We start from the raw sequence: 57,671 nt of genomic DNA, 5'->3' as shown, positions 1-57,671 counted from the left end.
ATCGAAGACACGCCGCTTCTTTTATCCGACTTTCCCAGCGACGATGTCTCACCAAGGCGGGTATTATCTTGTCCTAAAATCACCGGCACCAATTCGCTGCTCTCCAGTTTCACCTCAATGTCGAACTCCAGCGGATCGTTTAAAAATAAATTCACCAGTTTTTTCACAGCAGCGATATTTTCGGAATTGCGAAGAAACGTCTCGAACGTCACCCTCGGCAGCGGGCCTATTGACACGCGGAACTTTCCGGAAACATCCCATTTCTTCGTGCCCAACATGGACGTGACGCCGAGCCGGGAGTCGATGCCCAGCTTCGGCAGGTCGGCGATGTCGACCCAGCGGGGCTGCCATTCGCATAACGCAACCGGCAGGCCGCCAAAGAAATCGGCAAGCATGGCGCGCAAGGCCTCCTTTGAGCGCACCTTGCCGGCAAGGCTGCCGGTGTACGCGAGCGCGCGGCGGTAAAAGGGATCGGAAAGGTCCGCGCCGCCCAGGCCGGCAAGGCCCGCCATCCGGCGCGCAACGGGACTTGCCGCAGGCCCAGCCGCCATGCTGATGCACCGGTACTTCTGCCAGGCCCGGTAGAACAGGGTGTACATGCGGTGGTTGAAGATGGCGAGAAAATCACGGAGGGGCCCGGAGGCCTCCTCGTGGCGAAGGAGGTATTCCGTAAAGTAAAGCGGCAGCGGCGACGACACGCCCACGAGCCCCATGAACGACAGCACGAACTCGATGCCGCTGGCGGTCTCCTTGACCGACGCGATGTCGCTGGCCGGGAAGGCGAGCGACGTGCCCGACGCCATGCGCACCCTGCCCGACTCGACGGGGCTGCCCACCCCTTCCTCGCCGCGGTATTTCTCCTCGAGGAGCGAGAGCGCCTGGAAAAAGTTGAAGTTGTGGCCCTCTTCGCGGAGCCGGGCAATCAGATCAGCCACTTTTTGCCCTCCAATGATTCCCACCGCAGCGTTTGGCCCGACGGTTTGAGCACCAGCGCAAGATTGAGAAAGGTGTTCACCGAAACGTACTGCGACAGGAACTCCTTGAGCACCTGGCCGAACAGGTGCGCGTCGCCGGTGTCGGAAAATTCCGATTCAGCAAGCGATACCGAGAATTCCACGCCGCGCACGGCCGAGCCGTTCACGATGCGCTCGACGGGCTTCGATGACGCGTCGGTGATGGCCTCGATGCGCCGCGCCCTGCCCTCGGCGTGCGACCAGTCGTACAGGCGCAAAAGCGCCTTGAGCGTTTCGGGCGACGACAGCGTGGTGCACGTGGAGCCGAGGTGCGAGATGCACATCCATAAATAATCGTCGTTCCTGGGCGGCATGGCAGGCAGCGTGGGCCGGGTTATGTTGCTGAACGAGACATAGTCGGGGAAATTCACGCCCGGATTGACGATGCCGCCCTCGCGTATGGTCTCCCTCGGCAGAACGCCGTTCGTGCACCACGCAACAATGGAAAGGCTTTCTTCACGTATCTCGCCCTGTTCGCCGAGCCGGTCGCCGCCGGGCGTGATGAACAGTTCGCGGCGCCCGTCCGGCGCATACCGGTATTGGGTCGCAAAGGTACGCGGCCTCTTTTTTCCTCCCATGGTGAACGAATACAGCGGCTCGTACACGGAGCGCTTTCCGGTCGCCCGCTCGACGCCTTCAATGGAAACAATGCTGTGCGCGTGGAACGACGCGGGATAATTGGCGTCCGCCACCACGCGGTATTCGGTCTCGAGCCCGGTCACGGCAACGGGCTCCGCGTCTTTCTTGAAAATATTGGCTGCGGGCGCGCAAAACAGCCTGAAATTCTCTTTTGAAAAGGGCTTGTCGGCCGGAAAATCGGAATCAAAGGTAACGGTGAAGGTGACGAAGCCAAGGGATTCTTCGGTGAACGGCAGGTTCTCAAAACCCTTCAAATCGACAAAGAGGAATTTCTCCGGATACGCGAAATATTCCAGCAGCAGCGAATACCCGGAAAACACGCCCGGGGCCTGCGGCAGTATCGACTCCTCGGCGGAAAGACCGCACGGAGAAAGCGCAGCCTTCGGGTCGACATCGCAGGCGGCAGCGCCGTCGCCCGCAATGATAGAGACCGACACGGCGCGTCGCGTGAGAAACTCGTGCAGCATGAGCGCGGTGGGCATCTCGGCGTGAAGGTAAAGCCGCAAAGGCGACAGCGAGAGCTTCGCAAGCTGCACGCCACGGTCAAGCTCGAACCTGAAGGAAAGCGATGCTTTTCCTTTTCTGTCGACCGTCTTCTTAACATTGGCAAGCGACACCGGATTGAGCCGCACGTCGCTCGTGGTGGTGAACCGGCATACCGCGCCCTCTGCGCCAACGCCGGCGCTTTGCAGCTCGGCGCCGCGGGCCAGCACGCGTGTCTCCTGCAAAAGGCCGGTTCTCGCCTTGAACTGCACGATCGCCACGGGCGGCAACTCGTGCAGCAGGCCGGGCCACATGAGGTTGAACAGTCCCTCGGTGAGCTCGGGAAACGAATCATCGAGCTTTTCGCGGATGCGGCCCGCCAGAAACGCGAAGCCCTCGAACAGCCGCTCCACGTACGGGTCGCGGTCGCCCACCGCGTCAACGTTGAGGAACTGCGCGCGGTCCGGGTGCGCCTTGGCGAATTCCCGTCCCGATTCGTAGAGGTAGCGGAGCTCTTCTTCGTAATATTTTTCTATCATCAGAATACCCTTTAAATTGGTTGAAGGCGTCACGCCGATAAAAACGGCACGCCGTGGACTCAGCTTGTTTCTCTATGCATTTACCGCAAAGACGCAAGGATCGCAAAGGAAAATTATTGATTTTTCAGGGAGCATGATTTCCTGTCCACATTTCTTTGCGTCCCATGCGCCTTTGCGGCGAGGATTTACTCCGGTTTCTTCCACGGCGCAATGGACGAATTGCCCATGCTCGTGAACGTGGTCTGGAACCGCACCAGGCCGCCGCCCTCACTAAGCTCGCCCGATAAAATAAACACAAGCCTGAAATCCTTGGCGTCGGTCTCCACCGGCGTCACCTTTACTCGGGTGAGCCGCGGCTCGTATTTCTCCACCGTGCGCTTGATCGCCTTCTGCAGCTCGTCGATTCCGTGCGGCATCTTCCGGTAGATTTCCGATATGTCGGGCAGCCCGTAGTCCTTGAGGTGCAGGCTCCCTTCGCGCGTGTTGAACAGGCGGTTGAGATGGTCCATGATGGACACGATGCCGCGGGAGGATTGGGGCACGCTCTCCACCGGTGTTCCATCGAGGAAATGGCCGGTTAAATTTTCGAAAAGTGCTTGTTTCATATTCTGGATTTAGTATTTACAATAAGATATAAAATGGGCGTTCCCCTCCGCTACGCTCCGGGTCGGCCCTCCTTCCGGTCCACCCCTTCGGGTGCTTCTCCCTCGTCAGGGATTTCCAAGGGTCACAAGGGTCGTCGTCCTTCGGCTCGGGCCGCCACGGCCCAATGCCGCTTTGCGGCGGGTCCGGGCGGCACCGCGCTCCAGCGCGGCCTCCAGTCCTGCCTAACGCGTTGGCAAACTTCCGATTTATCAACACGCACTTTCACCTCCATCGAAGCACCCGGGGCTTCCCGTTGCTTCCTGGGGGCGTTGCGGGGGCGAAGCCCCTGCTGAGAGGGGTGTGGGTGCAGATCACCTCCCGCTGATACAAAACCTGGGAAAATTTCCGGCGGGAGGAAGCTGCACCCCAGGGGAGAGACCTCTCCCCACCAGATCATTATTATTTATTCTTTTATCTCCTATTTATGACTTTCATCATATTCTTTTATTTTCTTCACAATCCTCGCCTCGGCATCATTGAACATCTCCTGGATGAACGCGTCGTGAAAATTATAGGTGCGCTCCTCGAAGCTCATGGTGTCTATTCTGTCAAACAGCTGCTGCTTGGCGCTTTCGATGTCTTTTCCGTAAATGTGCCATGAGTCGGCGTGCCAGTTCATGCGGCCGAGCTCCACCGGCTTGCCCGTGCGCTTTGCCACTTCCGCCGCGATCACATCGCGGTTGAACAGCGTGAAGCCGAACATGTTCATGAAATTCGCGCCCCACGCATCATTTGAGCGGAACCGTACGTTGCAGTTGAGCCACTGCACGCCTTTCTCGTCTTCCATGATGCGGTACCACAGCGACTGCAGGCACGGCGGGTCATAGCAATCGAAATCGAGATTGGGCATCCACGTGATCATCTGTGCCTGGCGCGTGAACGGCTGCTTTGACAATTTGTCAATCACTTTTTCAATCTGGTCTATCTTGAAAAACCCGGCCTCCTGCGATGCGCCGCCCCTGAGCTCTCGCCACGCGCCATAGGCAACGAGCCTGCCGTGATACGTGTATTCCCAGCGCGTGTCCTTCGGGTCGTTGATGTTTTTCACCCAATGGTCCTTTGCCCCGCGGATCTCCATGGCATATTCCTTGAGGTCGTCGATGCCGCCGGGAAACGCCTTGTGGATCATGGGATCGCTCATGGGCTCAAGGACCGTGAGGTTCATGGTGGCGTCTATGGACAGCGGCGCGCCGGGCTTGTCGTACTGGGTGCGCAGCCGCGTTCCCTGCGTGTAAAGGGTGACCAGCGCCTTTTCGTATGTTTCGGCGAGGGTTTTCTCCTGGACGAAAAGGACGGGGATGTTTTTGGGCATAGGGGCTCCGTATAATATTTTTTCAGGATATATATGACTGGATTCTTGGATTGATAATATACGTTTCGAAAAGGGATTTTGGGGGAATGAGGGTGAAAAAATTGTTGGCAGATTAGATTTTTAGAAAAATAGGGAAACAAGGATTAAAAGAATGGTTCTTCTTCTAATGAAGACTTTTTCACTGGAAATGAATAACCATGAATTTTTGATTCTTCCAAAACTAGGCGGTAAAACCAATCACTAGCTTGAGGTGCAATATATACACGATCTATTAATTCTTTCAGATCAATCTTGAACCACACTCCAGACTCCATTGGTGTGTCAGTTGGAAGAGGATCAGAAAAAGAATTTAAGCCTGACAAATTATAAATTGCCCTAACTTCTTGTTCGTGTTCAAATGATTTTCTTTTATGCAAAAATGGCAAGATTGGGTCATTTTCAATGATCCAATCCTTTTCATAATCGACATATTGTATTATACCAATTTTTACTGGTGACGGACAAAGCTTTTTAAGCTTTTCATAAGTTGACTGAATGCAAATTGCTTCGTTGGTTTTTGCGTAAAGATTCCACATAGCAGCTGATTCCTGATCATTTATATGCCAACAGCTAGCCATGATCCATTTTCTTAATTCTTTTACAATCTCCCCGCATTTACTCGAATTTAATGAACGATGCTTATTAAGCAGTGGCCGTAATAATTTGTTAACTTTTGAAAATGAGCCCTCAAATGAATCACCAAGTTTATCTATCCTTGAAAAGAATAGCCCTTTATGTTGGAGGATGGAAACGAATTTTGTAAAATCCATGTACCGCCATATTTTTACCTGTCCATTTTTAGGCGGATGATAAGCTATATGGTTACCTATTAGATTAACTTTTTCGGAATAAGATTTAGTTCTATTGTTCCGAGCCTCAATCGCTAGACGTTGCGCCTCATCCTCACCATACTTGCTTACACTGAATGCCTTAACCTTATGTTTTCCATGTCCTACCGACCATGTTGCAACCCATACAGGAAATTCTTTTGGACCTGATTTGTAATTAACCATTCGAACTCGGCGCCATACACCAACTAAATTATTTTTATTAACATTCAATTCGGTTGTATGACCACCTTCAAAAAATCCACCAAATTGAATTTCCATTGCATCTCTGTAAATTTTAGCAGCTTCAAGAGCTTTTTCCTTATCTCCATACTTACGATCTTCAAACCAATTTGACATTGGCTTATTTTTTCGTTTAAAACGGACTTGCCAAGCATGATCTGCTTTACTTCGACCTACAAGTTTTCTGTCAATGCGGGAAATATTCCTTAATTCAAAAGGTTTGGTAAAATTTTCGGGCATAACGATTCATCCATTAATAAAGGTTAACCTATGTTTACTAAACGATTCTCATTTTGTGATACTTCTTCTTACCTTTAACAGGCCGGTTCATTGCCTGCGACTAATTGTATGTCCTCCTTTTTCCCCACCCCCATAAAATAAAAACGGGCGAATCTCTCCGCCCGTTTTTCCATACTCTCAAACAAGAAATAACCTATTTCGCCAGCACAAAATGATGGCTGATCATCTTGTCTCCCATGGTGAACTTATACATATACACGCCGTTCACCACTTTCTTTCCCGCCATATTCGTCCTGTCCCATGTCACGGACTGCTTGCCCGCGCTCATTGAGCGGTTGACAAGGGATTCTGGAGTTTTCCGCTTATTAAAAAGATTTTTATTAATTGTGATTCGTGTCACATCCTTTTTCAATCCCTTTATTTATATTCTCTATCATCAATTGCCCTCCGCATTTTTGACAGTAGACCTTTCGCCATGGAGAAAGCCCTATGCGTACCAAATTCTCACCACTGCTCATCATCGCGGCCATTGCTCTTCCCCTTCTACTGACCTGCACAGGCCAGCAAAATCCCTTCAAGCCAAAAGATGCCAATATAACCTTGTCCCTCGAAAATTCAAGCGGGAAAACCGATACCAATAACATCATTGACACTGTTGAAAAAACAATCCATGTGGGGATGAGCAGCTACTTGCCTAATTATATCGATTCGGTAAGGCTGATCGTCGTCAAAGGTCCGGAAGATACCGAAAAGGCGATATCCTTTAATAATGTCTTTTCTTGGTCGGGCACCCAGTTTGTAGATATCGCGTTCCATTCCATCGGCGACAGAACGGTCACCGCCATCGTCTACATACAAGGAGGACAGGAAAAATCAGCAACCGCAACCATCACCATTGTCGGAAAGCCTTTTCAGCTCGCCGCCGACCCGGTCAGCACATCGGCAAACGAGAATTCGTCGGCCCTCTTTTTTGTCAAGGTTTCGGGCGCCTCCGGCCAGTCGTTCACATTTCAGTGGTTCAAGGACGGCGACATAATCAAAAATGCGACCGCCGACAGCCTTGTCGTCAATCCTGTACAGGTGGCGAGCGCGGGCCGCTACGAGTGCGTGGTCAAGGACCAGTGGGGCGATTCGGTCACGAGCGCGCCCGCGCTGCTCACCGTTGTCCAGAACCCCGCGGTCAACCATAGACCCGTGCTTGCGGTGACCGGCACCAGAAATCTGACGCCGGGCCAGACCTGCCGCCTGTATCTTTCCGCAACGGACATGGATGCCGGGCAAACGTTTGCTTATGCCCTTATTAAAGGACCCTCCGGCGGCACGTTGACCGACACGACATACGTATGGACTCCACCATCGAATTACACGGGAGCAGACACGGTGGTGTTTGCCGTGACCGACAACGGCACGCCGGCGATGTCCGATACGCAGCAGGTGGTTGTAACCGTGACCGCGCAACTGCTGCCGCCCGCCAGGGTCCAGGGGATCAAGGGGGCTTCACGGAACAACGGATATTTCGTTTTCGTCTGGTACAAGATCGGCAACGCCGATTCCTATCTTATTTACCGCTCGCCCGACAAAACCTCGTTCACCGCGCTTTCCCCTGTTTCCGATACCGCGGCGGGCGATTCCACGCACGCATCGAATTACTATTATTACGTCGTCGCTAAAAACAGCGCCGGCACTTCACCTTCAACGTCAGACACCATTTATTCCGGCGACATCAATGCAAAGCCCCAATGGAGACACAACATAATTTCCGCAGGCGTCAGGGAGGGCTCGTCCCTGGTCCTGTCGCTTGCCGACTCCTGCACCGATCCGAACGGCGATGCCGTTTCTTTTTCATTGATGCCGGGTGGCCCGGCACAAGACACCATCCTTGGCGGAACAATCTACAGCTATTCACCGGGATATTCCGATTCGGGAACATACGTTGCAAAAATCGTGGGCAGCGACGGCAGGCTTTTTGATACTTTGACTTTGAACCTCCATGTTATCAATGTGAACCGGCCCCCCGTGTTCGACACCGACAAGCCAAAGACCTCGTACGCGATCAGCGGCGGAGCGTTGCTTTCTTTCGCCGTCAGCGCGACAGACCCCGACGGCGACCAGGTGACCTGTACCGTCAAGAGCTCCACCCTGCCGCGCGCCATGCCCGCGCTGAACGCCGGCATCGTGACGTGGCAGTCCGTCATGAGCGATTCCGGGCTTTTCACCATCGTGCTTTCGGCAAAAGACGGCGTGGATTCAACGCAGATTAATGTCTCCGTCGCCGTGGGAAAGGTGAACGCGCCGCCGTCGGTCTCGATTCAGGGATTTACAAAAGGCCAGAAAGTGTATGTGCGGGAGACTGACACACTGAAGTTCACGGTGCGCGTTTCCGATCCCGATTCGGCAACCGAAAAGCTCACCCTGCGGATGAGCGACCGTTCCCCCTTTGCCTGCGGAACCGCCAATCCGTTCGACAGCACCACCGGGATGTTCCAGTTCGTCCCGTCCTATTCATGCGCGGCAAAGGACACCTTCAACATCCAGAACGTGCAGTTCATCGGATCCGACAACGGCAACCCGCCCCTTTCCGACACCTTCTCCATTTCCATAGGTGTGATCAACAAAAACCGGCCTCCGGCCATAGTTCCACTCCGCGACACGACCATTACGGAAACGCAGGCCCTGTCGCTAAAGGTCTCCGCAGCGGACCCGGACAGTAACGCCGTCACCCTTTCCGCCTCCGGCGTGCCCGCCTGGGCCGCCTTTACTCCTGCAACAGGCATTCTCGCCGGCACGCCCGCCTACGGCCAGGCCGGAAAATACACCGTTAAATTCAAGGCCGCAGACGACGGTGTTCCCCCTCTTTCCGATTCCGCAACCATTGTCATCACCGTCAGCCCGGGGCCCACAAAAGCGAATTTCACCGTAAGCGCGGCAAGCGGGGAAATTCCGCTCGCCGACAGCTTCACCAACACTTCAACTAATGCAACATCCTATTCGTGGGATTTCGGCGACGGAACCAACTCGACCGTTGCAAGCCCGGTGCATGTCTACACCGCGCCCGGCACCTACATCGTCAGGCTCCTTGCCACCGGCGCCTCAATCGATTCCATGAAAAAAGTGGTCACCGTGTCACGTCCGGCAGCGCCGACCAATGTCTCGGCGACCGCAGGCGTCTGCTGGATACGGCTGACGTGGACAAAGGGCGCAACGTCCGCATCCGACACCATCTATTACGCCGAGGGAGACACGGTGACCGAGGCAACAGGAACAAAGATAGGAAATGCAGCGTCTCCGGATACAATCAAACACTTGAAAATCGGGGTGAAATACTCGCTCGCCGTGGTGTCGTGCAACAGTAAGGGCGGGAAGTCGAATTTTGTGTATGTAAAGGCGACGACGGTGGCGCCGGGAGGGATGAAGCTGATACCGGCGGCTTATAAAACTTACCTTATGGGAGAATGGGGTGTAGCGGAGCCGGTTCATAATGTTACGTTCACGCATGATTTCTATATGGACAGCACGGAGGTCACGATTCAGGATTTTAACGCGGTCATGGCTGCATATTCCGGATTCTCGCCGAAAACCGGACTCGCCAGGCTTGCCGTTTCCGGAATTGATTACTTTGATGCCGTATTGTATTGCAATGCAAGGAGCAAACGGGATGGACTTGACACGGTGTATCGGTACGCGTCTATGTCCGGCACCCCGGGTGCCGGTTGTTTGATTTTTGGATTAAGCTGTGATTCGTTGCAGAAAAACGGGTATCACTTGCCGACAGAGGCACAGTGGGAGTATGCGGCGAGGGGCGGTACGACGACGGAAAATTATTGGACAAATCTTACGGACAATAATCCGGATGATTATGCTTGGACAACGTTTAATACTGGGAAGGTTATTCAAGCCGTCGCATTACTTAAACCAAATAATTATGGATTATATGATGTGAGCGGGAACGTAGCCGAAATGTGTAATGAAATATATATCGATCCATATCCATCGCAAGACCAGACTGATCCGGGCGTTTCTGCGCCGAGCGACTCGTCACTACGTGTTCCTGAGAGAGGTATGAGCGTTGATAACCCTCCTTTATCAATAGCATACCGTTCAGGATTAGGTTCCTTTTGGATTGATGATACCCCTTCTTCTGTGTTTGGTTTTAGAGTGTGTTTTACGTTGAAATACTGATCAATTTGAAGGTGTCTAGTCCAATAAAAAACGGGTGAACGAATCCACCCGTTTTTCTTTGTAAGGATAAAATTTATTATTTCGCAAGTACGAAGTGATGCGACAAAGTCTTTTCTCCCATGGTAAATTTATAGAGATAAACGCCGTTCACCACTTTCTTTCCCGCCATATTCGTCCTGTCCCATGTCACGGACTGCTTGCCCGCGCTCATCGAGCGGTTTATTAGGGATTTCTGGAGCTTTCCGTTCATGTCATAAATATTGAGCGTGACCGGATAGGAATACGGTAGGGTGAAGGAAATGACAACGCCAGTATGGGTAGCGGCATTCTGGGTAATGGAGAATCCCATTGGTTGCACACTTTCCATGTATGCAACAGGTACGGTGCATTTATTATTAGGATTTAATTTTAATGATGTTAACATTTCTGGAATAAAAGTAACGGTCGTACTGTCCGAATTGGTTTTTGCTGCCATATCGAGCAACGCGGCTTTTGCCACTGCAACAGTGGGCTTTGCGCCGCCGTTCCAATAAGTGATACATGCCTGGAAACCTGCGGTCGGCACTATGCTGTAAGGCTCTGTGAAATTGCTGAATTTTTTAATAGTCCACCAAGCCCAACCTACGGGCGGATTATGATTTTCAAGGTGAGTAACACACGAATCATATGAATTATATGCCGCCGTTGCACCATTTTGACCATTTTCCCCCGTCTCCCCGTGCCACATTCCGGTGTTGTATTGCGTTGCGAAACCGTCGATGCCGAAGTAAGAGCAGCACGGCGGATAGCAGTGGAATGAGTAAACAATCAACGGGTCCCACGGGGGAGTCAAATCCGTAAAATTCTGTGCGTAATTGTCACCGTCGATGAAAAGAAGCCCCTTGGTGTCTATTTTCCTTATCGAGTCGGTTACTTGGATATAGAAATTACGCAGATTCATCCGGTCAATGCCGTATTTGTTAAGCAGCGGTTCGTTCAGAAGATTGTAGCCGACGACCCAATCATTGTTCGCGTACCTCTGCACTATTTTCATCCATAAATCAATTGCCCGTGGCTGATAAATCGTCGGCTGAGTCCACAATCTCGCGGTCCCGTCTGCGTCCGCGATGTTGTCGCCGCTCTGGCCGCCGGGTGCGCCGTGCATGTCCCAGATGAGCCAGAGCTGGTACTTGGTGCACCAGTTCACGATGTTGTCGAAAAGCTGCCATCCCGAGTCATTATAGACATAGGGCGGCGAAGCAGGCTGGCCGTCGAGCGGCATCACGTTGGTTGAATTGAACGAAACGCGTACGGAATTGCAGCCCCATGCCTTCATTGAGCAGAAGTCTTTTTCAGAGACGTAATTTGCGCGGTATAAATTCCAGAATTGGTTTGCGGAAGCAGTGTCACCCCCCATGAGGTCGATGATGCTGGGTTCCATTTTATGCGGACAGTCGAAATTTGTTGATGTTGACCCTCCGCTAATTTTCCACATGTATCCTTCAAACATGAGCCAGCCGCCGAGGCCGAATCCCATGAGGGTGACGGTATTGCCGTTTTCGTCCAGCATTCTTCCGCCGGTGCCGAGGTGAAGCTGCCTTCTTCCCAGCGCGCTCGAATCCATGAACGACCCCATAACCATCATTAATGCAAGTGCGCCCATCAGCATCAATGATTTTCTTGAGCATAAATTCCTCATATGCTCTCTCCCCTTTCCTTTGGTTGTGATTTAGGTGACGTCAAATATTTATTTGATGAATTGAAGTTTAAGCGATTCACATGCATTTATTTTATGACGCCTCCCCCTCACGGCTTATAATATATGCTTATTCTACTATTTCCACAAAAGAAAATTCGAGATTTTTCTTCCTTTAAGGGAGCTTTTTCATTATATCACAAGCTGTTTTAAGCATTCTAGGGATCTAGTAAAGAATCCCCCTTATTTTTCATTCTTAAATGGTGATGTTTTCTTTTTCATCCCATCAGCGCCGAACCGCAATGCTGTTCTCTTAACGAGAGGGCGTTCGGGTTGTTCAAAGACAAGTTCGGGTTGCGGTGTTTTTATCATGATGAAGGCACAGTGACACATATCGTGTATGATAGATAACTTTCTAAAGATTTTAACTTTTACCCAAGGTCCCTTGGCAAATTTGTAAAAAAGAGAGGAGGATGTTCCGCGCCGGGGGCGAGCGGAGGTCGTGCTGGAGCGCGGTGCAGCCCGGACTCCCTCGCGAAGCGGTATGGAGCCGTGGCGGGGCCCGAGGCGTCAGCCGAGACCAGAGGGACAGTACCCCGAAGCGGTAGAACCGGTGCCGTGACCGGCAGGCGCCATGATTATTTAAATGGTAAAGAAACAAAAAAAGCCCCGACGCTTTTGCGCCGGGGCCTCCGGGCCTAACCCGACAGCTGCGGCTTAGTCAAAATGCTTTGAGACGAGCTTGGTCATCTCAAACATGCTGACGGTCTTCTTGCCGCCGAACACGACCTTGAGTTTGTCGTCGGCGTTGATGTTTCTCCTGTTCACCTTGTCCTGGAGACCGTTCCTCTTAATGTAGGCCCACAGTTTCTTGGTGATCTCGGTGCGGGGCATTGCCTTGTCGCCGATGACCGCCGCGAGCGCCGTGTCGGGTTTCATGGGCTTCATGAACGCCGGATTAGGTTTTCTTTTAGCCATCTGTAAACCTCCTTGAAAGTGGTGGTGAAGAGTGAAACCAAACCTTTGTGGCTACCATATTAATACTATTTTACGGGTAAGGTGTCAAACTTTTTAATGTTTTTTTCCCCTATGGCCTCATAGGGGAAATCGGGTTTTACCGCTGCGGCGAGCGCCGCCTCCCGGTATCGCATTTGTAAAGCTGTTCACCCGCCCGTCGCCGTAATGCCGTAACGTCAAGCCGATTTTCCCTTTTAGCAATATTTTTCATAGGGAAAGGCGATCGGCCGCGCCATGAAAAATCGGGGTCAACGGGTGCCACAACAGGATGGTATTTCTCTGAAATCGGCCACAATATCTTGTGGAAACAGGTGTTTTCTCAAAAACAGAGGGTCAGGGCCGATTCCATGGCGGACCGCGCCGCAAGCGCCCGCGAACGCCTTGCGAGCTCATCCGCATACCGGGCGGAGACCTCAGGGTCGAACAGGATTTTCCGGTATTTTTCGATCAGCGCGGGGTCGAACGAGCGCAGAAAAACGCAGAGCGAATCCCACACGCCGTACCGGATGTTGAGTTTGTCAAGATAAATCCGGTGCGGCCCGAGGCGCCCCAGTTCGGCGAACATCGCCTCAAGGTCGGAAGGGCGATCCGAAAGAAACGGCATGAGCGGGCCGAAAAAAACATGGGTCTTTATGCCGAGGCCTGCTGCCTTTTTAAGCGCCGCGATCCGCCGTGCAGGAGAGCTTGCCCCCGGTTCGATCCTGCGGGCAAGCCCCTCATCGAGGGTGGTGAGGGTCATGCCGACGTCAACACGATTTTTATGGGCCGAGAAAATGTCGAAATCACGTTCAATGAGCGCATTTTTAGTCAGAACGTCAATGGTAAAACCGTTTTCAAGGAGGATTTTTACACACTCGCGGGTTAGTTCATATTTTGCCTCAACCGGCTGCCAGCCGTCGCATACCGAGCTTACAAACACCTCTCCCGGTCTTTTTTTCTTGACCTCCCTGGCCAGAACCGCGGCCGCATTATTTTTGACATCGACAAATCCGCCCCATTTTTCCGGGTGCGGCCTGAATTTTTCCATGTACCGCGCGTAACAGTACACGCACCCATGGCCGCAGCCGCCGTAGCAGTTGAGGCTGTAATCGGAAAGTCCGGATTTGCTGAGAATTGTTTTACAAAGAATTTCGCGGACCACCGGTGCGGGCATGTCAACCTTCGGCCGAAACGATCTGCCACTCGTTGTTGCCTGGTATCTGCTTGAGGATGTACGTGTTTCCGTCATCCGCAAACACCCTGAAATAAGAGCAGCCGGGGCTGTACCACCGGTCTTCTATGGAGATGATTTCATACCGCCGGTCCTGCAGGGAAAACCGGACGGGATATTCGTCGGCCTTGTAGCCGGAAAAGGTTTCAACGGAAATGTTCATGCGCTGCGTTCATGGTCCTGAGAGAAAAATAAATCCGCGCGGGGGCGGAATAGTGCAAAGATGCATTGATTTCGAGGAACTGTGTCATCAATGGCCGGGCTTATTACCAATATGGAAATAAAAAAGCCCCGACATTATGGCCGAAAATCGTCAGGGCTTTCCGGTTTCAACAGCCGGTATTTGCTTTCTATTTGTCATTTCCAATTCGGACAATACCTCGCTAAACTGGGCGATGCCCATTTTGAATTTGTATTATCGATAGCGGCGGTATCAGACGTCGTTGTGGAACCGAAAGCGGTTCTTACCTTCCCTGTGGCGCGAAAAGACGTGGTGGTTGCAGCAGGAATCTGGTAATTGAACCATTGCGAGCTTCCCGGTACGTCAACGCAGGCGGAGTCCTTCAGGTTCGTCAATGTGGAGGCGTACGTGCCCCTATCGGTTTGATACGCCATTTCACCCGTATACACCGCGTTCAGCACCGTGGGAAATTCCGATGCCTTGGCCTTGGCCGACGCGTCCAGGAATTTGGGAATGGCAACCGCGGCAAGGATGCCGACGATAACGATAACCACCACCAGTTCAACGAGCGTAAATCCTTTGGTACTGCTACCCCTACGGAACATGAGTCCTCCTTTTTTTATACAGCAACCCTTGTAATTGTCAATATACTTTATTTATTCCTCCTTGCGCATTGAAAGACCCGCCGAATGAGGATAAGACAAACGATATGACGAAACGCGCGACGCGCAAGGACTTTACCTTAAGGAACAAGTGACAATGCGGTCACTCAAGGATTCAATTTTGAACCAGTGCCGAGATCATTTTACTATTCCGACAATAATAGTGCAACGGAATCGGTTTCATTGACAAAACGTATTTTCTTAGCTTGAAAATAATCAGGCTGTTTGGTGGAACCCGCATCATGGGTCCATGTTGGGTATTCGCGGGTAAGCGGGCCGCTTGCCCGGATCCGCTATATTATGAAAATAATAATGCCCTGCCGGTTAAAGCGAGGAGGCAACAACCGGCAAGGCTAACGAGACATTCCCATGCTACCCTGGACTTTCCCCCCAAGGCCACGGGAAATGCCATCCGTTCGATAGTAATTATAAGGCATTTAAAGGAAATTGTCGACGAAATCGATTTCGCCGTCGTTTATCTCCTTGTAAAATATCGATGATACAACTTTTTTTTTAAAACGGGGCGGAAGACTTGTCTGCACTGGTATTTTTGACAAAAACCGCAAAATGGCTTATATTCCAATCATCACCCTCATGAGCGAATCGGCCCCCGGTTGTGCCTTTCCATAAAGGAAAGAAAACCATGTCCACCCGTGCAAAAATCTTCACGTGCTGCCGCTATCCAACACTATTGATCTTGGGAATATTTTTATCCGCGGCATCCATCTCCGCCCAGGACCTCGACACGCTCACCGCGCGACTGTATGCAAGTTTCCAGGGAAGCGGGGGCTCTGCCGCGACGATCCGGCAGTGGCTGGCCTCGCTTGGGCCCGACGGCACGTGGCCCGACATCAATTACGCCGACAGCGGCCGGGCGACGTGGGCGCCCATCACGCACCTGTCGCGCATGCAGACCATGGCGCAGGCGTTTCGCAACCCCGCCCACGCGCTGCACGATTCCGCTTCTGTCAAGAACGGCTTCCTGCTCGCCTTCGACGCGTGGGTCCGGCTCGACCCGCAATCGCCCAACTGGTGGTGGAACCAGATCGGCACCCAGCTTTCGCTGGGGCCGGCCATGCTGCTCATGAAGGACCAGCTGTCGGCGGCGCAGGTCGGCAGCGGCAATATCATCATGGCGCGATCGTGGGCGGTGCATTCCACCATGACCGGCGAGAACCTTGTCTGGGTTTCCAAGATCACCGTCTGGCGCGGGTGCATCGTGGACACCGCGTCGCTCGTGACCGCCGCGGTTGACGCAATTGTCAATGAGATCAGGATCACGGTGCAATCGGCGGACAATATCCAGGAGGACTGGAGCTTTCACCAGCACGGCCCGCAGCTCTATTCGGGCGGCTACGGCATGGGATTCTCCTCCGACGCCTCCGACATGGCCCAGCTCTGCCGCGGCACCCAGTTTGCCTTCCCGCAGGACCGGCTCGACCTGCTGTCACATTATATTCTTGACGGACAGCAATGGATGCTGCGCGGCACCACCATGGATCACAGCGCGTGCGGCAGGGAGATAACGCGGCCCAACAGCCCGAACAAGAAAAGCGACTTCATCACGATCTGCGCCAGCATGACGCTTGCGACCGCGGCGCGGAGCAACGAATATGCCGCGTTTTCCGCGCGCCTTTCGGCCTGGCCGGCCCAGCCGCAAACATGGCTCTCGGGCAATCGCCATTTTTGGTGCTCCGATTACATGGCCCACCAGCGCCAAGGGTACGTGGCGTCTGTCAAGATGTGTTCGAAACGCACGCGCGGGGCGGAACTGGTCAACAGCGAAGGGCTCAAGAGCTATTACCTCGGCGACGGCGTGACGTTTTTCTACCGCACCGGGCTGGAATACTTCAATATTTTCCCGATCTGGGACTGGACAAGGCTGCCCGGCGTCACCTGCAGGCACGACACCATGCCGCCGGCCATGCCCGGGTCCTACACCGGTGCCACCGACTTCGTTGGCGGCGTGTCCAACGGGACGTTCGGTGCGGCCGCCTTGGATTATTCCCGCGACGGGCTCACCGCTAAAAAGTCCTGGTTCTTTTTTGACAAGGAGATTGTCGCGCTCGCGTCGGGGATCGCCGCCGCGTCCGGGAAACCGGTATGGACGTCGGTGAACCAGTGCTTTACAAAAGGACAGGTGACGATAGGTTCCGCCGCCGGCCGCTCGGCCCTCGGCCTCGGCGGCCGCAGGATCGGGGCCGACTCGTGGGTGCATCACGACAGCGTCGGCTACGCAATACTGGCGCCTTCCGACAGCTTGACGATTCAGAACAACCTGCAGACCGGGTCGTGGCTGGGCATCAATGCCAGCGAATCGGCCGCGGCAATAACCGACACGGTTTTCAGCCTCTGGTTCGATCACGGTACTGCGCCGGCCAACGCTTCATGCGCGTACGTGGTGATTCCGGGCATCGGCGTTGACAGCCTTGACGCGTACGTCAAAAACGGCGTTCCCTGCAAGGTGCTTGCGAACACCACGACGCTGCAGGCTGTCCGCAATGAAAGCCTCGCGGCAACCGGCATTGTCTTTTACGCTGCCGGCGGCATAAAACTTTCAGATTCTCTTACCGTTTCAGCCGGCAGTCCTTGCGCGATGTTTGTGCGGGAAACCAAGGATTCGGTTGAAATTTCCGTGTCCAACCCGGTCAACGCAGCGTGTACGGTGCTGGTATCGGTAAATGCAAGGCTGTACGGCAGCGGCGAGACGTGGAATGCGCAAACGTCAACAACCGCGATTTCATTTGTCCTCCCCGGCGGACTTGATGCGGGCAAAAGCGTGGTGACGGGGTTTGCAAGGTACCAGACCGGCGCGGGCTCTTTATTGACAAGGCAATCGATTCGAAGGGTCTCCGTTAAAACCATCCATGATGGATTGATCATTGATTTCGGGCGTCGCGTCGACCAGGCGGGCCATGGCAGGATTAGCATTTTTGACCCGTCGGGCAGGTTGATCGCCAGGATTGATCAGGACATTCGATCGGAAAGCATCATGATCAAGCCGCCCGAGAAGGCAAAGGGGATTTTATTTATCAGAATGGAATGCGATGGATTGGAACAGGCCGTGACAGTGCCGGTAGTACGGTAACAGCCGGATCGCGGCATTTTTTTCCACCAATCAACCGCGCTGCCCTTCGGCGCCATGAACGGCTCGAGGGTGACCTTTCTCCCGATCAATTGCCGGCGATCATTTCCTTGAGGCTCTTGAACACCTCCTCCACCTGCTTCATGATCTGGGCCTCGTCCCAGTCCTCGTTTTGTTTTGCGGTGAAATAAGCCTCTGTCAAGATCGCCGCGACGATTTTGTCCACCTGATTGCTGTCCATAATTTCTCCTTTTCAATTGGGTTGAATCCTGTTTTTACTTTTATCTTTCCGTATTCCCGCCCCCCAAACCATATTTCTCTTTCATATTTTACACAAAAAAAGCGGAAAAAGTAACAGGAAAAGGATTATCATGCTTGCCAAGCTCCGTTCCATGGCCGTGATGGGCATCGACGCGTATGAGATCGGCATCGAGGCCGACCTCACGGACATGATTCCGAGCTTCACCATCGTTGGCCTGCCCGACGGCGCGGTGCGGGAGAGCCGCGAGCGCGTGGCGTCCGCCATCAAAAACTGCGGGTTCGAGTACCCGGTAAAGAAAATCACCATCAACATGGCGCCTGCCGACGTGAAAAAAGAGGGCTCGGCGTTCGATCTGCCCATCGCGATCGGCCTGCTCATGGCCTCGGGACAGGCAGAGATTTCGTCGGCGCAGGACTATATCATCGCGGGAGAGCTGTCGCTCGATGGCGGTGTCAGGCACATCAAGGGCATGCTTTCGATGGCCATCTGCGCGCGCGAGCTCGGGTTCAAGGGCATGGTCGTGCCCCGCGAGTGCGCGGAGGAGGCCGCGGTCGCCGAGGGCGTGAACATTCACCCGGTGTCAACGCTCACGGAGGCGCTCGATTTTCTTTCGGGCGCAAAGGCCATTGAACCGTTTATCACCGACCTCAAGGCGCTGTTCAACACGGCGCGGAAATACAGCATCGATTTCAAGGACGTTAAGGGGCAGGAGCACATCAAGCGCGCGCTGCTCGTCGCGGCCGCCGGCGGACACAACATCATGATGATCGGCCCGCCCGGCTCGGGAAAAACCATGCTCGCGCGGAGGCTGCCAACAATTCTTCCCGACCTGTCGCTCGACGAGGCGCTCGAGACCACCAAGATCCATTCCGTGGCCGGCCTGCTTGACAAAAACACGCCGCTGGTCGCCACGCGGCCGTTCCGCTCCCCGCACCATACCGTTTCGGACGCCGGACTCATCGGCGGCGGCTCGTACCCGCGGCCCGGCGAGGTGAGCCTGAGCCATCACGGCGTCTTGTTCCTGGACGAGCTGCCGGAATTTACAAAAAACGTGCTGGAAAATTTACGGCAGCCCCTCGAGGACGGCAAGGTGACGATTTCCCGCGCGCTCACGTCGCTGTCGTACCCTGCCCGCTTCATGCTCGCCGCGGCCATGAACCCCTGCCCGTGCGGGTATTATTCCGACCCGCGGCACGACTGCTCGTGCAGGCCCGAACAGATCCAAAAGTACATGTCGAGGATTTCGGGCCCGCTCCTTGACAGAATAGACATCCACGTGGAGGTTCCGGCGCTGAGTTACGAGGAGCTTGCGGCAAAAACGCCGGGTGAAGATTCGGCAACGCTGCGGGAAAAGGTGAAGGCGGCACGCGCCGTGCAGCTCGACCGTTTTAAAGACGAAAAGAAAATCTTCTGCAACGCGCACATGGAATCAAGGCACATCCGCGCCCATTGCGGCCTCGACGCCGCGTGCGAGACGCTGCTCAAGAACGCGGTGGAGAAGCTCGGGCTCTCCGCCCGCGCCTACGACCGGATCCTCAAGGTGGCGAGAACGATAGCGGACCTTGACGGAAAGGAAACGATCGGTTCAAGTCACATCGCGGAGGGCATCCAGTACCGGAGTCTGGATAGAAAATTGTGGCTGGGAGGATAAAACAGTTGAGAGTCAAGAGCGAAGAGTTGATAAAGAGTTATAGGTAAGGTAAATTACCATTATAAAGTACTGCGGCGCAAATTAATTGCCTGTTTGATCACCGGGCGCCTGCACATCCGATTTCCAATCCGCGCTATTGGAACCGATACTCAATATTTTCTCAAGATTTCGAATGTTTTCCCGCAATTGGGAATTGCCGTTCGTCGGAGTTCAAATTTCTTTATATTTTTTTTATACCATTACTTCCCCTTTTTATGTTCTCTTTACATTTCCTTCCATAATTTTAGTGGTCTGATTATTGCGTTTTCGTATCTAATGATTTTAACTTCCGAAAAAGGCGTGCCTGATGCAAATTGACCTTATAATCGCGGGGATCGCGGCGATTTTACTGCTTTTCTACCTTGCCTACGCCATTATACGTCCGGAAAAATTTTAAAGGATAATTTCATGCATGTAAACGATTGGCTACAGATCATCGTGTACCTCGGCCTTCTTACGGCCCTCACGCCGCCGCTGGGTGCTTTCATGGCAAGGGTTCTTTCAGGTCAAAAGAGTTTTTTATCTTTTTTATTGATGCCGGTTGAAAAAGTTATTTACCGCCTCTCGGGAATAAATCCGGAAACGGAGATGAATTGGAAGGAATATTGCGGAGCGCTCCTGATTTTCAATGGCCTCGGCTTTATAACGGTTTTTCTTTTGCAGATTTTGCAAGGTCGCCTTCCCCTGAACCCGCAGCATCTGCCCGCGGTCACCTGGCCGCTTGCGGTCAACACGGCGGTGAGTTTCATGACCAACACCAATTGGCAGGCTTACGCAGGGGAAACGACGCTTTCTTACCTGGTGCAAATGGCGGGATTGACAGTACAGAATTTTCTCAGCGCGGCGACCGGCATCGCGGTTTTTGCCGCACTCGCGCGCGGACTCTCACGCATTTCGACGAAAACCATCGGCAATTTCTGGACTGATCTCGTCCGTTCCACATTGTATATCCTGCTCCCGCTCTCCATTGTTCTTGCGATAATTCTTGCCGGTCAAGGCGTCGTGCAGACCTTTTCGCCGTATGTGACGGCGACGACGCTCGAAGGAAGGCCCCAGACAATACCCCTCGGCCCTGCCGCTTCCCAGATAGCGATAAAGCAGCTCGGCACCAACGGCGGCGGCTTCTTCAACGCCAACAGCGCGCATCCGTTCGAAAACCCGACGCCGCTGTCCAACTTTCTGGAAATGCTTTCGCTCTTGCTCATTCCGGCAGCCCTCACCTTTACCTTCGGCAAGATGATCGGCGCAAAACGCCAAGGATGGGTGCTGTTCATCGTCATGGCGGTGCTCTTTGCAGGAGGGCTCAGCCTTTCCCTCTATGCCGAACATGCCCGCAATCCGGTTCTGGGCGCTTCGGGTTCCCTCGAAGGAAAAGAACTCCGGTTCGGCGTCACGAACAGCGTGATCTGGTCGACCGCGACGACCGCGGCATCGAACGGATCGGTCAATGCGATGCACGAAAGCCTTTCGCCGCTTGCCGGCATGGTCGCGATGTTCAACCTCATGGTCGGCGAGGTGATTTTCGGCGGGGTCGGCTCCGGGATGTACGGCATGATCGCGTATGTCATCCTGGCGGTATTCATCGCGGGCCTCATGGTGGGCAGAACGCCCGAATACCTGGGGAAAAAAATAGATTCCTTTGAAGTAAAGATGTCGGTGATCGCCGTTCTGCTGTCGTCCATCGTAGTGCTTTTTTTCACCGCCGCCGCCTGCTTGACGCGCGCCGGACTTTCCGGTCTGTCAACAAGCGGCACCCACGGTTTCGGGGAAATCCTGTACGCGTTCTCGTCGATGGCAAACAACAACGGCAGCGCCTTTGCCGGGCTCAACGCAAACACCTTTTTTTACGACCTGATCGGCGCGGCCGCGATGCTGCTGGGCAGGTATTCGGTGATAATCCCGATGCTCGCCGTTGCCGGACACCTTTCGTCAAAAAAAACCGTGCCGCCTTCCGCCGGGACCTTTCCCACCGACGGGGCGATGTTTGCCGTCCTTCTCATCGGGACCGTGATCATCATAGGCGCGCTGAACTTTTTTCCCGCGCTTTCGCTGGGGCCCATTCTCGAGCATTTTCTCCTTGTTGCGGGAAGGGGGATTTAAAATGGCCGCTTCCCCCCAGAACACCAGGGGCTTCAGCATTGCCATCGTCAAGGCCGCCGCAGCCGATGCCATCCGTAAATGCAATCCCGCGGCGCTCGCGAAAAACCCGGTCATCTTTATCGTGGCGGTCGGCGCACTGCTTTCAACGCTCTCGACGATCCAGGATTTCCGCCATCATGGGAGTGCGGTTTTCAGCCTGGAGATATCCCTCTGGCTGTGGTTCACCGTGCTTTTCGCCAACTTCGCCGAAGCGATTGCCGAGGGCCGCGGCAAGGCCCAGGCCGCCGAGCTCAGGAAGAGCCGGACACACACCGTTGCGCGGAAACTTGAAGACAAATCGGAACGGCGCGTCAACGCATCGGAGCTTGCGCCCGGCGACATTGTCGTCTGCGAGGCGGGCGACATCATCCCCTCCGACGGCGAGGTGGTCGAGGGCGTGGCCAGCGTTGACGAATCGGCAATGACCGGCGAGAGCGCGCCGGTCATCCGCGAGAGCGGCGGCGACCGCAGCGCGGTGACGGGCGGCACGCGGGTGATCAGCGACCGCATCGTGATCCGCGTGACGGCCGCCCTGGGTGATTCGTTCCTCGACCGCATGATCGCGCTCGTGGAGGGGGCGGCGCGCCAGAAAACGCCCAACGAAATCGCGCTTTCCATTCTTTTGTCAAGCCTGTCGCTCGTGTTTCTCGTCGTGGTGATGACCCTGCCGGCTTTTTCACATTACATCGGTTTTTCCACGGGGCAGTTGCAGGCCGCGCGGCTGTCGGTGCCAATGCTCGTTTCATTGCTCGTGTGCCTGATCCCCACCACTATCGGCGGCCTGCTCAGCGCCATCGCCATCAGCGGTATGAACCGGCTCCTCGGCCACAACGTGCTCGCCACCAGCGGCAGGGCCATCGAGGCGGCCGGCGACGTGGACGTGCTGCTGCTTGACAAGACCGGAACCATCACCATCGGCAACCGCATGGCGACGCAATTTTTGCCCGGGCCCGGCGTCACCGTGGACCGTCTCGCGGACGCCGCCCAGCTGGCCTCGCTCGCCGACGAGACGCCGGAAGGCCGTTCCATCGTGGTGCTTGCCAAAAGGGAGTTCAACCTCCGCTCGCGCGACATCGCGGCCACCGGCGCGCGCTTCGTCCCCTTTTCCGCCCGCACCAGGATGAGCGGCGTGGACATTCCTAATCCGTCAAGCGGCAGCGTCCGCCGCATCCGGAAAGGCTCGTCGGACGCCATCCTCGATTTCATCTATGCGCAGGACGGGCTGTATCCGCTGCCGATCTTCAACATCGCCGATGCGGTGGCGAGGCAGGGCGGCACGCCCCTCGTGGTGGCGGAGGACAACCGGGCGCTCGGCGTCATCGTGCTCAAGGACGTTGTCAAGGGCGGCATCAGGGAGCGGTTCGCGCGGCTCCGGGAGAGCGGCATCAAGACCGTGATGATCACCGGCGACAATCCGCTCACCGCCGCAGCGATCGCGGCCGAGGCCGGGGTCGATGATTTTCTCGCCGAGGCCAGCCCCGAAACCAAGCTCGCCCGCATCCGCGAGGAGCAGGCAACGGGGCACCTGGTCGCGATGATCGGCGACGGCACCAACGACGCTCCCGCGCTCGCGCAGGCCGATGTCGGCGTGACCATGAACTCCGGCACCCAGGCGGCGCGCGAGGCGGGCAACATGGTCGATCTCGACAGCAACCCCACCAAGCTCCTCGAAATCGTGGAGATCGGCAAGCAGCTCCTCATCACGCGCGGCTCGCTCACCACGTTCAGCATCGCCAATGACGTTGCTAAATATTTCGCCATCATCCCCGCGCTGTTCGGCGGTTTTTTCGCCTCGGCGGGCCATCCCGGCCCGCTTGACGCGCTCAACATCATGAGACTTGCTTCTCCGGAAAGCGCGATTCTGAGTGCGGTCATCTTTAACGCCCTGATCATTGTCGCGCTCATTCCGCTGGCGCTTCGGGGTGTGGACTACCGGCCCCGGCCCGCTGCCGGGATCCTTGCTCACAACCTGCTGGTATATGGTCTGGGCGGAATTGTTCTCCCATTTATCGGCATCAAACTGATCGATATTCTTCTATCGCTGTTTCATATCGTGTAGGTGTCGCCATGAAACAATTCACACAATCGGTCCGCATATTCCTCGTTTTGACTTTACTCACCGGAATCCTTTATCCATTGGCCGTCGCAGGAATTGTCCGGCTTGCATTCCCGTATCAGGCATCAGGAAGCATGATTCGTTCCGGCGGGACGGTAACAGGATCAGCGCTCATCGGTCAGCAGTTTACGGATCACAAATATTTCCGCTCGCGTCCCTCGGCCGTCGACTACAATCCCCTCCCGTCCGGCGGAAGCAATCTGGCAGCCATCAGCATGCAATTGAAAAACTTCGTTTCGGCGCGCGAAAAAGATTTTCGAAGAGTTTACAATATCGGAACAGGCATTCCGGTCCCGCAGGACATGCTGTTTTTCTCCGCAAGCGGCCTTGATCCGGACATAAGCCCGGAGGCGGCGCGGCTGCAATTAGACGAAATCGCCCGCGAGCGCCGCCTCGATCCGGCACATAAGGCCGCGCTCGATTCGCTGGTGGAACGTTCAATCGAATCGCCGCAGTTCGGTTTTCTCGGCCAACGGCGGGACAATGTCCTGAAACTAAACCTTGCTCTTGATTCATTGACAAAGCGATAAGGAGGTCATCATGAAATTTCTTGCAGCATACCTTGCGTCAATCGCAAGCACTTTTCTTTTCTTACCATTCTTGAGCAATGCCGCGCCCATTTTTCCCGAAAACGAGGCCGGAACACCATTGTGCCTTTTCGGGAGCGATTCGACGGCGATGAGAAAAAATATCACGGTCAATGACACCCTGTCCGTCTACCGCACAAATCCAAAAGGTAAACTTTACGAAGTAGGAAAAATCAAAGTGGTGGCCGTTGCTGACAATTATTTTCTGAAAGGTGTTGTTATCGCGGGAAAACTGATGGATCACGATCTTGCATTCAAGGGGGCTCTTGTCCTGTTGATTTTCTCTCTGGGAGGCTCTTGTCCATGACGAGCGAACCGGAACGCCCCGATCCCGACGCCATGCTCGCCAGCGTCCAGGCCAGCGAACGCGCGCAAAAGCGGGGAAAGCTGAAACTATTTTTCGGCATGTCCGCGGGCGTGGGGAAAACCTATGCCATGCTTCAGGCCGCCCATGAACTCAAGGCGCGGGGCACGTACGTGCTCGCCGGTTTCATTGAAACCCACGGCCGCAAAGAAACCGAGGCGCTGCTTGCGGGACTGGATGTATTGCCGCGCATCATCGTGCGGTACCGTGGAACCGAAATTCAGGAAATGGACCTCGACGGCATTCTCCGCAGAAAACCCGCCTGCGTTCTTGTGGACGAGCTCGCGCATACCAATGCCGAGGGGACGCGGCACCAAAAGCGGCATCAGGACGTTGCCGAGCTCCTTGACAATGGGATAAACGTTTACTCAACGCTCAACGTGCAGCACGTTGAAAGCCTCGTGGACACGGTGAAGCAGATCAGCGGCGTCGAAGTGCGCGAAACCGTCCCCGACAGTATCCTTGACGCCGCTGACGAAATCGAGCTGATCGATCTTTCGCCCGACGACCTCCTGCGCCGCCTGTCTGAGGGAAAAGTCTACACGGCCGACCGCTCCGCCGCCGCAATCGCCAACTTCTTCCAAAGGGGAACCCTCACGGCGCTGCGCGAAATCGCGTTGCGCGCCACGGCCCGACGTGTGAACCTGCAGTTGAAAGATTACATGCGGGAGCACCGCATCAGCGGGCCGTGGAAAACCGTTGAACGGCTGATGGTCGCGATCGGGCCGAGCCCGTATTCAGAGCAGTTGATCAGGTGGACGCGGCGCATCGCCGCGACCATGGAGGCGCCCTGGATCGCGGTTTCGGTGCAGACGGCAAGCGTGCTTTCGGCAGCCGAGGAAAAACGACTGAAAAAAAACATCGGCCTGGCGCAGGAGCTGGGCGCCTCTCTGGTCACCACGAGCGATGACGACATTGTCAAGGCGCTTTTGCGCGCGGCCCGCCAGAACAACGTGACCCAGATCGTGGTGGGAAAGTCGATGACCAGCTCCTTCTTCGATTATTTCCGCGGCGGCTCGCTCGTCAACCGGCTTATCCGGGAAAGCGGCGGCATCGACATTTACGTGGTGCAGGGCGATAGCGGAGCGGCCGGAAGCGCTCCGAAGACCGTGTCAGATGTTCTCAAGCTGCGCTCGTCCGCGAACCAATACGCGATTTCGTGCGCCGTAGCGCTCTGTGCTGCCGCGGCATGTTTTTTTCTTTCGACGTACGTTGATTACCGCTCCATCGGCATGTTTTTCCTTTTTGTCATTGCGGTTCTCTCCCTCTTCGCGGGCAGAGGGCCGGTTCTGACGGCCGCCGCTTTCAGCGCGGTTCTGTGGGATTTCTTCTTTATTCCTCCGCGGTTTACCTTTTCTATTGCGCATCCCTCCGATGTCCTCTTGCTGCTGCTCTATTTCATCATCGCCCTGGTCGCCGGCACCCTCACCTCCCGCGTCCGCGCCCGTGATTCCATGGTGCGGCGAAGGGAACGCCACACGGCGGCACTATACGCGCTTGTAAAGGAGCTGTTATCGGTTGAGTCGGTTGACGAAGCAGTGGCCGGCGGCATGACCCACCTCGGTTCGTTTTTCGGCACACCGGTGACCGGCTTTCTTTCCGGGCCGGCGAATGACCTCCTGAGGGAACCGCTCCAAGCCAGCAGTTTTAAACCCGACTCGATCAAGGAATGGAGCGTCGCTGAATGGGTTTTTAAAAATAAAAAGCCCGCGGGCCGCGGCACCGGCACCCTGCCGTTTGCCCGGGCGCGGTACTATCCGCTCCTGGTGCAGGGCAGCTGCCTCGGCGTTGTCGGGCTCGACACGAGCGCGGGACGCGAATTGGATTTCGACAACGAAGGCTTGTTGCAGATGTTTCTCCAACAAATTGGGCTCTCCCTCGAAAGGATCAATCTAAGGGCGGACCGTTTCGGCAGAACCCTGCTTAATTCGGTCTCCCATGAACTGCGCACGCCGCTCGCGACCATTACCGGCGCGTCAAGCGGCCTCCTCGACCCTGTTACCTCGGCAAATAAAGAAACACGAACCGCTCTTTTGGACGACCTGCAGGCTGCGGCTGCGCGGCTTAACCGCCTGGTTGAAAATCTCCTTGATATGTCACGGCTTGAATCAGGCGCGATAAAGCTCAACTGGGATTGGTGCGACGCTCATGACCTCGTCAACGCCGTTTTCAAAAACCTCCGGGACGAGATGAAAAACCATAGGATAGAAATCAACGTTCATGCCGATATGCCTTTGGTAAAACTCGACACCTCGCTCATCGAGCAAGCCCTCATGAATATCGTGTTGAACGCGGCACAGTATACGCCGGACAAAACGAGGATCATGCTCGACGTTCACGCCGAACACGGCGCAGCAGTGTTCGCGGTCGAAGACGAGGGGCCCGGCCTCGCCCCGGAATCGCTCGGTCGTATTTTCGACAAATTCTACCGCGTCCCCGGTGCGAAACCGGGAGGGACTGGATTGGGATTGTCGATTGTCAAGGGTTTCGTTGAGGCACACGGCGGCACCGTAGAGGCGCAGAACCGGCCCGAGGGCGGCGCGCGGTTCGTCATAAGGCTCCCCCTGAACCAGAAAACAACCTCTTCTGATGGAGCGAACTGATGGCTGGCGCCTCGATTCTTATCATCGACGACGAGCTTGCCATCAGGCGGCTGTTGCGGCTCACGCTTTCGGCAAACGGGTATGGCATCATCGAGGCCCCCACGGGAAAAGACGGCATTTATCAGGCAGCGTCGGGTCGGCCCGATGCCGTCATTCTGGATCTCGGCCTGCCCGACATGGATGGGCGACAGGTGCTTTCGAAAATTCGTGAATGGAGCACGGTGCCGATCATCATTCTCTCGGTTCGCGCGGAGGAAAATGAAAAGGTGGCGGCGTTGGAGGCGGGCGCGGACGACTACGTCACCAAGCCGTTCGGCACGGGAGAGCTCATCGCCCGCCTGGCAGCTTGCCTGCGCCGCAGCAGTCGCGGCAAAGCGGAAATACGGGAGTTTCGGAACGGAAATCTTTATGTCGATTTGGTAAAACGCATCGTGAAAAACGGCGACGCGGAAGTAAAGCTCACGGCCACGGAATACACGCTTCTCCTCCAATTCATTAAAAACGCCGGCATGGTGCTCACGCACCGGCACCTTATGAAAGAACTGTGGGGGCCGTACCGCAGCGAAGAGACACAGAATCTGCGCGTTCACATGGCGCAACTGCGAAAGAAGCTGGAAATCGACCCTGCGTCACCGGAACTCTTTGTTACGGAATCAGGAGTGGGCTACCGAATGCCGCTCCTTGATGTCCTCAACCGCCGGACCTAAGAATATTATGCCTTTACTATATTAAATAATCAGGTTCCGCAAGTTATTCCCCTTGCCTGCCTTTTGTCGTCACCATTCATTTTGATTTATCGTCGGTAACTATTAATTTAACTCTCAACTCTATGGAATCGGCCGGGTTCTCTCCCGTAAAAAAATTGACCGTCGGTATCGTCATCGCGGCCCTTGGCGTTGTATACGGCGACATCGGCACGAGCCCTTTGTACGGCCTCCGCATCTGCTTTGACGGCCCGCGGGCGCTTCCGGTGACAAGCGAAAACGTCCTCGGCCTGTTGTCGCTCATCTTCTGGTCGCTGCTCGTTCTCATAACCATTAAATACCTGCTGATCGTGCTCAGGGCCGACAATAACGGTGAAGGCGGCGTACTCGCCCTCATGACGCTTCTTATAAAAGCAAGCAAAAAAACGGCTGCCGCCGGCGGCGCTGTTTTAATCCTCGGCCTTTTCGGCGCATCGCTGCTCTACGGCGATGCTCTCATCACACCGGTGATCTCCGTTCTCAGCGCGGTGGAGGGCCTCACGACGCCGCTGCCTCGACTCGGGTTTCTCGTCGTTCCTATTTCACTCGTCATTCTTGTGCTGCTGTTCTGGTTCCAGAGACATGGAAGCGGAACCATCGGCAAGGTTTTCGGTCCTGTCATGTTCTTGTGGTTTGCGGTAATCGGCATACTCGGGTTGTTCTCTTTGTCCGCCAATCCGGTGGTGCTCACTGCGGTAAATCCTGGTTATGCAATACCGTTTTTCATGCACAATCGGCTGCATGGATTTTTCACCCTTGGAACGGTCTTTCTTGTCCTTACAGGCGGAGAGGCGCTCTATGCCGACATCGGGCATTTCGGAAAAAGCCCTATAAGGGCCGGCTGGTTTTACATCGTGTTCCCGGCACTCGTCCTCAACTACTTCGGACAAGGCGCCTTCCTGTTGCGTAACCCGACGCTTACCGACAATCTTTTTTACCGGATCGCGCCTGAGTGGGCGCTTATTCCTCTTGTGGTGCTAGCGACTGCGGCAACTGTTATCGCGTCGCAGGCATGCATTTCGGGTGTCTTTTCTCTTGCGCGGCAGTCGGTACAACTGGGATTTTTTCCTCGTCTGGCGATAATCCATACGTCGAACATCCAGATCGGCCAGGTGTATGTTCCGGTGATGAACGGGCTTCTTTGCGCGGGAACAATTATTCTCGTGCTGGTGTTCCTCAAATCGGACAACCTTGCGGGCGCCTACGGCGTTGCAGTTTCCACCACCATGCTGTTCACCACCGTCATGCTGTTTTTCGCCATGAGGCGCCTCTGGAAATGGAACCTGTTCGCCTCATGCGGCATTGCCGCCGTGTTCCTGTTCTTTGACTTCTCGTTTTTCTCGGCCAATTTTATGAAGATACCCGATGGCGGCTGGATATCCCTCGTCGTAGCTTTCGGCACCTATGTCGTCATGATGATCTGGAGCAGGGGCCGCAGAATGCTTCGCGGCCAAATCACGACCGCCGCCATTTCGATGAAGGATTTCATCGCTGACGTCGTGGCGCAAAAACCGATACGGGTGCCGGGCATTTCGGTTTTCCTTGCGGGGAGCCCTTCCGGCGTGCCCCGGACGCTTTTACACAATTTCAAACACAACAAAATTCTTCATGACAAGGTCGTCATTCTGACCGTGATCACCAAAGATATCCCACGTGTCAAGGACGAGGACCGCTTCAAGGTCGACGATTTGGGAGACGGGTTTTATTGGCTCACCGTGTACTACGGGTTCAGTGAGACTCCCGATATTCCGGCCGCGCTTTCACGGGCGCAGCTGCCAGGCCTGGCGTTCGAACCAATGGACACCACTTATTTTCTGGGACGGGAGACTCTTCTTTCGTCAAGCAAAGCCGGGCCCTTACGCGGCTGGTCTAAGGGTGTGTTCGCGTTTCTTTCCCGCAACGCGTGCGACGCATCAAAATTTTTCTGCATACCGCCGAACAGGGTGATTGAGATTGGGGTTCAGATCGAAATTTAAACGGCTTATTTTTGCATTAAAAGGAGGACTGAAATGATTGTTCGCTGCTAAATCATCAGCAAACAACAGTTGTTTGATTTGTATCCCCTTCCCCTTTTCCCTCTTACAGCTTTTTTATCCGAATATTATATATAGACATTCCCCGCGAATCAATTTATAATTTATTTACCTGACTTTACGCCTTCGCGATTTGTCAATATTCATTTAAATGCGGTTCAAGAAATTTCCATGAAAAAGTCCGAAAAAAACACCGCTTTGACCGCGGCCGCATCAGGTGCCGGTACTAACGCTGCCGAGCAACGAGATGAAGAGCTTGAGCTCGCGCGCAAGGTCCAGACCGCCTTGGTACCCCGTCGCCTGCCCACGGTGGACGGCGTCGAGCTTTCGTCCCTTTATCTTCCCTCCCGGCAGCTCGGCGGCGATATCTTTGACGTGGTACAGCTCAGTAACGACCTCCTTGCCGTCGTCATTTTCGACGTCGCGAGCAGCGGCGTTCCGGCGGCACTGCTCGCGTCCCTGGCAAAAGTCTCTTTTGCCAACCACCTGCGGCTCGTCACCTCGCCGCGCGCCGTCATCGAGCGGGTGAACGAGGAACTGGTCCGTACGGTCGCGGTGGACTGTTTCATCACCGCGCTCGTTGCCTATCTTGATCTGCACGACAACAGGCTCACCTATTGCAACGCGGCCCACCCGTATCCCATCATCTACCGCAGGGCCGGCGGCGCACTCGAGCCGATGAAATCCACGGGCGTGTGCATGGGCCTGTTCGAAAACGGCCCGTTCGAAGAGAAAAGTCTTTACCTTAGTTCGGGCGACTGGCTGCTGTTCTTTACCGACGGGATTTACAGTTTGTTTTCCGGAATGAACGACCTAGCGGGCCGCAAGATCCTCGAGGCAGAAATGCTCAAGGCAGTGAAAACAGATTCGCCGCGCCAGTTTACCCGGCAACTCGAAACACTGTACCAATCGGCACAAATCCGAGGCGCCTTCGGAGACGACATTACGGTGCTTGCCTTAGAATTGCTCACGCAGTCGCGCAAGAACCTGCTCAAGGAAAAACTCGGGTTCAGGGAGAACGACTCCGTGTACCTGCAGTTCATCAGCTATTTCGAGGACATGGACCGGGCAACCTCCATCATTCTGAGCGCCATGGATTCGCTCGGCTACGCCGATGACATCATCAGAAAGATGAAAATCATGCTCACCGAGCTGTTCGCAAATGCCATCTACCACGGCAACAAGGGGGACCATTCCAAGAAGGTCGTGGTGGGACATACGATAGATAAAAACAAGATCGTCGTCTCGATCATGGACGAAGGGGAGGGGTTCGACCCCGCGAAGGTCCCCGACCCAACCCTGCCCGAGAACCTCATCAAGGACTGCGGCCGTGGCATTTACATAGTGAGAAACTACGCCGACAGCGTCGTTTTCAACCAGAAAGGCAACCGGGTGACCATCACCAAAAATCATGCCGCACCATAACACCGCCCCGGTCCGCATCGGCATCGCGGGATACATGGGGTCTGGCAAGTCCGTCTGCGCCGGAATGTGCGCGGAACTCACCGGTATGCGGATCATCGACGCGGATGCTGAAGCCAAGCTGCTCATGAAAAACGATTCCCGCATCAGGGAGGAGCTTGCGGGCGTGTTCGGGCCGTCGGTTGACAAAAGAGGCACCATCGACTTTGCCGCGCTCGGTGTGACGGCGTTTGCGTCCGCCGCGGCCATGCAAAACCTCAATACCATCGTGCACCCGCGGCTCGTACGGCGGTTGCGGGATTGCGTTTTTGACCGGCCGGGGCCGAGCATTCTCGATGCGGCGCTCATTTCCCTGTGGCGTATTGAAGACTGGTTCGATTGCTGCATGTGGGTCGATGCGCCGGCGCCACTGCGCCTTGCGCGCATCGCCGCCAAAACCGGCTTGCCCGAGCCGCAGCTGCGGCAACGGATGCTTGTGCAGGAGGAGCTTGTTGCGCGACCGTCCGGCGTAAAATGGATTTTCATCGTCAATGCCGGCACCAGGGAGGCACTGCAAAGCAGTGTGGAACGGTTTGTCAATTCCCGGGAATTTTTAAAGCGGTAGCTGGGGAATGGAAAACGGCTGATGCTCAAGGAACATCCATCATTTGTAAAACAGGCCATCGCGGTGATCGATTGCGGCCTTATTTTCGCCGCTTTTTTACTGTCGCACACCATTGTCGCCCAGTACAAATCGTTGGCCGAGCTGCTCAACTACTGGTTCATGTTCATCGGGTTCCTCGGGTTTTACCTGTATTTCGCGTGGACACGTCAGCTTTTTTCCGCCCTGCAGTTCAACTCAATGGACCATCTGTTCGGCCGCATCTTCGCCATTTTCATGAGCGCGGGCGTGCTCGGCGCTTCAATTTTATACCTGATGCCCGACCGTTACAACAGCCGGACGCTGTATCTTGTCTTTGCGGCCGCAGCGTTTCTCTTCATCGCCGGGGAAAAACTCGTGATCAAACAGTTTTTCTCCCAATTGCGGCGCCATAACCGGAACATCTCGCCCATCATCCTGTTCGGAAGGGGCAGGCAGGCCTCCCAAATGTATCATGACCTCTGGACGCACCCAGAGCGGGGGTTTCGCATCATCTTGAAGCTCGATTTGAAAACGACCCCCGCGCATTTCGAAGACATACTCAAGAAAAACTATGTAGAAGAGGTGTTTTTCTCCATACCCCGCCAGGTGACGAAAAACGGGTTCATCATCGATCCATATCTCCAAATCTGCGAGGAAATGGGCAGGCCCGCCCGTGTTTTCCTCAACATCCTCGACTCAACGCGCTTTGCAAGCTGGAACTATCATAAGTTCATGGAACGCCCCTCACTCATATCGCACACCGTGGAGCTCGATCCCGATCAGCTGCTCTTCAAGCGCATTTTCGATATCGCGGGCTCGCTCGCCGGCATTTTCATCCTGGCGTTATGTTACCCGGTCCTCGCCCTCGCCATCAAGCTTTCCTCGCCGGGCCCCGTGTTCTTCACCCAGATGCGCGTAGGCCGCAACGGGAAACGGTTCCTCCTTTACAAATTCCGTTCCATGACCGCGGACGCGGAACAGCGGAAGCCGCTGCTTCTTGACAAAAACGAACTTTCCGGCGCCGTCTTCAAGATGCGCGACGACCCTCGCGTCACCGGCATCGGCCGGTTCATGCGCCGGTTTTCGCTCGATGAATTGCCGCAATTCCTCAATGTATTCAGCGGCGACATGTCGCTCGTGGGCACGCGGCCTCCCACGCCCGACGAAGTGAGCGGTTATCAGAAGTGGCATTACCGTAGGGTGAGCATCCGGCCGGGCCTCACGGGCCTGTGGCAGGTGAGCGGCCGCAACAAGATTCAGGACTTCAACGAGATAGTCCAGCTCGACCTCAAATACATCGACTCGTGGAGCATTTGGCTCGACATTAAAATATTATTCAAGACATTATTTGTGATTTTTCAGAGGGACACGGCATATTGACGAATAATTAGCAATTTCGGGGGAGAGGTATACCCTTCGGGTACTTCCAAGGTTCGTCTCCCTCGGCCGCGGCCTCTTCGCTCCTGGCGGGGCTGCGGGGTCCTGGGCACTCCCCTCTCCTGGGTGCGGCCGGGTACCGATGGTTGCAAGATCCACCCATCCGCTGGGCGCACCCGCGGAGAACCGCTGATAGGGAAAAAATGAACGCCCAAAAAAAATCCTCATCCTTTATCTGCGCCATTTTCGGCGCTATCCTGATACCCGTATTTACTCCCGCCGAACCGCTTGATAACTGGCGCCTGCCCTACTATTTGCTCGGGAGCAGGCTCGGGTATGTTTCATCCTCGCCGAGCAGCATGTTCTGGGATGACCTGAAACAGCCGGCAGGCCAGTTTCTTGACAAAAGCATGTGGCCCGACAGCGACCGCGTTGCAGAAAACCACTGGATGCTGGAGCCTGCCGGGGCCACGGCACTGCTCAACACCAATGATTTTTACGGCAAAAATTACGCGCTGGCCGGTTCGCTTCTCAACGACATCCGGTTCCGCGGCTTTCTTGCCCGACAAGTGGTGGATGTAAATACAAAGTACGTTGACGATCCCGGTTATGTCTGGATTAAAAACCGGGGCGCCGGCGCCCGTCTTTCGGAGGCCTACCTGCAATATGATTTTGACTACGGGTTTCTCCGCATGGGACGGCTTAACAGAAACTGGGGGCCTTTTGCGGACCGCAGCCTTATTCTTTCGGCCAACCCCTACAGTTATGACGGCGTTGAGCTCGGGCTCCATTCTTCCGTGTTCGAATTCCGGCACCTGTTCGCGGCCTTCCCGCAGTACGCCATGAACTTTGACGGCGACACGACAGGCGCTGCCAGATACCTCACGGCACATTCGCTCAATTTTATGCTCGGCCGTTTCGGCACGGTCGGGATCACCGAGTCCGTGGTGTTCGGCAGGAGGAACGGCATTCCTGATTTACAATATGTCAATCCCATCTCCGTTTACTTCGTCACCAACACCATCGGCGAGGGCACAGGTAACCTCATGGAGGCCGTCCAGTGGGACCTGCATCCGTTCACCGACAAGGTTTCCCTCCTCGGCCAGTTCCTCATCGACGACATCCAGGTTGACAACAAGGACTCAGGCGACCTCAAGCCAAACATGTGGGCCACCGACCTCGGCGTGCTCTGGAACGATTTTCTGCCCCTCCGCCTGCCGCATGTGTTGTCGCTGGAATACCGTTTTGTTTCGCGGTGGACGTACACGGTTTCGGACGCGAACACGGCCAGCGGCGAGCGGTACACGTATCTCGGCAGCGGGCTCGGCTCTCCCTCCGATGACTGCGATTCATTGTCCCTGTCTTTTGCGATGGCGGGAAGAAATTTCTGGCTCGGATCCCTGGGGTTCAGTTACAGCCGCCGCGGCCAGAACCGCTTGTCAACAAAATGGAACGACTCCGTAAAATTCCCAAACTGGCCCGACATTCTCGGCTACCGGAACGAGCCGCAGTTCCCCTCGGGCACGGTCGAGAACACCTTTGATGCCTGCCTGCAGGTGGGAGGATACTACAAGAATTTCATTGACGCGCGGTTCGCCCTGCACAACCGGTGGATTCAAAACAGGGATAATGTTTCCTCTCCTCTCACGTATGATCCTACCATAGCCTTACTCCTTGGCCTCCATTACAGCAACTTCTTCATAGGGCTTCCCAAGTAATGCCAAAGAAATCCGTCCGAACTTCGGCAAAAACAGCCGTCCAGAGCCGGCCCAATCCGGTTGTCCCGACACCGGCGCTCATGATCGAGAAGCAAATCGTGCACTTGCTTTTATCATTAATAAAGCACCATTATTTTTCCTGCCTTGACAAACGGTTTATTCGCCGTTATCGGGAAATCCTCTCCCTGTTTGCGTGCTACCAGAAAAAAGTGCTCGCCGGCCATCCGCTCAAGGTCGGGTGCGGAAAAAACTGCGGCATCTGCTGCAACCACTGGCCCGAGGACACGTATTCGTTTGAGGTGCAGTATATAGCCGATTATCTGAAAAAGAAACGCTCCAGCGACATCGCGGGGATAATAAAAACGCTTCGCGGCGACGTCGAATGTCTTGATCATATCAAAAAGACCGTGGCGCTGCGGATATCAGACGTAAAAGAGCGTGCGGCCCTGGGCGACATCGACCCGTACGACGTCGCGCTGTCGAGCTTTTACCAGATGAACAGGCCGTGCCCGCTGCTTGACAAAAACGGATCATGCTCCATTTACGCACTGCGGCCGCTCACCTGCCGGGTGTATGTGTCCTTTTCTCAACCCGCGCTGTGCAGGCCCGGCCGCATCCTCGGCGACAAGGCCATGACATACCTGCTCGACCTGGAGAAAGATACCAGCGAGCTGTTCGACCGTCTGCATTTCCTGTATGACGTGTATGACGGGGACACGAGTTTGCGATCGATGCTGTATAAGGCATTGACAAGATAAAAGCCTTATATCAACTTTTTTCTTGCGCCTTGCCAACCGGGTATTTATCTTTTTCATTATTAAAGAACAGAACTAATAAGGCCATTGCTGTCTTTTAAATATAACCAAAAATAAAATTCTATTGAAAAGGAGTTTATATGTTGAAAAAAATTGCCGTGTGCTTGTGCATAGCATTTGCGCTTGCAGTTCCTTCTTTTGCGGATACTAACGGAAAGGTGACCCTTGTCATGAATTGTTCCGACACCAGGTTTGAATTCACAATAAATACCACTGGTGGAAGTAATCGATTTATCGTGCTCCAAGATGCACAACATTTTGGTGTTGACCAATTCAATAGGATATATGCTATGGTTCTTACAGCCTACGCAACGGGTGCAACAAACTGTTGGGTCGGTGCCCCAGCATTTGTTCCAAACACCGGAAATTGCGCGGCCCTTAATACGCCAGGCGCAGTCATATATGGTTTCGCTATTCAGTAGATTTAAATACAATTTAAGTTGAGAATGGCATGCTCAAATTGAAGAAAACATGCTACCTGTTCAAACTAACAAGCTCCACAGGTTGCGCGTTTTCACTAACTTCACAAAGTCAATTCCATAGGAAAACAATATGAAATGCCCAATTTTACCTATTGCAACGTGCCTGTTTCTTTGGTTTGCGTCGTACGTTTTTGGGGCAGCCAAACAAAGTCAGTTTATAATAGGAACATGGTGGGACCCCTATTTTACTGGTGTTCCAGCGACCGACCAACAGAGGCTGACGGATTGTAGGGCTGCACATTTCAACACCTTGGGAGGTATGGCTGGAAGTGACGGGAATTTTGAGGACTGCCCGGGAAATGGAATATATCCAAGCATTCACTATAAACTGGATCGTGTAGCAAGTGTACCGGGCCTTTCTTATATGATTTTAGATAACAGGTATTATAAAGATTTGGCAAGCAACATTTCCACAACGGTTCCTGCTGTGGTTGCAAATTATCTTGGGCAGACCGATCCATGTGGAGCCGTGCTCTCTGCCGCTGCGCGAAATGCGGTTATGGGATATTTTGTCTGGGACGAACCTGGGTCTACCACTGAACTCACTAGAGCTGTTAATTGGGTATCAGCATTCAGCAGCCAAGATCCAAATCACATTACGTGGGCAAACCTTTTACCTTTTTGTAATTATGGTTACTTCCCGCCACTTGGATGGTCCGACTATTGCAATTACGTGACCTATTATTTAGATAATAGCGGGAGTTCAGTCGCGAGTTTTGATTACTACCCGTTCCAAAGCGGAGGCGTGTGGACAAGTTATAATGAACCGGACGGGATGACTCGTTATTTTCAAAACCTCGATCTATTCAGTACTGAAACTGCCAAACGAGGAATGACCTTTTGGGCATTCCCTTACTCCACGGATATAACCGGAATGGCCCCTCTTACACAGCCAAACCTTCAGTTTGAGGCCTTTGCACCGATTGTGTACGGCGCAAAAGGATTGATATATTATACGTATACCCAAGACCAAACGGACGGATACACCGACGCATTGGTTGACCCCAATAACAATAAATTTCCAATATATTATTGGGCCCAAAATATAAACGCCCAAGTGGAAATAATGGGTCCGACCCTTATGTCGCTTACACGTGTCGGCACTTACCACGAAAGCTCAATAGATACAGGCTACGCCGGTTGCTCGAATGAGACCGGGCTAGCGACTGTACCAGCAACTGAACGGCTGATCACGTCTATTGCCTCGTCGCAGCAAAGCTTTATGGTAGGGTCATTTTTTGGCAGCGATAACAAAAGTTATCTTCTCGTGTTTAACAAAGACAGAAATCTAGCGCATAGCCTCACTATTACACTAACTTGCCCTCAACCTGTATATCAAATGGACACGCTTACAGGTGCATGGAACCAGATTTATACTTCCACCTCATCTATTTCAAGTACGCTAAAAACGGCGCACATGCAACTGCTTCAACTGGGCCCTCGCTCAACACTGCCATCAACGAGAGGCCATTTATTTGTCGTCGGTAAAAATACATCGAATAAATGCATTGTGGTTGACGGCCGGTAACGTAAGGCCAGCATTCCCTACAGTCCAACGACAGCCCCTCTCAACGCCGGCCAGAGCCGAAGCTTCGACCAGCATATTGACAACATTTATTTTACAATCTTCATCATTTAAAATTCTAACATCAACCCTACCATGGAGATGTATTTTTATCCGGTAAAATTTTCCGAGGTCAATTACGGATAAAGTCATCTATCTCGACAACAACGCCACCACGAGCGTCGCGCCCGAAGTCCTCGACGCGATGCTACCGTTCTTGAAGGACCGCTACGGCAACCCGTCGAGCATACACCGGTTCGGCGGCCTGGTGCGCCGCAACGTCGACGCGGCGCGGGCGCAGGTGGCCGCGCTCATCGGAGCGCACTCCGAGGAGATTTTCTTCACCAGCTGCGGCTCGGAGAGCGACAGCATGGCCGTGGTCGGCTTTACAAAGGCGCATAAGGGCCGTTCGCGCGTCATCACCTCCACGGTCGAGCATCCGGCAATCCGGACCCTGTGCCACGGCCTCAAGGCGGACGGCTTCGACGTTCTGGAAATCGCCGTTGACGGCAGCGGGCTGCTGCACACCCAACAGCTTGACGCATGCCCCCTTGACGGGGACACACTCCTCACCTTCATGTGGGCGAACAACGAGACCGGCGTTCTGTTCCCTGTTGAAAAGCTTGCCGAAATGGCGCATGCCAAGGGCGCGGTGTTCCACACCGACGCGGTGCAGGCGGTGGGGAAAATACCCATTAACATGAAGAAAAATTCAATTGACATGCTGTCGCTTTCCGGACACAAGCTCCATGCGCCGAAAGGTGTTGCCGCGCTGTACGTTCGCGCCGGAACAAAACTGTCGCCGTTCCTCGTAGGCGGGCACCAGGAACGCGGCATGCGCGCCGGCACCGAAAACGTCGCATCCATCGTGGGGCTCGGCAAGGCCTGCGAGCTCGCGCAGAAACATATGGAAGAGGAAAACACCCGCGTGAAAAAGCTGCGCGATAAACTCGAGGCCGGGCTCCTTTCCACGTGCAAGGCCGCGCACCTCAACGGCGACCAGGCCCTGCGGCTGCCCAATACCACCAACATCAGCTTCGAATTCATCGAAGGCGAGGGCATCCTGCTCTTGCTTGACGAGAAAGGAATCGCCGCGTCGTCCGGATCGGCCTGCACGAGCGGCTCGCTCGAGCCCTCGCACGTCATGATGGCCATGGGCATTCCCTACACCCTCGCCCACAGCTCGATCCGCTTCAGCCTGAGCCGCTATACCGCGGACGCGGACATCGACGCGGTCCTTGAAGTGATGCCCGGCATCGTTGACCGGCTGCGCTCTCTTTCACCGTATGTCAAGTGAGCGCCTACGCAGAACCGCCATGCCACCGCTCATCCAAAATATTCAAACCCTTAAACGAAAAAAAAACGCCGTCATCCTCGCCCACACCTACCAGCCGGCAGAGGTGCAGGATGTCGCGGATTATGTTGGCGACTCCTACGGCCTGAGCGTTGAGGCCACAAAAACGAAGGCCGACATTATTATCTTCTGCGGCGTGATGTTCATGGCCGAGACCGCGGCCATTCTTAATCCCAAAAAGCAAGTGATAATTCCTGAGCCGGGCGCGGGTTGCCCCATGGCGGACATGATCACGGCCGAGGAGCTTGTGGAGCTTAAAAAGAAACACCCAGGCCACTTGGTAATCTGCTATGTCAATTCCACAGCCGACATAAAGGCGCTCTCGGACATTTGCTGCACCAGCTCCAACGCCGTGAAAATCGTGTCGCAGTTGCCCAAGGAGCAGGGGATCATTTTCGTGCCCGACAAGCACCTTGGCGGATGGGTGCAGGAAAAGACCGGCCGCACCATGGTGCTTTGGGACGGGTTCTGCCCCACGCATGTGCGCGTCATGCCCGACATGATCAAACAGGCCAAAGCGCTCCATCCCGATGCAGCGGTGCTCATCCATCCCGAGGCGCCCAAGGCGTCGCGCTACCTGGCCGACCAGGTGCTTTCCACCGGCGGCATGTGCGATTTTGTCAAGAAAGACGGCGGCAGCGAATATCTTATCGCAACGGAGACCGGCATAATCCACACGCTCCAAAAGCAGAATCCGGCCAAGAAATTTTATCCCGTTACCGAGCACGCGCTGTGCCCCAACATGAAAAAAACGTCGCTGGAGCTCGTGGCTGAGGCGCTTGAGGGAGCGGCCGGTCAGGTGGTGTCGGTGCCGCCTGACATTGCGGAAAAGGCGAGGAGAAGTTTGACGAGGATGCTGGAGATGAGCAGGTAAAAGGAATTTTCCATGCCAACACATTCCTCATGCATTCTTGTCAATGAATGATTCCCCAATAATTTATTTTGTTAACATCTTATTCACCTGGAGGTCATATGAAACAAGTCGTCAGCATGCTCATTATGGTCATTTTGTTTGTAGTCGCGTGCCTTGCCCAGCAGTCGCAATCAACCATTGACATTGAACAGTATAAGAAATCCAAGAAGTATTCCTTCACCGAGCACGCCTACACCGCAGGAAAACACACCTACCGCATCGTCAATATAAAGCCGCTCGGCCCGTCGGACACCGCGTGCATATCCGCAATCATTCTTGACAAAAGGAAATTCGTGCTGTTCGACGTCAATGCCGCAGCGGGCCCGTACGGCATGATCGTCCCGGCGAACCAGCCGATCAGGGACGGCTTCATTGTCCTCAAGGCATCCTCGTATGACGGCAAGCTGTTCCTCATGCTCCCCAGCGGCAAGCTGGTGACCGTTCCCGGCGCGTCCGTGATCGCCGACACGGTCGGCAAATGCGTGTACTGCGTTTGGGACAACGACAAGACGTTCCGCCTCACTGTATTCGACTATAAAAACCTTCGCCTCGTGTTCAACACTGTTGCGATCGCCGAGCCGAAGCAGTGGTTCACCGACGGGTTCTCCTACGGATTTTCAGCCACCGACGGCGCCTATTACACCATTGATTTCATGCAGAAGACGGTTACCAAAGGGGAAAAACCGGCAAGCGGCCTTACGGCGATTTCCTACGTGGCCGATTTAGATAAAATTGACAGGACAAAATGCTGCTCGGGCGAGGTCATGAAGAAATAAGCAAGTTGAAAGTCTACGACTGATTGTTGAGCGCTGACCGCTGACCGGTGACTACTGACCGCTCGCTGGATCGTTAAAATTCTTATATATCTTCAGGATTTCCTTTAACACTCTCTCCGGATCCTGCGCCGTTGTTATCGGCCGCACCATGCAGAAATTTTTTGCACCTGCCTCAAGAACAAGGCTTAAATTATCCAGCGTGATCCCTCCAATCGCGACGGCGGGCACGGTCGCGCACGCGAGCATTTCCCTCGTGCCGTCAATGCCGATGACCGGATCAGGGATTTTTTTTGTCGGCGTGGCAAATACCGGCCCGACGCCGGCATAGTCCGGCTTCAGCATGCACGCGTCCCGGATCTGTTTCACCGAATGCGTTGACATGCCGATAATCGAATCTTTTCCAACGATTTTTCTGGCCTTGTCAAAGGGCATATCGTTTTGTCCGATGTGAACACCGTCGGCAGCCGCCTTTTTTGCAATGTACGGATTGTCGTTGATGATGAGGCGGGTTCTTGTGCCGGCGGTGATTTGTCGCATAAGGCGCGCAGTTTCGAGGACGAGATTCTCTGGTTTTTCCTTCATCCTAAGCTGGACAAAAGCAACTTCATGGTCGACGAACAACTTCGTACAGAATTCATATCCTCGGGCAGGATCGGTAAGTATTCCGTAAAAACCAAATGCGGGTAGGATATTCATGGCGAGCTATCTGCGGCAGCAGCCGGCGGTCAGCACCATCAACTGTCAATCGTCAACCGTCAACGATTTTTAGGTATGATATTCCGCGTTGATTTTGATATAATCATACGTAAGATCGCACGTATGCACCACTGCGCATTCCTTTCCATTGCCCAGATCAACGTCAATCACCACAACCTTTTCCTTCATTTTATCGCTGAGTTTTTTGGCGGGAAATGGCAGCGGCCTGCCTTTTGCAAACACGCGCCTTCCGCACAGCGACAAGGTGAGCCGGTCCGATGAAAAAGCCGCGCCGGAATACCCTACCGCGCACAGGATCCGTCCCCAGTTGGGGTCGTTGCCAAACAGCGCTGTCTTGACAAGACAGGAATTGGCGACCGCTTTCGCCGCCCGGTTCGCGTCGACGACCGTCCTTCCGCCGGACACCCGCACCTCAACACGCTTGGTTGCTCCCTCACCGTCCGCCGCGATCTTCCGGCACAATGCATCGCACACCGTGAACAGCGCCCCCCTGAACACGCCGGCCTCGGTTGCGCCAGCAATGGAAACACAGGAGAGCCCGTTTGCCAGCACGAGCACCATGTCGTTCGTGGACGTGTCGCCGTCCACCGTGAGGTTGTTGTAGGTCCTGTCGACAACGCTCTTGACGATCGCGTTAAGCAGCGCGGGATCAACGGATGCGTCGGTGGTGACGAACGAGAGCATGGTGGCCATGTTCGGAGAAATCATGCCGGAGCCTTTTGCGCACCCTCCGATGGTATAGCATCCCGCGGCCGTTTCCACCCGCACCGCGGCCTCCTTCTTTTTCGTGTCTGTCGTCATGATGGCGTCGACAAACGCCGACCCTCCCCTTGCCGATTCCTCGGCTGCCTTATGCAACGCAGGAAGATGTTTTCGGATTTTTTCCATGGGAAGAAAATGGCCGATCACACCGGTTGACGCCACGCAGACAGCCCCAGGACGCGCGCCGAACAATGAACCAACCATCGTCGCTATTTTTTTCGTGTCTCGTTTGCCCCTTGCGCCGGTACAGGCATTTGCGTTCCCGCTGTTGGCAAAAACCGCACGCACGTTTTTTGACGGCAGGATGCTTTCGCACCAGTCCACTGATGACGCGCGCACCGCATTGGTGGTAAACGCCCCTGCGGCACTGCACGGTGCACGGCTTGCCAGAATGCCGCAGTCCCGGCCTCCTGATACCTTGATGCCTGCGGCAAGGCCGGCCGCAAAAAACCCTCTAGCGGCAGTCACGCCACCGTCAATTTCGCGTATTTTCGGGCGTTTTACGCTTGGTGCGTGGTTCATGATTTTCTCCCTGCTTGGCACACATCATATTGACTGATTGAGAGCATAAAATATATTATGACTATTGAGGCCCAACCTGTGCCCAAAAGGAAATAATCTAAAAAAGGATTTTGCCCTGAAAAGAAAATTTCTCCTTGGCCTTCCGCCGCTTATTTTTATTCTGTCATTTTCGCTGGCACAGCCGCCCGAACAAACTTATATCATAAAAAAAGGCGATTGCCTCTGGGACATCGCGTTCAGGTTCCTCGGCGACCCGTTTAAATGGTCCCAGATCTGGCATCAGAACCCCTATATCACCAATCCCGACCTCATTTATCCTGGAAACAACCTGGTGATCGGCGGCAGCGGACAGCCGGCCGGGGCGGAAACAACGCCATATTCCGGAGGCGGCGCATCGGGCTTAGGCCAAGGTGCCGTTTCGGGAGGAAGCTCCGGTCAGGAAGAATTTTCCTCTGAAACCAGGCAGGCGCTGGAAGAGTCGGAGCAGAAGTCGGGATTTGGCGTTAGCGGTAAAAAATCCCTTCTTGAGGGTTCCATGCTGTCCGATACGCTGTTCAGGCTGATAATGGAGAATAGAAATTATTTCACCGAAGAATTTCTTGCGAAAACAGCCTTCCTTTGGTTCAAGAAAGACGAAAAAGGGCTTGTCTTTCCGGGCAATGCATCTTTACGCAAAGTTTCGGCGGAGGTTCTTGGAAAATATGAGACCGAGGTGTATCAGCAATTCGACGACGTCATTATCGAGCCTTTTGGCGCGGCGTCCTACCGCGTCGGCGATACGGTTGACATCTACCACTCAGACCGGATGGTGCTTTATCAGGGAAGGCAGGCGAATCTTGTTCGAAGAGTTGCCAAGGCTGCGATACGCTCGTCAAAGGGAAAGAATTTTTATGCCACTCTTTTCAAGTTATGGGATGTCATTGAAAGCGGCGACCGGGTGGATCGCGAAACGCAATTTCCCTCTCCTGCAATTGATTCGCTCGAGGATCCACCGGTCGCCATCAAAGGCAGCGTGTTCCTCCTGGTGGAAAACACCGTGCATTCCTATCCGTACCATTCATTTATTCTCGACAGGGGCTCAAAGGACGGTGTCGTATTTGGCGATCTGTTTGCCATTGCCCCCAAAAACAACACGATTCCAGACCGTCCCTGCGCGTTCGCCTGCGCCTTAAACGTGGGCGAAACATCAAGCACGCTGGTGATCGAGCGGCTCTTTACCACTGTTGAGGCGGGCGACATAGCGGTCATCGTGAAACGGATCAAATTCAAACAGTAATGCCGGACAAACCTATGGCTAAATTATTCTTGCGGCTCGGCCGCCGTCTTTTTGTCAGCAAAAGAAAAAAAAGCGTGCGTGGCAGCATCATTTTTCTTCTTACTAATTTCCTCCTGCTCACGGCAATCATTTTTACCGTTGAAATAATTCTCATATTCCTGGGTGTGGGCAATATTTTTGTTCCCCTCACCAGTCCGGTGTGGAGCCTGCTGACCAAGCTGGTTTTTTAACGCCTCCCCTTCCAACATTTCTCCTGCGACAGACCGGGTTCCATGTATTGCACTTTTTTCTGATACAAACTATTTTGAAAACATCAGCATAGTAACTCCTCATTCTTGAGAGGCCGCCCATGTCCAATTATCGCTCGTCCATCGGATATCCCAATGTTCTGGGCATGATCATGGCTGGCGGCGAAGGCTCAAGGCTCCATCCGCTCACCAAGGAACGGGCAAAACCCGCTGTCTATTTCGGCGGCAAATACCGCATCATAGACTTCGTGCTCAACAACTTCATCAATTCGGGCATATTCAAGATAAAGGTGCTCACCCAATTCAAGTCGGATTCGCTCATCAAGCACCTCACCGCGGGATGGAACCTCAACCGAATGTTGGGCCAGTACATCGACCCTGTTCCCGCGCAGATGCGCACGGGAAAGAACTGGTACATGGGCACGGCCGATGCGGTGTTCCAGAATTTCAATCTCATCGAAGATGAAAATCCTGATTATATCGCGGTGTTCGGCGCGGACCACATTTACAAAATGGACATTTCCCAGATGCTCGATTTTCACCGCCACGTAGGCGCCGTTGCCACCGTCGCCGCGATTCCAAAGCCCCTCGAGGAGGCTTCTGCGTTCGGCATTATCGAGATCGATCCTGACGGCAGGATGATCGGGTTCGAGGAAAAACCCAAGCAGCCCAAGCCGATCCCAGGGAACCCCCGCATGGCCCTGGTCTCCATGGGCAACTATATTTTCAACCGGAAGTTCCTGGTTCGCGAGCTGTTCAACGACGCGTCGCTCAGCGGCTCAACGCACGATTTCGGCAAGGATGTGATTCCGAAAATATTCCACAACTACCCGATTTATGTTTGGGATTTCTCGAACAACCGCATTCCGGGCGAAACTCCGCAGCAAAATATCTACTGGAAGGACGTCGGAAGCATTGACGCCTATTATGAGGCGAACATGACGCTCCGCGACGTGGTCCCGGAAATCAACCTTTACAACGAGGCATGGCCCATCCGAACGGCACCCGGCCAATCCCCGCCGGCGAAATTCGTGTTTTCAGGTGAAAAAGAGGAAAAAAGAAAAGGCGAGGCGCTCGACTCGATATTGAGCGGCGGCTGCATCGTCAGTGGTGGACGCATAGTGCGCTCGGTGTTGTCGCGTGGCGTGCGCGTGCATAGCTTTGCCGTCGTTGAGGATTGCATCATTTTTCCAGACGTTCAGATAAGCGAAAAAGCCCATATAAGGCGTACCATCATAGACCGCGGCGTAAAGATAATGCCCGGCGAGCGGATCGGCTACGATCCGGATGAGGACAGGAAACGTTTTACGGTGAGCGATTCCGGAATCGTGGTAATTAGCCAGCCGTCAAAAAATATCTTGCCCTAGGCTTGTAATTAAGTAATTTTATCCGGGATTAATCTTACTCCCTGTTATCAATAATAGGGTATGGTAATACGAATGGTAATCAATTGTTGTTTAGGGTTTATATTAATCGTTTAAATAGTGAATCTGTCCAATTTTAATGATATAATTTAAGAGGAAAAAACGACTATTCTTTTGGGCGGTTTATTTTTATGCCGACAAGAACAGAAGCACTCTATTTCAGGGATATCAACCGGTACCGCGTTCTTTCTGAAGAGGAAGAACGCGCCATCATCTGCTCTGTTCAGAAAAACGACAACGGGGCCATTACCAAACTCATTACCAGCAATCTTCGTTTTGTCGTGAGTGTGGCGCGGCGGTACCGCGGCAGAGGCCTCAGTTTCCTCGAACTCATCAACGAGGGCAACATCGGGCTGCTCAAGGCGGCAAAACGTTTCAACCTCGACAACAAGGTGAAATTTATTTCCTACGCAGTGTGGTGGATACGCCAGTCCATCCAAAAGGCGCTCTTTGAGCAGACCGGCACCGTGCGCATTCCGCCGAATAAAATCGCGCTCCTTGCTCGATTTAAAAAAGCGCTCGATAAAAATGCCGGAGATTACATGGGAACCATGGCCATGAGCGATTTCAGGGAGCATGAGCAGGATATCATCGACGTCATGGACAAGCTGCGCGGCATATCGCTCGATGCGCCGGTGAGCAACAACCAAGGAACCGAAGGCGATCCTACCAAGACCCTCAATGACCTGCTCGGCGATGAGCCCAATCAGGACCTCGAAAGCGAGCGCCGGGAATTGGCAAAGGTGATCGACAGCGTGCTCCAGAACATCACGAGCCGTGAAGAGCAGATCCTCCGCATGTATTTCGGGCTCAACTTCTCCAAGCAGTTCACGCTCGAGGAAATCGGCAAGGAGCTCAAGCTCACCCGCGAGCGCGTGCGCCTTATCCGCGATCGCTCGCTGCGCAAGCTGTTCCGCAACCCCGTTTCGAGGGCCAAGCTGTCGATGTTCATTCAGAACCTCAAGTGATCGCCCGCCCACTTTCTCCATTTAATTCAAATTTCTCTTGAATGTCATTCTCCATGAAATCATTTTATTCTAATAAGGCAATCGCATGGCTTCCCTATTTAAAAACAAAATTTTTCTCATCATCGTCGCCTGCGCGGTTGCATATTTTTTTTTCAACCCAGGCGGGAAGTTCGGGTTCGCCCAGAAAAACCTGGTGATTTACAACCGTGTCCCGCTCATGTTTTACGATCTGTATGTCGGCCCGAACGGTTCTCCAAAGCCGGTTGAAGAAATCTCCGGTAAGGAAACGCTCCAAGATATTTGGAACGATCTTTTCAGTATTCCCCCGGAGGAAAACATCCTGATTATCATCGGCTCCGGCTTCTCGCGGCCGACATTCGTGCTGAACGACGAAACGGTGATTGCGATAGAAGCCAAAGGCGCCACCATTAAACAGCTCCCCTCGCCGCAGGCAATTAAACTCTTTAACGCTTCAGTGGATCAGCACAAAAAGGTCGCCATCCTTCTCCGGCTGCGGGATTAACCTTGTTGTGATTGCTATCACATCTTTTAAGACCACGCCAAAGTAGTTTACAGTGAGGGCATTTATTTTCAATGCATTATCAATGAAATAAATTGCTTGCCTTTAGGCAGTTACTATATTTTAACTTTCTCCTTTCATTCCATTATTATCACTTTGCAAGGGGAACGGCTATTTCAGAGCTTCTTGATCTTATTATCAAACCTGTCCCGGGCGGCGGCCCGATGGGCGTTAACATCAATTATGAAGCCGACTTCGACACGTGTAAAACCGAAATCGGCAAAATCAGCGGCGTTGATTTCACGCTTATCGAGACGTTGTGCAGAAAACTCCTTGCCGAGAAATCCAAGGACATGCGGCTGCTTTGTTTTTTAAGCTTCGTCTATTTACACGACGCAAAATGGGATCAGTTCGCAGACGTTTTTGAAGGATTCGCTAAGCTCTGCCAGCAGGATTACAACGCCATGTTCCCGGATCGCGAGCGCGCAAAACAAAACGCACTCAAATGGCTCTCGGAACCCCGTTTTAACGAAGCCGTTGCGAGCCAGAAACCTGAAGAAGCAGACTACAGCCACATAGCCCGCCTGCTTGCCGGCCTTACCACGCTCAAGGGCATTTTGCAGGAAAAATTTCCAGAAGGATCCCCGTTTCCGTCCGGCCTTTTTTCAGCGGCGCAGAACTGGGAAAAGACCTGCAAGCCAAAACCCAAGACCGAGGCTGCGGCGGGCGCCGCCAGCGCAGGCCAGACCGTGGGCGACCCCATGGACACGCCCAAGCAGGCGCAGGGCATTGCGCGCAAGGCGGCTTACTTTCTCATCGAAAAGGAGCCGCAAAAGGCGATGGGGTTCAGGCTCATGAGATCCATCCGGTGGGACATTTTCGAAAAAGCGCCCCCAAGCGAAAACGGCAAGACCCAACTCGCGCCACCGCCGGCCGACCTCGTCACCTCACTCACGGCCATGATCGCTAACAAGGAATTCAAGCCTGCCATTGACAAAGCAGAAGTCGCCTTCACCTCCGGCGCCAACCATCTGTGGCTCGGACTCCAGCGCATTACCGCCGCCGCCTGCCAAGGGCTTGGTGAGCCGTACAAGCCGGTGGAACAGGCCATTCTGCTCGAAACCGGCCTTTTGGTAAGGCGCATCCCCGACCTTCTCAAGCTCTCGTTTTCCGACGGCTCTCCTTTTTGTGACGAGGCCACAAAAGAATGGATCGCAAAGCACGTGCTCCCCATGTTTTCGCAGGATGGCGCCGTAACGGCGAAAAAGGATGCGGACGCGCCCGGTGGCGACAAGGTCGAGTCGGAAAAAAAGGAGGCGACGTCACTTATTGCATCTGGTAAAATGGAAGCGGCGCTCGATCTTCTTCAGAATTCGATACGCAACTCTTCGAACGAGCGCGACAACTTCAGGCGTTCCATCATCATGTGCAACATGCTTCTCACGGGAAAGCAACCGGACATCGCCCTTTCGATCCTCGATTCGCTGGACGCCAAGATCCAACTGTACCATCTTGACAAATGGGATCCCGACCTCGCCGTTGAGGCGTGGAGCATCATGGTCAAGGTGCTTAAAGTAGCGCGGGCGAACAAGCCGCCGCCGGTTCAGGCAGGCATGACCGAAAAACAAAACAGCATTTTGAGCAAAATCAGCCAGATCGACCCGAAAAAGGCGTTTTCACTCAACACATAAACCGGAAGTTCCTGAAAAAGTCCTTAAAAAACCATTTTCACTTAAAGAAAGGTAGGTTCCTATGGCTGGCAGTTTTCAAAATGAAATACCCCCTGCCCGGATCAACCTCAAACTTGATGTGGGTAAAGGCAATGCGAAGAAAAAGATCGAATTGCCCCTCAAGTCGCTTGTGGTGGGCGACTTCTCATTCAAAAAACACAGCGACCGCCTGTCGGACCGGGAGAAGATCAGCATCAACAAGGAAAACTTCACCCAGGTAATGGAAAGCATGGACCTCAACCTCAAGTACAACGTGGAGAACAAGCTCACTGGCAGCGGCGACCTTGCGGTCGACATGAAGGTGAAGAACATGGACTCCTTCAAGCCGGAAAACGTGGCAAAAAGCATCCCGACGCTTTCCAAACTGATGGCTGCCAGGAACCTGCTCAAGGACCTCAAGTCGAACCTTCTTGATAACAGGGAATTCCGCAAACGCCTCGAGGAAATCATCAAGAATCCCAACGAAATGAAGGCGTTGCAGGAAGAACTCAAGAAGGTCGTGGCTGAGGAGAAGAAATAACCCGAACCGTATCGCCCTCCCGGGCGTTCACCATAAAAACCAGGAGAAACCATTATGCCAGAGCAAGAAAAAAAAGCCGGCGGGAAAGAGGCGCAGGAAGCCCACGGCCTGGAATACATTTACCAGACCATGAACCTTTCCGTTCCCGCAAAGCAAATAGACATATCGGAGTTCAAGAGCACCGAGGTGCTCGCCGACAGCAAGGCCAACGAGCGCATCAGCGCGGCGCTCGCCGTGTTCGTCGACAGCGTGGTCGCCTCGACCCAGAGCGTGGACAAGATAGACAAGGCCATGCTCGACCACCATATCAGCGAGATCGACCGCAAGCTGTCGCTCCAGCTCGACGAAATCCTCCACCACCAGAACTTCCAGAAGATGGAGGCGGCCTGGAGGAGCCTCAAGTTCCTCGTGGAGCGGACGAATTTCAAGAAAAACGTAAAGCTCGACATCCTCGACGTGTCGAAAGAGGAGCTCGCGGAGGATTTCGAAGACGCTCCCGAAACCATTCAATCGGGCCTGTACAAGCACGTGTATGTCAGCGAATACGACACGCCCGGCGGCGAGCCCTACGGCACTATAGTCTCGAATTACGAATTCGACAGCGGCCCGTCGGACATCACACTGCTGCAGAACGTGTCAAAGGTTTCTGCCGCGTGCCACTGCCCCTTTCTCGGATCGGTGAGCCCGAAATTCTTCGGCAAGGAAACCATCCAGGACCTCACCAAAATCGAGGACCTGCATAACTACATGGAACGTTCCGAGTTCCTCAAGTGGAACGGCTTCCGCCAGACCGAGGACGCCCGCTACGTGGGCCTGATGCTGCCGCGCGCCATGCTGCGCCTCCCCTACGGGCCCGATACGCTGCCCGTCAAGGAATTCAATTACACTGAAAACGTCAAGGGAACCGACCACGACAAGTACTTGTGGGGCAACGCGTCGTTTGCGTTCGCGGCGAACATGGTCCGTTCCTTTGTGGACAACGGCTGGTGCGTGCAGATCCGCGGCCCCGAGGCCGGCGGCAAGGTGGAAGACCTGCCCGTGCACATCTACGATGTCGGCAAGGGCAACCAGATGAAAATCCCCACCGAAATTTTGATCCCCGAAACCCGCGAGTTCGAATTCGCGCAGGAAGGGTTCATTCCCCTGTCGTTCTACAAGAACCGCAACTACGCATGCTTCTTCTCGGCAAACTCCGCGCAAAAGCCCGCGGAATACGACGACAAGGCGGTCACCGCGAACATGCGCATCAATTCGCGGCTTCCCTACATTTTCCTTGTTTCGCGGATCGCGCATTATCTTAAAGTGATCCAGCGGGAAAATATCGGCTCCACCAAGAACAAAGTCGTGCTGCAGAACGAGCTTAATACCTGGATCAAGGGTCTTGTAACGGAGATGAACGATCCGGGCCCGGAGTTAATTTCGACACACCCGCTTAAGGCAGCCGAAGTCACGGTGAACGAAATAGAGGACAATCCGGGATTTTTCAGGGTGACCCTCTCGGTGCAACCGCATTTCCAGATCGAAGGCATCGACATCAACCTGTCGCTGGTGTCGCAGATGCCGAAGGGGAAATAAGGCGGGGTACCTCTTGTTGATGGGTTAATGGGTTGATGAGTCTTAAGTTAGTACTCATTAACCCATACACCCATAAACATAAAAACAAAATAATGAAATAATTTTCAATTTGTGACGGACGTCACAGAGCGGTATCACTGATCATTATATTTTTTTATTGAATCGAGATAATCTTACCCTTCAAACTATATAATCTGAAAGGAGTATCACATGCCGATTCCTGCATATCTTTGGATCAAAGACGAAACCGGGGCCGACATCAAGGGTTCGGTGGACGTAGCCGGCCGCGAGGGAAGCATCGAGGTGCTCGAATTCCACCACGAGGTGCGCATCCCCACGGACCCCGACACCGGGCGCCTTACCGGCACCCGCAAACACGAGTCACTCACGTTTGTCAAGGCCTTCGACGCCTCGTCGCCCTACCTGTATAAGGCGGTGTGCGAAGGCGAGACCTTCAAAAACGTCGAGATCAAGTGGTACAACATCGACGACACGGGAAGCGAGAAGGAATATTTCAACCACAAGCTCGAGGGCGTCAAGGTCTGTTCGGTTAAACCGATTATGCCCAATGTAAAGGATGCCACAAAGGAGCGCTTCACCCACATGGAGGAGATCTCCATGCGCTACCGGAAAATTACCTGGACGTTCCTCGACGGAAACCTACAGGCTTCCGATTCCTGGGCGGAAGGAAGGGAAGGCGGCAAGTCTTAACAGGGTGACCCTTGACCGAGACGAAATCAGCAGGAGGGGCGCTTTCCGGCGCCCCTGTTTTTTTGGCATTTCGAAAATATTCGTTATATATTTATTTCTATAAAAATGAGCCTTCGATCCTTTTTCTGCCTTTTTTTTCTTTCGGCAGCATCGGCCTCCGCCCAGGTGCCTGCGGCCGGTCTTCAGGCGTATTATCCCTTCAATGGCAATGCGAACGATTCAACCGGCCATGCGCTCAACGACGGAAAACTTTTTCTGACCAACCCGACCCCTTTCGTTACAGACAGAAGCGGCAGCGGCCTGGCTGCCAACTTCGACGGCGTCGACGATTACATTCTCATTCCCAACAAATCGTCGTTCAATATGCCCCGAGACAGCGCCGTGATTTTCTCGTGGTTCAATGCAAGTGTCTGCGGAAAGACCATCACCGGTGCCCGCGACATCTGGGACACGTACGAATTATCGAACACGGGCAAACGGCGCGAAATGTGGCTTTCGGCAACCGCAATGAAAGACTCCCTCGGCAACTCGTTCCAGCAGCTGGAGGCCGTGGCGATCGTGAGCAACAACACCGACACAGAACTCATGGTACTGCCCTTCCAGGTGCACAATGACGGCTGGCATTCAACCGGCGTTGTGTGGGAAAAACCCATCTTGAAATTGTATGTTGACGGCACATGGGCAGGAACAAAAACCGCTTCCATTCCTGACGCGAAAATGTCCACGAATAATAAAACCACGTTGTTCGGTTCAGACGTTTTTACCGCAAAACAATGCTTTTGCGGGCTTATTGACGACCTGCGGCTCTACAACAGGGTATTAAGCGATTCTGAAATGACGCTCCTTGCAAAGGAGGGCATTGAACGGGTGCTATTACCTACAAAAGGAACTCAACCCTCTTTTTACACTGTTATTGTAAAAAATTCCCTTCGGGGAAATTATACCCCGGTTGTCATGTCAATTCCATCCTTTTCATGGCCGCCGGTTTCCATCGCTCTGTTCACGGTGGACGGGCGCCGTGTTGCAAATTTATTTTGGAGAATGAAGAACGCCGGGACGGCGGAATGTTTCCTTGACAAGAGCGGCAGTATTTTACATAAAGGAGTTTATATTCTAAAAGCATTTTCGGCAAATGGTTCAGGCGTCGCCGTTCCGGTCACCCTCTTGAAATAGAAAATTTTACATAAGGAGGCAGCCGTGAAAAAACGTTCTCTTTTTAATATTGGATTGGGCCTTTTCTTTGCGTCCGCTTTTCTGTTCTGCGGTGATACCGGCCCGGCCGGGCCAGGCACCGGACCCCTGCCTGGCAAATATCAGGTCTCCACGTCGTCCTTCACCGTTGCTCATGGTGATTCGATTGATACAATGACGACAATAACCCAGCCTGCCGGCTCCTGCCAGGGAATTGATTCCGGTGCGCCAGCCCCAGGCACGCCTGACACGGTCAAATACGTCTATAATTTGAATAATGACAGTCTGCTTGCCATTATTGATTTCATCACGCTCGAAGTGTTCCCCGATCAGGTCGTCGGCTGGGCGCTTGCCGGCATAAAGATCTGGTACGTATTTACTGGTGCGCATGCTCCAAATGACATTTCGGGCACATGGAACATCGTCGGCGCCAAGGCAGAATATACCAGCCCGCTCACACCAATCGGGACCGTTCATTCCGTTGACTCGATCGTTGCAGCCAGGAACCAGGCCATTCTCGACGTGGGAATGTCCGTCATCATTTCCGGAGGACAGTTGCAGGTTTTTATAAAAAGTTATGCCGATCAATATATCAAAGACTGGAATACCTGCGGAAAACTTCTTAACAACCAGGACACCTGTCATTACAACGTTATTATAACCAAGATAAACGACAACACGGTGTCCATCAAAGGAAATGTATCAAAAACCACCGTAACGATTGTTCAGGATGGGTATGGAAACCTGTTTTTCTCAACCGATAAGGCGGAATACGGACCTCATACCTATTATGCAAATCCTGTGACATGCCCCAACAATCTGGCACCGGTCTGGTGGAATCAATTTTTAACGGCGAACCAAAAATAAATCTTGTTTTAGCGCATCCTGCAAGAGGGTTTTCTCCGTCATTGACCGGGAAACCGCACCCGGAATAATTCAGGATCTGTTATTGCTGGTTGGAGTTAATAAACCCTTTGATTCTTTAGTGTTAACATCCAGTCATTTTAAAGAAAACATATTTGCAATAGTATTTTTGTGAAGTTGCGCAACTGCAACCTACTCCTTTTTATCATCCTCGTTTTTTTAAAATATCCCTAAAAAATACTTTGGCATGGTTAATGCAATTGTTCCCTTCTCCTTCACCACCTAAACCAAAAAGGAGAGGAAACATGAAAAAGCGATGGATGACAGCGGCAGTTGCGGGCGCGGCGCTGATAGCGGCGTCGTGTGCAAACAATCCCACGGGCATGAGCCCGGTAAAGACTGGAAGCGTGGAGGTATGGGCATCACTTCAGAAGCCCGCCGAGCAAAACGTTCTGGCAAAAACGCAGGCAACCCTAGCAACCACCTGGGACAGTTTGGTAGTGCGAGTGAGCGCAGCCGATATGGATACAATTACGATGGCATTTAAATTCAGTTCACTCGATCCTTATATTACCGCCTCCGTGGAAAACCTGCCCGCAGGAAAAAACAGGTGCGTTGAGGTTTTTACTAAAACAAAGAGCAACGAAATCATTCATGTGGCTGCAAGCCAGACCATCAGTATTTCTTCATCTGAAAAAAAGGTTCTCGATTTCAGGCTGGTTCCGATAAAGGGATCCATTTATATCGACCTTTCGAATATACCGACAAGCGTCAAAAGCATTTGCGCCTCGTTTGGCGGCCTTTCATCCTGCGCGGACAGGTCAACAAAGTTATTCATCAGCATCGATAATATACCTGACAAAACCAGCGATTCGCTCATTATGGAAGGCACCGACACTGCGGGAACCATGGTATACCGGTCGTCGCTCTGGCTTGTTTTTTCCGTTACCCGCGACACGAGCATATCGAGCAGTTTCTACCGTGTGACAACCGGCGCCTCGATCAACGTCACGGCACAGATCCCTGCAGTCACCGTAGTGTCGGGCAACGTGGGAAGCGGCAGTACAATCGCGTTTGAAACCGGCAGGCTCATCATTTCCGAAATCATGTATGCCGCAAACGATTCTGAATATATTGAAATCTACAATCCTCTAGACCTGTCGTTCAACGACTCATTGATCGTTGAAATCGATGGTACCTGCCGCAGCTTTGGCATTGTGGCAATACCGCCGAAAGGATTATATGTCATCGGAAGGCAAAATATGCCATGGGTAGATGCCTATTCTTCGGTGGCATCCGCGCTTGACCTTTCATCAACGGGCAATTGGATCAGCCTTCGCACCAAAGCAGCCGGCGACACGGTTTTAGACTGGGTGGCTTTCGCGGGCGGGAGCAACGATCAAGAATGGCCGAACCTTGGGTCGGCAAAAAAGTCCATTGTGCTTGATTCGCTGGTTTCTGATCCTACTTACAACAACTTTGGGCACAACTGGGCCGCGGCACAAACACAAATTAAGCAGATCTTCACCGCCGTATCAACGGAACAATATGGCACCCCGAAAAGAACAGGCCTCTAAACATCTCTGGAGCTCCGGCGTGGATTTCGCCGCTTCGCCTCTTCTGTCTCAAGCCCCCGGAATCTTCCGTCCAGGGGCTTTTTCATGAAATTGTTGTGTTCTTCATTTCATCCCATTTACTATTTATCTACTATGATATCCTTTCTCTAGAAGGAGGACATCATGTCAATTATGAAACCCGCAAAAAAAGCACGTGCACTTGGATGGTTGGCTTTTTCTTTGGCTTTACTTGCCAGTATTCCAGCGTATTCCGCCTCGATAAAAGACACGGTGAGCGCTTCTTTTATCGCATTAAAAAAAGACTTCGACAAGCTCGCGGCAAGTAAGTCTATTGCGAAGTCACGTCCCGGCCCGGTAAACGCGCTCTTCGCTGCAGCGCTCAAGAAAAATCCACCCGTCTCCTCTCTTGTCAAAGTCAATGCAAAGGGGGCGGTCATCAGCGAGGCGGTAAGGGGGGAAAGGCCTAAAAAGAAATCGCACCGGAAAATCGGCAGAGAAGATTGGTATGTTTTTACGGTAAAAAATAAAAAGGCGTTCAGCGGTACCTCGGAAGAAAATGGAAAAAATTACCTGGTCTGGGCCAGACCCCTCTTCGGCGGGAAAAAACGCGTTGCCGGTGTCGTGGCGGAAAAAATCGACTTGGCAGGCTGCCTTGATTTAATCTCGGGGGAAACAACCGCGCCTTTTCTTATCCGACAAGAAGAAAAAATCCTGTACTCCCACAATTGGAGAAACGATTCAAGCTTCCTTGAAGAGCCGATAACAATCCCGGGGATAGAAAAAGTCACCTTTCTCACGGAAAAGCCGGTTACGGTTGCGCGCGCTGCAGAACCTCTGGATATTTCCGTGCAAAAGGTCAATGCAGTTCCTGCAACACCGGCGCAGGTAACGCCGGAAAAGCCGGTACTGGTTAAAAAGGCCCCTGCTAAGATTTCAAAGAAACGCGTGCTTGAAATAATAATACTGGCTATCGTAATTCTGCTTCTAATAATTCTCTTATTCCGGTTTTATATCTGGCTCAACCATAAATTTCTGATGCATTCAATAAACAAGCCCTATTAGCCTCCGGCGGCTGCCTCCATACAGCCGCCGGTCCTTCTCAAAAGTATTGCACTTCTGCGCCCCATAAACGTATCATTACTTATGCGAGCCGGTAAAAACTACTTCTCCGGCCTTGGCAAACCGCTTATCGTTCAAAGGAGCGCGCATGGGTACAAACAATGTGATCTTCCTTGAAGTCATAGAATGGCTTGACCCGACCGGCGATAAAATGATGCAGCGTATTCCTGAACAAGGGTCGGGAGAAATAAAATTCGGCGCGCAATTGGTGTTGCGCGAAAGCCAGGCCGGCGCTTTTTTCTACAATGGCAAGGCCATCCATGTGTTTGGACCGGGCAGGCACACGCTTCAGACCGCCAACATTCCCATTTTGAACAAGATCATGAGCATACCATGGGGGCTCACGAGCCCTTTGCGCGCGGAAGTGTACATCCTGAA

48 protein-coding genes (1 of these 48 running past the window's edge) are annotated in these 57,671 nt (G+C 53.6%); 33 read left to right on the top strand and 15 right to left on the bottom strand.

From position 1 onward, the window contains the following. From tssG to VLX68_04750, 6 genes are all read right to left on the bottom strand, one after another. A protein-coding gene (tssG, locus tag VLX68_04775) for a type VI secretion system baseplate subunit TssG (protein HUI91546.1) crosses the window boundary here: on the bottom strand, positions 1-935 show its 5' portion. Its footprint begins 13 nt before the window's first position; only the first 935 of its 948 coding nucleotides appear in the window; its start codon is at positions 933-935; the stop codon falls past the left edge of the window. Next, positions 923-2,674, bottom strand: coding sequence for a type VI secretion system baseplate subunit TssF (tssF, locus tag VLX68_04770; GenBank protein HUI91545.1), 1,752 nt, complete (start codon positions 2,672-2,674; stop codon positions 923-925). Before tssF ends, tssG begins: the two co-directional genes overlap by 13 nt. A gap of 185 nt (positions 2,675-2,859) precedes the next feature. Beyond that, the gene (gene tssE / locus VLX68_04765; protein HUI91544.1) at positions 2,860-3,279 is read right to left on the bottom strand and encodes a type VI secretion system baseplate subunit TssE; all 420 of its coding nucleotides are present in this window, start codon (positions 3,277-3,279) and stop codon (positions 2,860-2,862) included. Between the two features lie 458 nt (positions 3,280-3,737). Continuing rightward, positions 3,738-4,631: a thymidylate synthase gene (locus VLX68_04760; GenBank protein ID HUI91543.1), complete on the bottom strand. Its 894-nt coding sequence runs from the start codon at positions 4,629-4,631 to the stop codon at positions 3,738-3,740. Positions 4,632-4,774: 143 nt separating this feature from the next. Next, on the bottom strand, positions 4,775-5,980 hold the full coding sequence (locus VLX68_04755; protein HUI91542.1) for an AP2/ERF family transcription factor: 1,206 nt from the start codon (positions 5,978-5,980) through the stop codon (positions 4,775-4,777). Between the two features lie 193 nt (positions 5,981-6,173). Beyond that, positions 6,174-6,380, bottom strand: coding sequence for a hypothetical protein (locus tag VLX68_04750; GenBank protein ID HUI91541.1), 207 nt, complete (start codon positions 6,378-6,380; stop codon positions 6,174-6,176). Between the two features lie 89 nt (positions 6,381-6,469). Between VLX68_04750 and VLX68_04745 the strand changes: the two genes are divergently transcribed. Beyond that, positions 6,470-10,159 (top strand): SUMF1/EgtB/PvdO family nonheme iron enzyme, encoded by a 3,690-nt coding sequence (locus VLX68_04745; GenBank protein ID HUI91540.1) that lies wholly within the window; start codon positions 6,470-6,472, stop codon positions 10,157-10,159. A 76-nt stretch (positions 10,160-10,235) separates the two neighbouring features. On the opposite strand, the gene VLX68_04740 is transcribed toward VLX68_04745, so the two are convergent. The 5 genes from VLX68_04740 to VLX68_04720 all read right to left on the bottom strand — a co-directional run bounded on the left by VLX68_04740 (position 10,236) and on the right by VLX68_04720 (position 14,847). Beyond that, a complete protein-coding gene (locus tag VLX68_04740; GenBank protein ID HUI91539.1) occupies positions 10,236-11,837 on the bottom strand; it encodes a cellulase family glycosylhydrolase in 1,602 nt (533 codons plus the stop codon). A gap of 714 nt (positions 11,838-12,551) precedes the next feature. After that, the gene (locus VLX68_04735; GenBank protein HUI91538.1) at positions 12,552-12,812 is read right to left on the bottom strand and encodes an SWIB/MDM2 domain-containing protein; all 261 of its coding nucleotides are present in this window, start codon (positions 12,810-12,812) and stop codon (positions 12,552-12,554) included. A 358-nt stretch (positions 12,813-13,170) separates the two neighbouring features. Next, entirely contained in the window at positions 13,171-14,004 is an 834-nt protein-coding gene (locus VLX68_04730) for a radical SAM protein (GenBank protein ID HUI91537.1), read from the bottom strand. A gap of 1 nt (position 14,005) precedes the next feature. Then, complete coding sequence (locus tag VLX68_04725; protein ID HUI91536.1) at positions 14,006-14,224, bottom strand: hypothetical protein; 219 nt, start codon at positions 14,222-14,224, stop codon at positions 14,006-14,008. A 194-nt stretch (positions 14,225-14,418) separates the two neighbouring features. Then, on the bottom strand, positions 14,419-14,847 hold the full coding sequence (locus VLX68_04720) for a prepilin-type N-terminal cleavage/methylation domain-containing protein (GenBank protein ID HUI91535.1): 429 nt from the start codon (positions 14,845-14,847) through the stop codon (positions 14,419-14,421). Between the two features lie 700 nt (positions 14,848-15,547). Here VLX68_04720 and VLX68_04715 point away from each other — a divergent pair. Next, entirely contained in the window at positions 15,548-17,992 is a 2,445-nt protein-coding gene (locus VLX68_04715; GenBank protein ID HUI91534.1) for a polysaccharide lyase 8 family protein, read from the top strand. 85 nt (positions 17,993-18,077) lie between these two features. Here VLX68_04715 and VLX68_04710 read toward each other — a convergent pair whose 3' ends face one another. After that, positions 18,078-18,230, bottom strand: a complete 153-nt coding sequence (locus VLX68_04710; protein HUI91533.1) for a hypothetical protein — start codon at positions 18,228-18,230, stop codon at positions 18,078-18,080. A 130-nt stretch (positions 18,231-18,360) separates the two neighbouring features. Here VLX68_04710 and VLX68_04705 point away from each other — a divergent pair, with 130 nt between their 5' ends. The 18 genes from VLX68_04705 (at position 18,361) to VLX68_04620 (ending at position 41,569) form a co-directional block, all read left to right on the top strand. After that, a complete protein-coding gene (locus tag VLX68_04705) occupies positions 18,361-19,902 on the top strand; it encodes a YifB family Mg chelatase-like AAA ATPase (GenBank protein HUI91532.1) in 1,542 nt (513 codons plus the stop codon). 447 nt (positions 19,903-20,349) lie between these two features. After that, complete coding sequence (gene kdpA / locus VLX68_04700) at positions 20,350-22,041, top strand: potassium-transporting ATPase subunit KdpA (GenBank protein HUI91531.1); 1,692 nt, start codon at positions 20,350-20,352, stop codon at positions 22,039-22,041. Position 22,042: 1 nt separating this feature from the next. Continuing rightward, positions 22,043-24,139: a potassium-transporting ATPase subunit KdpB gene (kdpB, locus tag VLX68_04695; protein ID HUI91530.1), complete on the top strand. Its 2,097-nt coding sequence runs from the start codon at positions 22,043-22,045 to the stop codon at positions 24,137-24,139. A gap of 8 nt (positions 24,140-24,147) precedes the next feature. Beyond that, complete coding sequence (gene kdpC, locus VLX68_04690; GenBank protein ID HUI91529.1) at positions 24,148-24,726, top strand: potassium-transporting ATPase subunit KdpC; 579 nt, start codon at positions 24,148-24,150, stop codon at positions 24,724-24,726. A 10-nt stretch (positions 24,727-24,736) separates the two neighbouring features. Further along, positions 24,737-25,090: a hypothetical protein gene (locus tag VLX68_04685; protein ID HUI91528.1), complete on the top strand. Its 354-nt coding sequence runs from the start codon at positions 24,737-24,739 to the stop codon at positions 25,088-25,090. Then, positions 25,087-27,750, top strand: a complete 2,664-nt coding sequence (locus VLX68_04680) for a sensor histidine kinase KdpD (GenBank protein HUI91527.1) — start codon at positions 25,087-25,089, stop codon at positions 27,748-27,750. Before VLX68_04685 ends, VLX68_04680 begins: the two co-directional genes overlap by 4 nt. Next, positions 27,750-28,457, top strand: coding sequence for a response regulator (locus VLX68_04675; protein ID HUI91526.1), 708 nt, complete (start codon positions 27,750-27,752; stop codon positions 28,455-28,457). The genes VLX68_04680 and VLX68_04675 overlap by 1 nt, the downstream gene beginning before the upstream one ends. Before the next feature lie 155 nt (positions 28,458-28,612). Further along, entirely contained in the window at positions 28,613-30,469 is a 1,857-nt protein-coding gene (locus VLX68_04670; GenBank protein HUI91525.1) for a potassium transporter Kup, read from the top strand. A 228-nt stretch (positions 30,470-30,697) separates the two neighbouring features. Further along, complete coding sequence (locus VLX68_04665; protein ID HUI91524.1) at positions 30,698-31,951, top strand: SpoIIE family protein phosphatase; 1,254 nt, start codon at positions 30,698-30,700, stop codon at positions 31,949-31,951. Then, positions 31,938-32,552, top strand: coding sequence for a dephospho-CoA kinase (locus tag VLX68_04660; GenBank protein HUI91523.1), 615 nt, complete (start codon positions 31,938-31,940; stop codon positions 32,550-32,552). Before VLX68_04665 ends, VLX68_04660 begins: the two co-directional genes overlap by 14 nt. Positions 32,553-32,573: 21 nt before the next feature. Further along, positions 32,574-33,950: a sugar transferase gene (locus VLX68_04655; GenBank protein ID HUI91522.1), complete on the top strand. Its 1,377-nt coding sequence runs from the start codon at positions 32,574-32,576 to the stop codon at positions 33,948-33,950. Between the two features lie 200 nt (positions 33,951-34,150). Next, positions 34,151-35,665 (top strand): hypothetical protein, encoded by a 1,515-nt coding sequence (locus tag VLX68_04650; protein HUI91521.1) that lies wholly within the window; start codon positions 34,151-34,153, stop codon positions 35,663-35,665. Beyond that, positions 35,665-36,423 carry a YkgJ family cysteine cluster protein gene (locus VLX68_04645; protein ID HUI91520.1) on the top strand — a complete coding sequence of 253 codons (759 nt, stop codon included), beginning with the start codon at positions 35,665-35,667 and terminating at the stop codon, positions 36,421-36,423. Before VLX68_04650 ends, VLX68_04645 begins: the two co-directional genes overlap by 1 nt. 137 nt (positions 36,424-36,560) lie before the next feature. Next, a complete protein-coding gene (locus tag VLX68_04640; GenBank protein ID HUI91519.1) occupies positions 36,561-36,902 on the top strand; it encodes a hypothetical protein in 342 nt (113 codons plus the stop codon). 319 nt (positions 36,903-37,221) lie between these two features. Next, a complete protein-coding gene (locus tag VLX68_04635) occupies positions 37,222-38,490 on the top strand; it encodes a hypothetical protein (GenBank protein ID HUI91518.1) in 1,269 nt (422 codons plus the stop codon). Between the two features lie 172 nt (positions 38,491-38,662). Continuing rightward, positions 38,663-39,823, top strand: coding sequence for a cysteine desulfurase NifS (gene nifS / locus VLX68_04630; protein HUI91517.1), 1,161 nt, complete (start codon positions 38,663-38,665; stop codon positions 39,821-39,823). A gap of 19 nt (positions 39,824-39,842) precedes the next feature. After that, positions 39,843-40,754 (top strand): quinolinate synthase NadA, encoded by a 912-nt coding sequence (gene nadA / locus VLX68_04625; GenBank protein ID HUI91516.1) that lies wholly within the window; start codon positions 39,843-39,845, stop codon positions 40,752-40,754. A 98-nt stretch (positions 40,755-40,852) separates the two neighbouring features. Next, entirely contained in the window at positions 40,853-41,569 is a 717-nt protein-coding gene (locus VLX68_04620) for a hypothetical protein (protein ID HUI91515.1), read from the top strand. A gap of 51 nt (positions 41,570-41,620) precedes the next feature. Here the strand turns inward: VLX68_04620 and thiE are convergent, their stop codons facing one another. Together thiE and argJ are read right to left on the bottom strand one after the other, a co-directional pair. Continuing rightward, positions 41,621-42,265, bottom strand: coding sequence for a thiamine phosphate synthase (gene thiE, locus VLX68_04615; GenBank protein ID HUI91514.1), 645 nt, complete (start codon positions 42,263-42,265; stop codon positions 41,621-41,623). A 69-nt stretch (positions 42,266-42,334) separates the two neighbouring features. Next, the gene (gene argJ / locus VLX68_04610) at positions 42,335-43,570 is read right to left on the bottom strand and encodes a bifunctional glutamate N-acetyltransferase/amino-acid acetyltransferase ArgJ (GenBank protein HUI91513.1); all 1,236 of its coding nucleotides are present in this window, start codon (positions 43,568-43,570) and stop codon (positions 42,335-42,337) included. Positions 43,571-43,634: 64 nt separating this feature from the next. Here argJ and VLX68_04605 point away from each other — a divergent pair, with 64 nt between their 5' ends. Continuing rightward, positions 43,635-44,846, top strand: coding sequence for a LysM peptidoglycan-binding domain-containing protein (locus VLX68_04605; GenBank protein HUI91512.1), 1,212 nt, complete (start codon positions 43,635-43,637; stop codon positions 44,844-44,846). 23 nt (positions 44,847-44,869) lie between these two features. Here the strand turns inward: VLX68_04605 and VLX68_04600 are convergent, their stop codons facing one another. Then, a complete protein-coding gene (locus tag VLX68_04600) occupies positions 44,870-45,094 on the bottom strand; it encodes a hypothetical protein (GenBank protein ID HUI91511.1) in 225 nt (74 codons plus the stop codon). 101 nt (positions 45,095-45,195) lie between these two features. On the opposite strand from VLX68_04600, the gene glgC reads away from it, so the two are divergent. The 12 genes from glgC to VLX68_04540 all read left to right on the top strand — a co-directional run. Then, a complete protein-coding gene (gene glgC, locus VLX68_04595; GenBank protein HUI91510.1) occupies positions 45,196-46,461 on the top strand; it encodes a glucose-1-phosphate adenylyltransferase in 1,266 nt (421 codons plus the stop codon). 188 nt (positions 46,462-46,649) lie between these two features. Then, the gene (locus VLX68_04590; GenBank protein ID HUI91509.1) at positions 46,650-47,486 is read left to right on the top strand and encodes an RNA polymerase sigma factor RpoD/SigA; all 837 of its coding nucleotides are present in this window, start codon (positions 46,650-46,652) and stop codon (positions 47,484-47,486) included. 85 nt (positions 47,487-47,571) lie between these two features. Continuing rightward, complete coding sequence (locus VLX68_04585) at positions 47,572-48,009, top strand: hypothetical protein (GenBank protein ID HUI91508.1); 438 nt, start codon at positions 47,572-47,574, stop codon at positions 48,007-48,009. A gap of 92 nt (positions 48,010-48,101) precedes the next feature. After that, positions 48,102-49,697, top strand: coding sequence for a type VI secretion system protein TssA (tssA, locus tag VLX68_04580; GenBank protein HUI91507.1), 1,596 nt, complete (start codon positions 48,102-48,104; stop codon positions 49,695-49,697). Positions 49,698-49,758: 61 nt separating this feature from the next. Continuing rightward, a complete protein-coding gene (gene tssB / locus VLX68_04575) occupies positions 49,759-50,256 on the top strand; it encodes a type VI secretion system contractile sheath small subunit (protein HUI91506.1) in 498 nt (165 codons plus the stop codon). 54 nt (positions 50,257-50,310) lie between these two features. Beyond that, a complete protein-coding gene (gene tssC, locus VLX68_04570; protein ID HUI91505.1) occupies positions 50,311-51,831 on the top strand; it encodes a type VI secretion system contractile sheath large subunit in 1,521 nt (506 codons plus the stop codon). A 210-nt stretch (positions 51,832-52,041) separates the two neighbouring features. Continuing rightward, positions 52,042-52,542 (top strand): Hcp family type VI secretion system effector, encoded by a 501-nt coding sequence (locus tag VLX68_04565; protein HUI91504.1) that lies wholly within the window; start codon positions 52,042-52,044, stop codon positions 52,540-52,542. Positions 52,543-52,647: 105 nt separating this feature from the next. Further along, positions 52,648-53,715 (top strand): LamG-like jellyroll fold domain-containing protein, encoded by a 1,068-nt coding sequence (locus VLX68_04560; protein HUI91503.1) that lies wholly within the window; start codon positions 52,648-52,650, stop codon positions 53,713-53,715. 24 nt (positions 53,716-53,739) lie between these two features. Continuing rightward, positions 53,740-54,600 carry a hypothetical protein gene (locus VLX68_04555; GenBank protein HUI91502.1) on the top strand — a complete coding sequence of 287 codons (861 nt, stop codon included), beginning with the start codon at positions 53,740-53,742 and terminating at the stop codon, positions 54,598-54,600. Positions 54,601-54,902: 302 nt separating this feature from the next. Then, complete coding sequence (locus VLX68_04550; protein HUI91501.1) at positions 54,903-56,174, top strand: hypothetical protein; 1,272 nt, start codon at positions 54,903-54,905, stop codon at positions 56,172-56,174. Between the two features lie 162 nt (positions 56,175-56,336). After that, entirely contained in the window at positions 56,337-57,236 is a 900-nt protein-coding gene (locus tag VLX68_04545) for a hypothetical protein (GenBank protein ID HUI91500.1), read from the top strand. Positions 57,237-57,381: 145 nt separating this feature from the next. Next, a partial coding sequence (locus VLX68_04540; GenBank protein HUI91499.1) for an SPFH domain-containing protein occupies positions 57,382-57,671 on the top strand: 290 nt, incomplete at its 3' end.

Source organism: Chitinivibrionales bacterium (genome assembly GCA_035516255.1).
Taxonomy (GTDB): Bacteria; Fibrobacterota; Chitinivibrionia; order Chitinivibrionales; family FEN-1185; genus FEN-1185.
Note: the sequence above shows the minus strand (reverse complement) of the source record. Positions and strands in the feature narration are given on the sequence as shown.

Excerpts from the sequence above, each read along its gene's own strand:
- VLX68_04655 (HUI91522.1), top strand. The coding sequence starts at position 32,574 with ATGCTCAAGGAACATCCATCATTTGTAAAACAGGCCATCGCGGTGATC.
- VLX68_04650 (HUI91521.1), top strand. The coding sequence starts at position 34,151 with ATGAACGCCCAAAAAAAATCCTCATCCTTTATCTGCGCCATTTTCGGC.
- nadA (HUI91516.1), top strand. The coding sequence starts at position 39,843 with ATGCCACCGCTCATCCAAAATATTCAAACCCTTAAACGAAAAAAAAAC.
- VLX68_04545 (HUI91500.1), top strand. The coding sequence starts at position 56,337 with ATGTCAATTATGAAACCCGCAAAAAAAGCACGTGCACTTGGATGGTTG.
- VLX68_04590 (HUI91509.1), top strand. The coding sequence starts at position 46,650 with ATGCCGACAAGAACAGAAGCACTCTATTTCAGGGATATCAACCGGTAC.
- VLX68_04550 (HUI91501.1), top strand. The coding sequence starts at position 54,903 with ATGAAAAAGCGATGGATGACAGCGGCAGTTGCGGGCGCGGCGCTGATA.
- tssB (HUI91506.1), top strand. The coding sequence starts at position 49,759 with ATGGCTGGCAGTTTTCAAAATGAAATACCCCCTGCCCGGATCAACCTC.
- VLX68_04760 (HUI91543.1), bottom strand. The coding sequence starts at position 4,631 with ATGCCCAAAAACATCCCCGTCCTTTTCGTCCAGGAGAAAACCCTCGCC.
- VLX68_04600 (HUI91511.1), bottom strand. The coding sequence starts at position 45,094 with ATGTTGGAAGGGGAGGCGTTAAAAAACCAGCTTGGTCAGCAGGCTCCA.
- VLX68_04675 (HUI91526.1), top strand. The coding sequence starts at position 27,750 with ATGGCTGGCGCCTCGATTCTTATCATCGACGACGAGCTTGCCATCAGG.
- VLX68_04735 (HUI91538.1), bottom strand. The coding sequence starts at position 12,812 with ATGGCTAAAAGAAAACCTAATCCGGCGTTCATGAAGCCCATGAAACCC.
- VLX68_04635 (HUI91518.1), top strand. The coding sequence starts at position 37,222 with ATGGCTGGAAGTGACGGGAATTTTGAGGACTGCCCGGGAAATGGAATA.
- VLX68_04645 (HUI91520.1), top strand. The coding sequence starts at position 35,665 with ATGCCAAAGAAATCCGTCCGAACTTCGGCAAAAACAGCCGTCCAGAGC.
- VLX68_04755 (HUI91542.1), bottom strand. The coding sequence starts at position 5,980 with ATGCCCGAAAATTTTACCAAACCTTTTGAATTAAGGAATATTTCCCGC.
- tssC (HUI91505.1), top strand. The coding sequence starts at position 50,311 with ATGCCAGAGCAAGAAAAAAAAGCCGGCGGGAAAGAGGCGCAGGAAGCC.
- VLX68_04710 (HUI91533.1), bottom strand. The coding sequence starts at position 18,230 with ATGGACAGCAATCAGGTGGACAAAATCGTCGCGGCGATCTTGACAGAG.
- VLX68_04745 (HUI91540.1), top strand. The coding sequence starts at position 6,470 with ATGCGTACCAAATTCTCACCACTGCTCATCATCGCGGCCATTGCTCTT.
- kdpA (HUI91531.1), top strand. The coding sequence starts at position 20,350 with ATGCATGTAAACGATTGGCTACAGATCATCGTGTACCTCGGCCTTCTT.
- glgC (HUI91510.1), top strand. The coding sequence starts at position 45,196 with ATGTCCAATTATCGCTCGTCCATCGGATATCCCAATGTTCTGGGCATG.
- tssE (HUI91544.1), bottom strand. The coding sequence starts at position 3,279 with ATGAAACAAGCACTTTTCGAAAATTTAACCGGCCATTTCCTCGATGGA.
- argJ (HUI91513.1), bottom strand. The coding sequence starts at position 43,570 with ATGAACCACGCACCAAGCGTAAAACGCCCGAAAATACGCGAAATTGAC.
- tssF (HUI91545.1), bottom strand. The coding sequence starts at position 2,674 with ATGATAGAAAAATATTACGAAGAAGAGCTCCGCTACCTCTACGAATCG.
- VLX68_04660 (HUI91523.1), top strand. The coding sequence starts at position 31,938 with ATGCCGCACCATAACACCGCCCCGGTCCGCATCGGCATCGCGGGATAC.
- VLX68_04680 (HUI91527.1), top strand. The coding sequence starts at position 25,087 with ATGACGAGCGAACCGGAACGCCCCGATCCCGACGCCATGCTCGCCAGC.
- kdpC (HUI91529.1), top strand. The coding sequence starts at position 24,148 with ATGAAACAATTCACACAATCGGTCCGCATATTCCTCGTTTTGACTTTA.
- VLX68_04720 (HUI91535.1), bottom strand. The coding sequence starts at position 14,847 with ATGTTCCGTAGGGGTAGCAGTACCAAAGGATTTACGCTCGTTGAACTG.
- VLX68_04665 (HUI91524.1), top strand. The coding sequence starts at position 30,698 with ATGAAAAAGTCCGAAAAAAACACCGCTTTGACCGCGGCCGCATCAGGT.
- VLX68_04740 (HUI91539.1), bottom strand. The coding sequence starts at position 11,837 with ATGAGGAATTTATGCTCAAGAAAATCATTGATGCTGATGGGCGCACTT.
- VLX68_04620 (HUI91515.1), top strand. The coding sequence starts at position 40,853 with ATGAAACAAGTCGTCAGCATGCTCATTATGGTCATTTTGTTTGTAGTC.
- VLX68_04565 (HUI91504.1), top strand. The coding sequence starts at position 52,042 with ATGCCGATTCCTGCATATCTTTGGATCAAAGACGAAACCGGGGCCGAC.
- VLX68_04705 (HUI91532.1), top strand. The coding sequence starts at position 18,361 with ATGCTTGCCAAGCTCCGTTCCATGGCCGTGATGGGCATCGACGCGTAT.
- VLX68_04640 (HUI91519.1), top strand. The coding sequence starts at position 36,561 with ATGTTGAAAAAAATTGCCGTGTGCTTGTGCATAGCATTTGCGCTTGCA.
- VLX68_04715 (HUI91534.1), top strand. The coding sequence starts at position 15,548 with ATGTCCACCCGTGCAAAAATCTTCACGTGCTGCCGCTATCCAACACTA.
- kdpB (HUI91530.1), top strand. The coding sequence starts at position 22,043 with ATGGCCGCTTCCCCCCAGAACACCAGGGGCTTCAGCATTGCCATCGTC.
- VLX68_04730 (HUI91537.1), bottom strand. The coding sequence starts at position 14,004 with ATGCCCGCACCGGTGGTCCGCGAAATTCTTTGTAAAACAATTCTCAGC.
- VLX68_04685 (HUI91528.1), top strand. The coding sequence starts at position 24,737 with ATGAAATTTCTTGCAGCATACCTTGCGTCAATCGCAAGCACTTTTCTT.
- VLX68_04560 (HUI91503.1), top strand. The coding sequence starts at position 52,648 with ATGAGCCTTCGATCCTTTTTCTGCCTTTTTTTTCTTTCGGCAGCATCG.
- VLX68_04725 (HUI91536.1), bottom strand. The coding sequence starts at position 14,224 with ATGAACATTTCCGTTGAAACCTTTTCCGGCTACAAGGCCGACGAATAT.
- VLX68_04585 (HUI91508.1), top strand. The coding sequence starts at position 47,572 with ATGGCTTCCCTATTTAAAAACAAAATTTTTCTCATCATCGTCGCCTGC.
- thiE (HUI91514.1), bottom strand. The coding sequence starts at position 42,265 with ATGAATATCCTACCCGCATTTGGTTTTTACGGAATACTTACCGATCCT.